Source organism: Streptomyces sp. NPDC020747 (genome assembly GCF_044334695.1).
Lineage (GTDB): Bacteria > Actinomycetota > Actinomycetes > Streptomycetales > Streptomycetaceae > Streptomyces.
This window is the reverse complement of record NZ_JBIRTJ010000004.1, coordinates 171,213-228,883: the sequence shown is the minus strand read 5'-3', so window position 1 is coordinate 228,883 and position 57,671 is coordinate 171,213. Positions and strand designations below refer to the sequence as shown.

The following is a 57,671-nucleotide window of genomic DNA, read 5'->3' as shown; positions in this document are numbered from 1 at the left end:
GTAGTCCTGGACCGCCTGCGACGAACTCGACGTCGTGGACGCGGTGATCAGCTTGTCGACGTCGGGGTTCGAGTAGTTGCCGAAGTTCGAGCCGCCCTTGGTCTGGAACAGCGAGTCGCCGGTCGGGAAGGCGTTGAAGTACCAGCTGCCCGCGGTGCCGAAGAACGACAGCTGCCACTTGCAGATCGGCCGGCCCGAGGTGCACTGCGGGGTCTGCGAGAGCACCGAGTTGACGGGCGCGGTCTTGATGGAGAACTTGATGCCGGTCTTCTCCAGCGAGGACTGGACCGAGCTCATCATGTTGTCGGTCACGGCCGAGCCGGACTGCGACAGCACCTGCATCTCGAACTTCGTTCCCTCGGCGACGCCTTCACCGCACTGCGCGCCCCCGGTCCCCGGGTCCGTACAGACCATGACCCCGCCCTTCTCCTCCCAACCATGGCCGGTCAGCAGGGACTTGGCCGCCGACGTCGAGAACGGGTACGGGTTGTCCTTCTGCACCTGCGAGACGAAGTCGGACGCCTGCGCCTGCGGGACCGGGCCGTAGCCGGGCACGGCCGTTCCGTTGAAGATGACCTTCGCCAGGCTCGTCTGGTCGATCGACCGCTGGACCGCCTGGCGCGCGTACAGCTGCTTGAACACCGCTCCCATGGCGGGGTTGTTGAAGTTGTACGGCATGTAGGTGATCGCCCAGCCCGACCACGGCTTGACCGTGTATCCCTGCGCCGTGAACCGGTCCTTCTGGTCGAGGTCCGTCGCCTCGATGTAGCCGTAGTCGACACTGCCGGAGCGCAGCGCGTTCTTCTCGGCGTCCGCCGTCGTGAAGGGGAGCAGGTTCACCGTCGCGATGTTCGCCTTCTCACCGCCGTCGTACTTCTTGTTGGCGGCGAGCACGACCTTGCCGGACGTGGAGAACGACTTGACCGCGTAAGGGCCGCTGAGGGTCTTCCACAGCGCGTCCTTGTCGTAGCGGGAGATGTTCTTCGCGGCCGAGTTCAGATACGTCCAGACTTTCTTCGCGCCGGCGGCGGTCCGGTCGGCGTCGGACACCTGCGCGGAGGCGTCGGTCTTGTCCCACACGTGCTGCGGCAGCGGGGTGATCTCGCTGAACTCGTTGGCCAGCATCCACTGGGAGTTGTAGGCCTTGTCGAAGGTGATCGTGAAGTGACGGTCGTCCACGGTCTTGAACGAGGTCCAGTTGTCCGGCGCCTTGCCCGGGTTGTAGCCCGCCCACTCCGCCTTGTTCGCCTTGATGAGGTTGAACCAGAACTCGACGTCCCGCGAGGTGATCGGCTTGCCGTCGCTCCAACTGCGGTCGCCCAGCGTGACCTTGACGCTTTTGCCGTCGGACGCGAAGTCGGCGGCGGTGGCGATGGACGCCTTCTTGTTCCAGGCGATCTTCCCGGTGGAGCCGTCGTACGCGACGAGCCGCTCCCACATGCTGTCGGCGATGGACCTGTTGTTGGTGTTGAGGTGCGCGGCCGTACCGATCGGCAGGATCCAGTTCGGCGTGAAGTTCGCGGGCAGCGCGTAGTTGATGGAGTCGGGGGACGCGGACGACGTGTCGTTCGTCCCGGAACAGCCCGCGAGCAGCAGTGTGCCCGCCGAGACGACGGCACAGGCGACGAGCGTCGTGCGAGCAGGGGACATGGCTCTCCTCAGGTGGACAAGGGCTCGGTGCGCGAGACCGGACGCGAGGCCGGAGACGAACGGCGGCGCTCGGCGGAGCCAGTCAACGACCGGAAGGTTCGAAGAAACAGGCGGCCCGCTGTAAAAAGTCTGTTACTGCTGTTCTGCAAAAAGTCGCGTGAGGGACATACAGGCATACGCTCGTCGCTCTGGCCTCCGGATTTCCCCGGCTTTCCCCAACCCTGGGAGTTACTTCGTCCATGTCTGAAAAAAGTGCGGGACACCGGAGGGGCGTCACGGGCGTCTCCTCGCTGGCCGAGCGGGTCCTCGAACTCCTCGCCTCCGGGCAGGCGTCGACCCGCACGGAACTCGCCGCTCTGCTCGGTGCCGCACCCTCGACGATCTCGCTCACGGTCGGCCAGCTTCTGGCGCACGGGCTGGTCGCCGAGCAGGGCACGCGGTCCTCGACCGGCGGGCGCCCGCGCAAGGTGCTGCGCCTCGGCGGGAGCGACGGGTTCGCCGTCGCGGCCGACCTCGGCGGACGGCACGCCCGGGTCGGGGTCGTCCTGCCCGGCGGCGGGTTCACCGAGGTCTCCACTGTGCCGTTCGCGACGGCCGAGGGACCCGAGACCGCGCTGCCCGCACTCGCCGAGACCCTGGAGACCCTCGCCGGGCGACGCGGCCGGGAACTGCTGCGCGGCGTCGGCCTCTGCCTCCCGGGCCCGGTCGATGTCGTGGAGGGCGTCGTCACCCTCCCCTCGCGCATGCCCGGCTGGAACCGCTTCCCCGTCCGGGACTGGCTGGAGGAGCGGTTCGGCGTACCGGCCGCCATCGAGAACGACGCCAACTGCATGGCCGTGGGCGAGCACAGCGTCCGGCCCGCCGAGCGCCGCCAGTCGATCATGGTGAAGATGGGCTCGGCGATCGGCGCGGGGGTCATCGCCGACGGGAAGTTGTACCGCGGCGCGACCGGTGCCGCCGGCGAGATCACCCACGTACGGGTCGAGGCGGGCCACGACATCCCCTGCTCCTGCGGCAACACCGGCTGCCTGGAGACCGTCGCCTCGGGCGCCGCGCTCGTCCGGATCCTGCGCGAGCGAGGCCTGGACGTCACATCCATCGAGGACGTCGTACGCCTCGCCCACGACGCCGACCCGGAGGCCACCCGCGCCGTCCGCCAGGCCGGCCGCTATCTCGGCATGGTCCTGTCCGCGAACGTCAACTTCTTCAACCCCGACGCCGTGTACCTCGGCGGCCTCCTCTCGACGCTCGAACCGTTCGTCGCCGCCGTCCGCAGCCAGCTGTACGAGGGCTGCCATCCGCTGGTGACCAAGCACCTGGTGATCGAGCGGACCAGCCTCGGCGCGGACGCGGGCCTCGTCGGAGCGGGCCAGTTCGCGCTCCAACGGGCCCTGGCGAACGCCCTCCAGGCCGTCACAGGCGCCGTGGCCCCCACCCATCACTGACCACTGACACCCATCCACCGCGCGAGGCGCTCAACCCACCACTGTGCGAGCCCAGCTGACATCCACCACCGTGCGAGGAGCCATGCCACAACCGCGTACCCCCGTCACCCGTCCCGTCATCGCGATCGCCGGGCTCGGCATCGAGTCGTCCACGTTCTCGCCGGCCCGGACCGAGGCCCCCGCCTTCCACCCGCAGCGCGGCACGGACGTCCTGACGCGCTATCAGTTCCTCGCGCCCGGAACGGCGTTGAGGGCCGCCGCCGACTGGCGCGGCGCCCTGGTCGGCAAGGCGCTGCCCGGCGGTACGGTGACAGCGGCCGCTTACGCCGAACTCTCCGACGAACTGATCGCGAGGCTGGGGGAGTTGGGGCACCTCGACGGGCTCTGGTTCGACATCCACGGCGCGATGACGGTGGAAGGGGTCGACGACGCCGAGGCGGCCCTGCTCGCCCGTGTCCGGGAGACGGTCGGCCCGGACGTCATCGTGTCCACCTCCATGGACCTGCACGGCAACGTCTCGCGCGAACTCGCCCACCTGAGCGACCTGATCACCTGCTACCGCATGGCCCCGCACGAGGACGCCATGGACACGAAGGAACGGGCGGCCCGCAACCTCGTGGACCTCCTCACGGCCGGCGCGCCCCGCCCGGTCAAGGCCTGGATCCCGGTGCCCGTGCTCCTGGCGGGCGAACAGACCTCGACCCGCATCGAACCCGCGAAGAGCGTGTACGCGGCCGTCGACGAGGTGGAGGCCACGGAGGGCGTCACGGACGCCGCGATCTGGGTCGGCTACGCCTGGGCGGACGAGCCGCGCAACCGGGCGGCGGTCGTCGTCACGGGCCCGTCGCGGGACGCGGTCACGGCGGGCGCGGAACGCCTGGCACGCGGCTTCTGGGAGGCACGGCACGACTTCGCCTTCGTCGCCCCCACGGGCACGCTGGACGACTGCCTGGACGAGGCGCTGGCGGCCCCCAACACGAACCGGCCCTATTTCATCAGCGACACCGGCGACAACCCGACGGCGGGCGGCGCGGGCGACGTCACCTGGGGGCTCGAACGAGTGTTGTCCCGGCCGGAGTTCAAGGACCCGTCGGGGCCGACGGTCATCTACGCCTCGCTCCCCGGTCCGGCCGCCGTGGAGACGGCCGTACGGGCGGGCGTCGGAGCGACCGTCACCGTCACCGCGGGCGCTGAGGTCGACGACCGCCACGCCGGCCCGCTCACCCTGACCGGCACGGTCCACGCGATCCGCCACGGCGACCCGCACGCCCAGGCGGAGGTGGTGCTACGGGTCGGCGGCGTGCACGTGATCCTCACCGCGCTGCGCAAGCCCTACCACCACGAACACGACTTCACCGACCTGGAGTTGTCACCCCGCACGGCCGACATCGTCCTCGTCAAGATCGGCTACCTGGAACCCGAACTCTTCTCCATGGCCGCCGACTGGAAGATGGCCCTGACTCCGGGCGGAGTGGACCAGAACCTCGTCCGCCTGGGCCACCACCGCATCAACCGCCCGATGTACCCGTTCGACAGAGAGATGCCCACTCCGGACCTGACGGCGAGAGTCATCCCCCCGTCGAACGAACGGCTGGGTGCACCGGGCGAGTGACCTGCACCCGCGCCCCGATAGGGGCGCGGGGAACTGCGCGACCAGCACCAACGGACCCGCAGGTATCGAACGGTCAACCAGCGGAGCGCTACGGCTTGCGGGCCACCGCCCCGTACATCGCGATGTCCTCGTCCCGAATCCCCTCACCGCTCGCGGCATCCGGGTGCCACTTGTGCACCTGGACGATGCCGGGTTCGACGAGTTCGAGGCCCTCGAAGAACTGGTCGGCCTCGTCGATCGTGCGCAGCCGCATGGGCATGTTGCGGGCCGCGTACTCGCGGGCGACCCGGCCCACGTCCTCGGGCGCGAACTCGGCGGTGCCGATGGACATCGCGAGGTAGCTGCCGGAGGGCAGGGGCTCCAGGAGGCGGCGCACGATGCCGACCGCGTCGTCCTCGTCCAGTACGAAGTGGACGATCGCGATCACGGTCAGCGCGACCGGCTTGCCCAGGTCGAGCGTCTCGCGGAACTCGGGCGAGTCGAGCACGGCCTCCGGGTGCTGGAAGTCGGCCTCGATGTACGCCGTCCTGCCCTCGGGCGTGCTGGCCAGCAGCCCCTGGGAGAGGGTGAGGACGATCGGGTCGTTGTCCACGTAGACGACCCGTGACTCGGGGGCCACCGACTGGGCGATCTCGTGGAGGTTCGGGGAGGTGGGGATGCCGGTGCCGATGTCCAGGAACTGGCGAATCCCCGCCTCCTTCGCCAGCCAGGCCACCGCGCGGTTCATCCAGTCGCGGTTGGCCTTCATGTGGATCGGCAGGGCGGGCCACTCCCGCGACATGGCGTCGCCCGCCTCCTTGTCGGACGGGTAGTAGTCCTTACCGCCGAGGATGTAGTCGTAGATGCGTGCCGAGTGGGCGTTCTCGGTGTCGATCCGGTCGGCCGGCCATCCGTTCTCGGGCAAAGCCGCCCCTCCTGTCAAATCGTCGGGTTCGAAGTCAACGCTCAGGGAAATCAAGGGTGTTGATCAAAGCAGAGGTGTTCAGGAAACCAGGGAAGTCTGTGCGCGGGAACATCTGTGCGCGGGAACAAGGGGGTGCCTCAGAGCAGGAAGTCGGCGGCACCCGCCTTCACACCCGCCAGGAAACTCGTCATCTCGCGCGGCGTGAAGACCAGCGCGGGGCCGTCGGGATCGGTCGACTGGCGCAGTGCGACCCGGCCGTCGCCGAGCTTCTTCGCCTCGACGCAGGCGCCGCCCGCGTCGTCGCTCCACGGCTTGAACCAGCCGCGGGTGCCGAGGTCCCGGGACGGCATGCCGTTGCGTATGTGTCCGTTGCGTATGTGGTGGTGCACGTCAGAGCTCCTTGCGAATCGCACCGAGGAGGGCCTCGGTCTTTCTGGCGGGCGTCGCCTGCGCGCCCAGCCGGTCCAGGGCCTCGCGATAGACCACGACGTCGTCGTCCTTGTCCAGATAGACAGCGCCCACCAAACCGTTGAGGTAGACGATGTCCGGCAGTTCGCGTGCCCGGAACCGGAAGAGATGGAAAGCACCGGCCCGCATCGCCGGATGCGGGCCGTTCTTGAACGGCATGATCTGCAATGTCACTTGGGGTAGCGAGTTGACCGCGATCAGATGGTCGATCTGGGCGCGCATCACCTCGGGTCCGCCGACCGGCCAGCGCAGCACGGTCTCGTCCATCACGATCCACACGCGCGGCGGCGAGGGCCGGGACAGCAGCTCCTGGCGCCGCATCCGCAGCGCGACCCTGCGCTCCGTGGCCTCGGTCGCGGCGTGCGGATTCCCGGCGCCCAGCAGGGCGCGCGCGTACTCCTCGGTCTGCAGCAGACCGTGCACGAACTGGGCCTCGTACGCGCGGATCTGGAGCGCCGCCTGCTCCAGGCTCAGATAGGCCGCGAACCAGTCCGGCAGCACGTCACGGTAGGTGTGCCACCAGCCGCGCTTGTTGGCCTCGCGGACCGATTTCAGGAAGGTGTCGATCTCCTGCTGGTCCGTCACGCCGTAGACCTGGAGCAGTTTCTCGGCGTCCGGAAGCCTGAGCCGGGCCACCTTGGCGGCTTCCATCCGGCGGATCGTGGAGTGGCTCACCCCGATCGCTCCGCCCGCCTGTTCGTATGTCAGTCCGGCGCGGTTGCGCAGCTCCTCCAGCTGCCTGCCGAGGATCATGCGCAGGACGGAGGGCGCGCCGCCCCAGTCGGTTTCCACGGTCACGGCTTACCCCCTCACAGCGGGTTCGAGGTCGCAGTCTGTCACGATCATCCGTTCGACAGGGGAAGCATGCACCTGGCGAATTGCAATTTTCAACTTGTTGGTTGCGGGCTGTTGTTGGCAGGTGTCACAGTGGGGCGTACCGTCCCGGTCCGGTGAACGGCGAGACGACGCGGCCCAGTTGGGGGAGAACGGGGCGTGATTCGTCACCGTGCGCAACGGGTTGTACGCGCCTCGCGGCTGAACCGGATCAAGCGGTACAGGCACTGGCCCGACCTCCGGTGCGAAGGCAGACGAAAGGCGAACGGCGATGGCTCCGCCCTCCCTCCCCAAGCCATTGGGCCGACTGCCCGCGAATGAACACCCCCACAGAGCGGGCGTGTTCGGACTCTCCCCGACACCCGCCTCGGTGGGGGTGGCCCGCAGGAACGTGCGCGAACTGCTGAGCGAGTGGGGCACGAGCCCCGACACCTGCGACAACGCCGTCCTGGTGACCTCCGAGCTGGTCACCAACGCGCTCACGCACACGGCGAGCGAGTGGATCGTCTGCAGACTGCGCACCGCGGGCGGACGGCTCCACATCGAGGTCGAGGACCAGAACCGCGGTCTGACGGGCCCCGCGCAGCGCAGTGCCGGGCCCGACGACCAGGGTGGCCGCGGACTGTTGCTCGTCGGCATGGTCAGCAGCGACTGGGGCGTCAGGGACAGCGCGAACGGTTCCGGACGCGTCGTCTGGGCCGTCCTGCCGTCCCAGCCGGTGCCGTCGCCGCCGGCGTCCTCCCCGCCGGTGTCGTTGCGGTCGGTGCCGCAGCAGCCGACGTCGTCGCAGTCAAGAGAACCCGCCTCCACCGGGCGCGCGCCCACCACGCACCTCACCCGGCCCAACCCCCACTCGGCCGAAGGACACCTGCCTCATGGAACTGCAGCACGCCCCTGAACCGCGACCGCGCACGTACGGCTCGCGACTGCTTCCCTCCACGACCTTCCCGTCCGGGCAGTCCGGCCGCCTGGTCATCCCCGCCCAGCTGCGCGCCGGCCTGGGCTGCGACGCCGTGACCACGTCCCGCGAGCACGGCGAACGCATCATGAACTCCCTGCCCCGCGTGGGCTGTGTCTTCGCCGACGACTTCGAGGACGAGGAACGCTGGTGGTGGATCGTCCCCTCCGGCTCCCACATCGGCGTCACCTGGCCGCCCTCCACGACGTACACCGTCGGCGCGCACCTGGCCGACCCGTCCTGGACACGGGCCCGCCGCGGCCCCTGGGCCGACCGGCCCCGGCTGATCCACAGCCCCGCGGGAGGCTCGCCCTACACCCCGCCGATACCGCTGTACTTCCTCACGTGCCGCCTCGCGGGCAGCGTCCCGAGCTGGTCCCTGGGCGCGGCGGACTGAACCGCTCCCGCCCCGCCCGGGGGCCGGCGCGTCCCTCCTCGTACGACCCCGGGTGAACGGCCTCCTCGCCTCTGACGTAGACGTATGCGACAGGGTGAACGCGGCGGAGGATGATGGGCGACCGTGTCAGGTGACCATGTGACGCAACGCGACGGCAGGGGCCAGGGGTCCCGGCCGAGCCGCGCGGGCGCCCGGGTCCGGGCCGTGACGTTCGCCCTCGTCGGCAGTGTGCTCGCCGCCGTCGGCCATCACGCGGTCGAGGGCGGGCAGGTGCCGTGGCGGCTCGTGACCGCCTTCGCCGCCGCGCAGTTCGTCGTCGTACGGCCCTTCGCCCGCCGCCGCCCCGGACTGCTCGCGGTCGGCGGCTGCACCCTGGCGGCACAGGCCGCGATGCATCTCGCGCTCACGACGGCCGGCGGCCACCGCGCCGGTACGGGACGCATGACGCACGCCGGGCACGACGCGATGACGACGGGTCCCGGCGGACACCCCTGGCAGCACGCCTCCGAGACGGCCATGACGACCGCGCACGTCGTCGCCGCCCTCGTCGTCGCCTGGCTGCTCCACCGAGCCGACGCGGCGGTCACGGCGGCCCTGGCCACCGGCCGTACACTGCGCGCCGTCGCCGCGGCGGTCATATCCCGGTTCCTGCCGGGCACGGCCGTAGCCACTGCCCACCGTCCGCCGCCCGTACCGCTCGCCTGCTCCTTCGAACTCCCGGCAGGAGCACGGACCCAGACCCTGGAGCACGCGCTGGTGCGCAGGGGACCTCCGGGACGGACACCCGTCCCCGTCGTCCCCTTCACCCGGGCCCGGCCTCGGCCCGCCCGGTTCCACCAGCAAGGAGTTCCACCATGTCCCTGTCCGTCAACGGGCGCCGTGTCGCACTGACCGGCGCCGCCGCGCTCACGGCCGTCCTCGCGCTGGCCGGTCCCGCCTCGGCGCACACGGAGGTCGAGGCCGACAAGGCGCAGGCCCTCGCCGAGAACGTCACCCTCACCGTCGTCTGCGAGGCGGAGTCCGCCACCGCGGGCTTCCGCGAGGTGCGCGTCGTGCTGCCCGAGGGGATCGCACCGGCCGACGTCACGCTCGTCGAGGCCCCCAAGGGCTGGCAGTTGAAGGCCACCGACGACGGTTACGTCGTGGGCGGCACCCCTCTCAGGACCGGCGCCGACGCCGAGTACAAGGTGAAGATCCGCCAGCTCCCGGACGTCGGGGAAGTGGCGTTCAAGACCATCGACACCTACAGCGACGGGAAGGTCTCGCGCTGGATCGAGCTGCCCAAGGGTGGTGAGGAGCCCGAACAGCCCGCCCCGCTCCTGGAGTTGAAGGCGGCGGCACCGGGCGCGAAGCCGATCGCTCCCAGCCCGACCGCGAGCCCGACGCCCAGCCCGACCCCGTCGGTCACCGCGACGCCCTCCGAGCCCGGTGCCACGGCGGCAGCGGCCGACACGAAGAAGGACGACGACGGAACGCCCATGAGCCTCGTCGTCGGCGGAGGGGTCGCCGCGCTGCTGGTGCTGGGTGCCGGGGCGTGGTGGCTGACGAACCGCCGCGCCTCCACCGCGGGGAGCTGATCCCACCCGGCCCGTGGGACGAGCACGTCCCACGGGCCGGCTCAGGACGCGGGCGGCGGGGCCTGTACGAGCCCGGACTGGTAGGCGATGACGACCAGTTGGGCCCGGTCGCGGGCGCCCAGCTTCGTCATCGCGCGATGCACGTGCGTGCGTACGGTCAAGGGGCTGACGAAGAGGCTCTCGGCGATCTCGTCGTTGGATCTGCCCTCGGCGGCCAGGCCCATCACCTGCCGTTCACGGGAGGTCAGGGTGGCGAGGAGCTCGGGCGTCGCCAGCCGGTCGGCGGGCGCGGGTGCGGCGAGGAAGCGGGTGATGAGGGAGCGCGTGGCGAGCGGGGAGAGCAGGGACTCGCCGGCGGAGACCGTCCGGATGCCGTCGAGGAGCACATCGGCCGTGACGTCCTTGCCGAGGAACCCGCTCGCGCCGGCGCGCAGGGCCCGCGCTACGTACTCGTCGGTCTCGAAGGTGGTGAGGATGAGGACGCGCGTGCCCGAGAGGTCCGGGCCGGCGCAGATCGCGGTGGTGGCGCCCAGACCGTCGGAACCGGGCATCCGGATGTCCATGAGGACGACGTCGGGGCGGAGGGTGTGGGTGAGCCCGACGGCCTCGTCGCCGTCCGTCGCCTCGCCGACCACCTCCATGTCGTCGCAGGAGTCGATCAGGATCCGGAAGGTCGCTCTCAGCAGGGCTTGGTCGTCGGCGAGCAGGACGCGGATGGTCATCTGATTCGGTTCGCTTCCGGGGTCGGGACCGAGGTCGGAGTCGGGTTCGGGATCGGACCGGCGGTGCGCCGCCGGTCGTTCGGGCGTCAGAGATCGATCGGCAGTTCGCCGGTGACGCTGAAACCACCTTCGGGGCAGGGTCCCGTCCGGACGAGGCCGCCGACGGACCGGGCGCGTTCCCGCATGCCGATGAGACCGAAGCCGCCGCTCGGGGAGGGCACCACGGGGGTGTCTCCCGATCCGTCGTCGGTGACCGTGACGGTCAGCCGGTCGTGCGTGTACGCCAGTGTCACCCGCGCCGTCCGCGCGGACGCGTGCTTGGTGACGTTGGTGAGCGCTTCCTGCACGATTCGGAACGCCGTCAGGTCCACGCTCGGTGAGAGCGGCCGCGGTTCGCCCTCGGTGACGATGTCGACCGTCAGCCCGGCGGAGGCGAACGCGGTGGCCAGCTCGGTCAGCCGCCCGAGTCCGGGAGCGGGTTCCAGCGGCGCCTCGGAGTCGTCGGGCCGGCGCAACAGGCCGACGGTGGCCTTCAGTTCGCGCAGCGCGGTGGAGGTGGTGCCGACCAGGTCGGCGAGGATCCGCTCCGTCTGCTCGGGGCGGCTGGCCGCGAGGTGTGCGGCGGTGCCGGCCAGGGCGTTGGCCAGCGCCATGTGGTGGGCGACCACGTCGTGCAGTTCCCGGGCGATGCGCATGCGCTCCTCGGCGACCCGGTGGCGCGCCTCCTCCTCACGGGTGCGCTCCGCGTGCTCGGCGCGGGCCTGTACGGCCTCCAGATAGGCGCTCCGCAGCCGGGAGGCCGTACCCCAGGCGATCGGCAGCACCACCCAGGTGGCGGGTCCGATCGTCTTGAGGGCCAGCGGATGGCCGTACGGGTCGAAGAGCATCGCCGTGGTCACCAGCAGGACGGTGACCGCGAGGCAGTGGACGCGTGCGGTCCTGCGGTCGGTTTGGACGGCCAGCCAGTACAGCGCGGCCATGACCGGAGCCAGCAGCAGCGGGGTGAGCAGGTAGCCGGCCGCCCCGGCGGTGTTGCCGCAGATCGCGGTCACCACGACGACGGTACGGGGGTGGCTCCGGTGCCACAGCAGGGTGACGCAGGCGATGCCGCCCAGCAGTACGCCGAGACCGAGCGATCCGTTCGTCCGGGAGTTCCCGGCCGTGGTGAACGCGCTTCCCAGGGCGACGGCGGCGAACAGCTGCACGATCACCAGCACGTCGACGACGCGGGGGTGGTCCTTGGCGTACCGCTGCCAGCTGGTGATCATCGGACTCTCCGGTGGGAAGTGAGCTGGGTCCATGGTGGGCCACGGCCCGTGCGAACGGCCGACGAGGGCCGTCCGTGACGAGCACGGGCGGCCCTGCGGAACGTACGGGACGCAGGTCAGACGTGAGCCGACTCCCGGTCGTGCGGGCCGACCGCGGTGAGGGGCACGGCGGCCTTCCGGTGAAGGGCCTCGCCCTCCACGTCGATGTCGGGCAGCAGCCGGTCCAGCCAACGGGGCATCCACCAGGCGGCCTTGCCCAGCAGGGCGAGGACCGCCGGGACGAACGCCATACGGACGACGAACGCGTCGAACAGAACGGCCACGGCCAGCCCGAAGCCGATCATCTTGATCATGGGTTCGCCGGCCCCGATGAACCCGGAGAAGACCGCCATCATGATCAGCGCGGCGGCCACCACGACCCGGGCGCTGTACCGGAAGCCGGTGACCACGGCCTGGCCGGGCCGGTCGCCGTGCACGTACGCCTCCCGCATGCGGGTGACGAGGAAGACCTGGTAGTCCATGGCGAGCCCGAAGACGATACCGACCAGGAAGATCGGCATCATGCTCATGATCGGGCCGGTGGTCTCCAGGCCGAGCAGGTCCGCGCCCCAGCCCCACTGGAAGACCGCGACGACGGATCCGAGGGCCGCGAGCACCGACAGCAGGAACCCGAGCGCCGCCTTGACCGGCACCAGGACGGACCGGAACACGAGCAGCAGGAGCAGGATCGCCAGTCCCACCACGACGATCAGGTACGGGATCAGCGCGTCCTGCATCTTCCGGGCGACGTCGATGTTCAGGGCGGTGGTGCCGGTGACCTCGAACTCCGCGCCGGTCGAGGCCTCGGTCGCGGGCCGCTCGTCCCGGATGATGTGGACGAGGTCCTGGGTCCGCTCGCTGGTGGGCGAGTCGGCCGGGACCGCCGAGAAGACCGCGGTGTCCCCGGCCGGGTTGAACCGGGCCTGCGAGACGGACACGACGCCCTCGGTGGCGCCGATCTCCTTGGCGATCCTGTTCACGGCGGTTTTCGCGTCCGGGGCGCTCTTGGCGTCCACGACGATGGTCAGCGGCCCGTTGAAGCCGGGTCCGAAGCCGTCGGCGAGCGCGTCGTAGGCACGGCGTTGGGTGGTGGACGTCGGCTTGGCCTCGTCCCCGGACGTGCCCAGCTGCAGGTCCATGACGGGTACCGCGAGTGCGCCGAGTCCGGCGACGGAGGCCAGCAGGACGGGCACGGGGCGGCGCAGGACGAAGCGGGCCCAGCGGCTGCCGCCGTTGTTCTCGCCGCCCTCCTTGACGCGTCCGCTCCTGCGGGCCCCGCGCGAGAGAACGGCGTCGGGCCAGAAACCGAGCACGGCCGGGACCAGCGTCAGCGCGATCAGCACCCCGACGACGACCGCGCCCGCGGCGGCGAGCCCCATCCTGGTCAGCATCGGGACCCCGACCACCGCGAGCCCGGCCAGCGCGATGACCACGGTGAGCCCGGCGAAGACGACGGCGGATCCGGCGGTACCGGCGGCCAGGCCCGCCGCCTCCTGCGGGGCGTGTCCGTTGGCCCGCTCCTCGCGGTAGCGGGAGACGACGAACACCGCGTAGTCGATGCCCACCGCTAGTCCGAGCATCGTGGCCAGCGTCCCGGTCGACGAGCCCAGTCCGAACGCCTCGGCCAGCGCCATGATCGACGCCATGCTGACGCCGACGCCGAGGACGGCGGTGAGCAGCGGAAGACCGGCGGCGGCCAGCGACCCGAAGGTCATCATCAGCACGACGGCGGCGATCGAGACACCGATGATCTCGGTCGCACCGCCCACCGACGGCTCGGTGGCCAGCGCGGAACCGCCGGCCTCGACGGTCAGCCCCGCGTCCCGGGCCTGTTCGACAGCCTTTTCGAGGTGGTTCTTGCTGGCGTCGGTGAGGTCGTCGGACTTCACCTTGTAGGTGATGGTGGCGTACGCGGTCGTCGCGTCCTCGCTGACCGCCTTGGCCCGGAAGGGGTTCACGGCACTGGCGACCTGCGAACCGGCGCCGGCCCGCTCGACGAACGCGTCGACGGTCTCCCGGTTCTCGGCGGCCGTGATCTTCCGCCCGCCGTGCGCGAGGAAGACGACCCGCGCGCTCGCCCCGTCGGCCGTGGCCCCGGGGAAGCGCTGGTCCATCAGGTCGAAGGCCTTCTGGGACTCGATACCGGGCATGGACGCCCCGTCGTCGAGTGCCTCGGGTGCCTTGGCGGCGGCGAAGCCGACCGCGGCCAGCACCGCCACCCACAGGAACGTCACGAGCCAACGCCGTCGGAAGGTCAGACGGCCCAGTCGATAGAGAAAAGCAGCCACGGGACGGAGGTCTCCACATCTGGTCTCGGGTACCTCACCAGGCTCCCGGCCGGCGGCGCTCACGTCGTCGTGCGGCTGCCGACACTCTCCCGTACTGAGAACGCAGTACACCGGTGCCCGGCACCTCCTCCGAGGGCATGACCGGGTACGCCCCTGTCAGCATCCAGGCGTACGGGGAGAGGCGTCTCGCGGTCAGGGTTTCCGGGTCAGGGGCGGGGCCAGGGCCGCTCGTCGAGGTTCTCGATGTCCGTGTTGAACCGCTTGAGGTACGCGGCGAAGGTGGCGACCTCCTCGGGGTCCCAGTCGGCCATCACCTTCTCCAGCCCCTGGACGGCCTCCGCGCGATGCGTGTCGAGGCGGCGCTCGCCCTCGTCCGTGATGCGGAACTTGCGGGCCATGCCCCCGTCGGGGTCCGGAATGCGCTCGACGAGACCGCCGCGCAGCATCGCGGCGGTCTGCCGGTTGAGCGTGGAGGCGTCGAGACCGAAGGCGTCGCTGAGCTGCCCGATGGACATCGGGCCCTCCATACGGATGCGGCTCAGCAGGATGTAGGCGCTGCGCTCGAGGCGGCCGCCGGCCCGGGCCCGGGGCGAGTTCAGATAGAGGTGCCGCCCGAGCAGCATCGCCTCGAATTCGATCAAGTGCGTGGGCTTGTCCATGCGGCCGGTCCTTCCCCAGATCTCGACTCCCGCCCCGAAACCTGAGCCTGGGCCTGAGGTCAGGGCAGGAGCCATGACATCAAATATGCACCACGCACCTAATATGTACGATGCATGCCCCCAGGCCCGCCGCTCGGACCTGGCCGCCGAGGGTGTCCCGGCCGCGGCCCGGCGCCCGGGCGGCGGCTTGCTTGAGCCGGTCGAGCAGGTGCTTCCGAATTTACTTGAGTCAGGCAAGTACCTGATAGGGTGGGACTCATGCCCACGCCATCGCCCGCGCAGACCCCTGACCCCCTGTCCGGGGCCGCGTCCGTCCCCGTCTCCGACGAGGTGGTCGAGATCGAGCGAGCCCTCAACCGCATCGTCTATCTGACCGGTCGGGTCAGGCAGCACGACCGCCTCATGGCCCTGGCCGGGGTGTCGCTGGACCGGGCCGCGGTGGCGCTGCTGCGGCAGATCGCCGACTCGGAACCCATGCGCCCCGGCGAGCTGGCGGCCCGGCTGGCCGTGGAGGCGTCGCACGTCACCCGGCAGGTGCAGCAGCTGGAGAAGGGCGGTTACGTGACCCGGGTCCCGGATCCGGACGACCGCCGCGCCCAGCGCATCCAGCTCACGCCCCTCGGCCAGGAGGCGATCGACCGTATCCGCATGGCGAGTTGCCGGGGCATGGAGCTCGCGCTGTCCCAGTGGTCGCCGGATGACCTGCGGCAACTCTCCACGCTGTTCCACCGGATGGTCGACGACTTCCTGCACACCGAGGTCACGCTGGAGGGCGAGGACTCCTCGTCGCGCCTGGCCTGACCGGTGCCGTTCGGTGCGACCGCCGTTCGTGTCCGGCGCGTGAGTCCGGCGCGAAGCGGTGTCGCCGCCCGCCACCTACCCATGAACGAGGTGCATGCGATGGACAGGACGGACGAGGTGGACCGGGTGCACGGAACGGACCGCGTCGGCGTCGGCGGGATGCGCGGGATTGGCACGGAGGCGCCCGCGCCCGCCCGTGGGAACGGGCAGCATGTCCTGCTCATCGTCCATGACTCCGCGATCGCCGAACTGCTCACGACCACCCTGGAGTTGGCGGACTACCGGGTGACCGTCACCCGCACCGGAGCCCAGGGGATGACACGGCTCGCCGAGCACCGTTTCGACCTCGTGGTCATGGATGTGTCGGTCCCGGACATCGAGGAGCTGGGCGAGGCACGCCACTTCCGACCGGCCGACCTGCCTCCCGTGCTCTTCCTCGCCGACTACGAGAAGCTGGGCCTCCTCGTCCCCGAACTCGGCCTCGGTGAATCGGACTACGTCACCGTGCCGTTCCGGATCTCCGAAGTCCTCACCAGGGCCCACGTGTTACTGCGCGGCCGCAGTTCGATGCGCCACGGGCCGTGCTACGGCGACCTCGTCCTCGACGACGCCACCTGTCAGGCCCGGCGCGGCCGACGGGACCTCGACCTCACCCCGGCCGAGTACCGGCTGCTGCGTCATCTGCTCGTCAACGCCGAGCGGGTGCTGTCGAAGGAGCAGATCTGCCGGCACGTCTGGGGCGAGACCCGGGCAGGCAACGCGATCGAGAAACTCGTCTCCCGCCTCCGCCACAAGGTGGACCAGGAGCAGCCTCCGCTGATCCACACACGCCGGGGCTTCGGCTACCGCCTCGGACGCTGAACCTCACACCCCTCCACGCTCTCCCCGTACTTTCAACTCCCTCACCCCCACAAACCCTCTCTCCAAGCGGCCGTGCGTCTCTCGCACCGGCCGCTTCGTCGTGTCCGCGGGGTGAGGTCGCGACGCGAGGTGGCGCGAAAGCGTGCCCAGGTGGCCGACCCCCTGCGGGTCAGGTCTGTGATCTGGATCACGTCAGCTTCATGTCAGGCAACCGGCCGGAAGCTGTCAGTCCGCTCCGCTTGCATGGGGTCCCAGAGGTCGCCACGCCTTCCCCGTTCTCCGCCCCCGCGGAGCCCCCACCGAGGAGTCAGATGGCCGAGACACTGGCCGGAGCCGCGTCCGACGCGGCCGAGGCGATGCCCGGGTTCCCGATGCCCAGGGCGGCCGGCTGCCCGTTCGCCCCGCCGCCGGCCGTGGAGGAGCTGCGCGAGCGGGACCCGATCGGCAAGGTCCGGATCTGGGACGGCAGCACGCCGTGGATGATCACCGGGCACGCCCTGCAGCGGGCCCTGCTGACCGACCCCCGCGTCAGCGCCAACGACAAGAGCCCCGGCAGCTTCCCGTTCGTGACGGCGTACCGGCAGGAGATCGCCAAGTACACCCCGGAGCTCATCGTCAACACGGACGCCCCCGAGCACACCCGGCTGCGCCGGATGGTCAACGGGCCGTTCCTCGTCAAGCGGATCGAGGCCATGCGGGCCCCGATCCAGAAGATCGTCGACGGTCTGATCGACGACATGCTGGCCGGCCCGAACCCGGCCGACCTCCTGACGGCGCTCGCGCTGCCGGTGCCCTCGCTGGTGATCAGCGAACTGCTCGGAGTGCCGTACGCGGACCACGAGTTCTTCCAGCGGAACAGCAGCCTCGCGCTCGACCGTGCCGCCGCGCCCGAGGACTCGCGGGCGGCGAGCAACGCGCTCTCCGCCTACCTCGACGACCTGCTCGGCAAGAAGCTCACCGACCCCGGTGACGACGTGCTGTCCGAGATGGCGGGTCGGGTCACGGCCGGCGAGATGAGCCGGAGCGAGGCCGTCCACATGGGCGTGGCGATGCTCATCGCCGGCCACGAGACCACCGCGACGATGATCAGCCTCGGCACGCTGGTCCTGCTGGAGAACCCGGAGCAACTCGCCCTGGTACGCGACTCCGAGGACCCCAAGGTCGTCGCCGGCGCGGTGGAGGAACTGCTGCGCTATCTGAGCATCGTCCAGGTCGGTCTGCGCCGCGTCGCCACCGAGGACATCGAGATCGGCGGCCAGGTCATCCGTGCGGGCGACGGCCTGATCGTGGATCTGCACGCCGCCAACTGGGACCCCGAGGCGTTCCCCGGCGCCGACCGGGTGGACGTCACCCGGCCCGCGCGCAAGCACAACGCCTTCGGCCACGGCCCCCACCAGTGCCTGGGCCAGTCCCTCGCCCGCCTGGAACTCCAGGTCGTCTACGGCACCCTCTACCGGCGCGTCCCCACGCTGCGCTTGGCGGCCGGGGTCGAGGAGTTGGAGTTCGACCACGACGGCACCACGTACGGCGTCGCCTCCCTGCCCGTCACCTGGTGACCGGATCCCACCGGTGAACGCAGTGGGTGAACGTACCGAAGGAGCAAGGAAGATGACCATGCGTGTGGAACTGGACGAACCGAAGTGTGTCGCGGCGGGTCAGTGCGTGATGGCCTCCCCGGAGGTCTTCGACCAGCGTGACGACGACGGGGTGGCGATCCTGCTGGAGGAGCGGCCCGCCGACGAACTCCTCGAAGGGGTGCGCGAAGCCGTGGCGATCTGCCCGGCCGCGGCGATCCGGCTGGTCGACCAGTGAGGCGGATTCTCGTCGTGGGTGCCTCGGCGGCCGGACTCTCGGCCGTCGAGACACTGCGCCGGGAGGGGTACGACGGCACGCTCACCCTGGTCGGCGACGAGCCGCACCCGCCGTACGACCGGCCGCCGTTGTCCAAGCAGATCCTGGCCTCCGAGTGGGAGCGCGACCGGCTGACGCTGCGATCCACCGGCGAACTGGCCGCCCTGGAACTGGACTTGAGACTCGGGATCGCGGCGACAGGCCTCGATCTCGACGGGCGTGCGGTGCTGCTCGCCGACGGGACGAGGGTCGCGTACGACGGACTGATCGTGGCCACCGGGGTGCGTCCGCGACGGCTGCCCGGTGACGGGCACGCGCATGTCCTGCGCACCCTGGACGACGCGCTCGCACTGCGGGACCGGCTGGGGGAGGGGCGGCGCCTGGTGGTCGTCGGCGCCGGGTTCCTCGGCGCCGAGGCCGCCGCCGTGGCACGGGGCCTGGGCACCGAGGTCACCCTCCTGGAACCGGCTCCCGTACCGCTCGGCCACGCCGTCGGCGACGAGGTCGGTCGGGTGCTGTCGGCCGCCCACCTGGAACACGGGGTGGACCTGCGCACCGGGGTCACCGTGTCCGCGGTCACCGAGGCGGGCGTGCGGCTGGCCGACGGCGAACTGGTCGAGGGCGACGAGGTGTTGGTGGCCGTCGGCTCGCTGCCGAACACCGAGTGGCTGGCGGACAGCGGCCTCACCGTGGGCGACGGCCTGGTCTGCGACGAGTACTGCGAGGCGGTCCGGGAGACCCTCGGGCCGACGAAGTCTCCCGGGCCGACGTCCGGGGGCGTGTACGCGGCCGGTGACGTCGCCCGCTGGCACAACCCGCTGTTCGGGGTGCCGATGCGCATCGAGCACCGTACGAACGCCGCCGAGCAGGGCATGGCCGCCGCACGGAACCTCCTGCACCCGCAGGCCCGCAAGCCGTTCGCTCCGGTGCCGTACTTCTGGTCGGACCAGTACGGCATGAAGGTCCAGGCGTTCGGCCGGCTGCACGGACACGACGAAGTCGCCGTGGTCGAAGGGGACTTGGCCGAGCGCCGGTTCCTGGTCGCCTATCGCAGGGGCGACCACCTGACCGGGGTCCTCGCGATCGGTATGCCACCGAAGGCGATCCGCGGCTGGCGACAGGCCGTCGCCGTGCGCTGCACGTGGCACGAGGCAGTACCGGCCACCGGCGTGTTGTAGCCAGCACACCCAACTGGGCGTCGGAACACGGCAGTTCGAACGATGAGGGGAGGTTGTTCCATGGTCGGCCTCGCCGTCCGGACCCACATGACGGCGATGCCGGACGCGAGCGGATCGGGGAGGGCCGGGACCGGCCTTCTCATCGACGGCGGCCAGGCCGCCCGGCTCCGCTTCCACTCCCGTCCGCGGTAGCGACCCGGCGGAGCCCGCACAGCCCTCCACACCAGACCAGCGCATACCCCTCGACAGCAGAAGGAACACGCATGACCAACCCCCACACCCCGTCCGCCGCCCCCGAATTCGACCCGGAGGGACTCGGGTTCGACCCGGAGGCCCTGCGTGCGCGCTACCGGGCCGAGCGCGACCGCCGGATCCGCCCCGAGGGCAACGCGCAATACCACCGCACCGCCGGTGAGTTCGGCTCCTACGCCGACGATCCGTACGTGGAGGAGCCGGACTTCACCCGGGAGCCGATCGACGACCGGGTGGAGGTCGTGGTCGTCGGCGGCGGGTTCGGCGGGCTGCTGGCCGGCGCGCGCCTGCGGCAGGCGGGCGTGCGGGGCATCCGGGTCATCGAGCAGGCCGGGGACTTCGGCGGGACCTGGTACTGGAACCGGTACCCGGGAATCCACTGCGACATCGAGTCGTACGTCTACATGCCGCTCCTGGAAGAGATCGGCTACGTCCCGCAGTGGAAGTACGCGCCCGGCGAGGAGATCCGGCAGCACGCGCGGGCCATCGGGCGGCACTTCGGCCTGTACGAGGACGCCTGCTTCCGGACCCGGGTGAACGAACTCCGCTGGGACGACACCGAGTTGGAGTGGCTCGTCACCACCGACCGCGGCGACCGCATTCGGGCACGCTATGTGGTGGTCTCCAGCGGCACGCTCAGCCAGGCGAAGCTCCCCGGCATCCCCGGGATCGAGAACTTCAAGGGCCACACCTTCCACACCAGCCGCTGGGACTACGAGTACACCGGAGGCGACGCGAACGGAAACCTGGACCGGCTCGCCGACAAGCGCGTGGCCGTGATCGGCACCGGCGCGACCGCCATCCAGGTCGTGCCGCACCTCGGCCGCGACGCCGAGCGGCTGTACGTGTTCCAGCGCACGCCCTCCTCGGTCGACGTACGCGACCAGCGACCCACGGACCCGGAGTGGGCCAAGTCGCTGGAGCCGGGCTGGCAGCGGCGCCGCAGGGACAACTTCCTCAGGACCGTCACCGGGGCCCACGCGGACGAGGACCTGGTGAACGACGGCTGGACCAGCAGCGCCCGGCTGCTGCAGAACCTCATCCCGACCAACAACTACGCGGACCTCCCGACGGCGGACCGCGACCGCGTGAACGAACTCGCCGACTTCCAGAAGATGAACGAGCTCCGCGACCGTGTGAACACCGTCGTCGAGGACCCCGCGACGGCCGAGGCGCTCAAGCCCTGGTACCGCTACATGTGCAAGCGGCCCACGTTCAGCGACCACTACCTGGACACGTTCAACCGGCCCAATGTGACGCTGGTCGACACGGCCGACCACGGGGGCGTCGAGCGCATCACCGAGGACGCCGTCGTGGTCGGCGGGACCGAGTACAAGGTCGACTGCGTCATCTTCGCCACCGGTTTCGAGGTGGGCGTCTCGGGGATCCTGTCCGGCCGACTCCCTGTGCACGGAAGGAACGGCGCCACTCTGCCGGGCGCCTGGATGCAGGGCCCGAAGACCCTCCACGGCTTCTACAGCCACGGCTTCCCGAACCTCTTCCAGTTCGGCCCGCTGCAGAACGCCACCTCCGTGAACTACGTCCACATCCTCGACGAACAGGCCAGCCACGTCGCCGAAGTGGTCGCCGAGGCACGGGAGCGCCGGGCCCGGTACGTGGAGCCGTCCCCCGAGGCCGAGGACGCCTGGGTGGCTACGATCCGTCAGAAGGCCGCGGACCTCTACGAGTTCCAGGCCGAGTGCACCCCCGGCTACTACAACAACGAGGGCGAGCCCAGGAAGCAGAGCGAGTCGTTCGGCGACGGGCCCGTCGCGTTCCACGAACTGCTCAGGAGCTGGCGCGAGGACGGCGGCATGAACGACGTCATCGTCGAGTGACCGGCCCGGGGCGTCGGCGCAGCGGAGCGCCGACGCCCCGACCGCGTGAACGACCATCACCCAACCCAGGGACGGGGAAGCGACGATGCGGCCCAGCAGATTCGACGACACAGGCAACACACGGTCCACGAGCAGCCGTTGGGACCTGCGCAGACTCAACCCACCGAACCGGCTGTGGGGTTCGAACGGCGTCACGTTCGGACCCGACGGGCGGCTGTACGTGGCCCAGTTCCTCGCCGGACAGATCAGCGCCGTCGACACGTCCTCGGGGGACGTCGACGTGGTGGTACCGCTGGACAGTCCGGTCCAGGCGCCCGACGACCTCGCGTTCGGGGCGGACGGTTCCATGTACATCGCCGACCTGACTCCGGGGCGGGTCTGGCGGCGCAGCCCCGAGGGCGCGTACAGCCTCGTCTCCGACCAGGTTCAGGTACCCAACGGCATCACCTGTGTCGGAGACCGGCTCTTCGTCAACGAGATGAAGATGAACGGCCGTCTGCTGGAGCTGTTCCCGGACGGCGGCGACCCGGTCGTGCTGACCGACGGGCTGGCTCTCGGCAACGCGATGCAGCTCGGCCCGGACGGCTGTCTCTACTACCCGCACATGATCGGCAACCAGGTCTGGCGGATCCCGCCGGACGGCGGCACCCCCGAACTGTTCGCCGAGGAGGTCGACGACCCGGTCGCGGTCCGGTTCGACAAGGGCGGCGTCCTGGTCGTCCTGTCGCGGGGCCCGGCCGGCATCGTGACCCGCATCGATCTCGCCACCGGGGCGCGGTCGGTGGTCGTCAGCGGTGTCATCGGGCTGGACAACGCGGCCTTCGACGCGGAGAACCGCATGTTCGTCTCCAGCTTCGGCAGCGGCGGCGTCACGGAGATGCGCGAGGACGGCCGGACCCGGGAGATTGTTCCCCGGGGGCTCAACGGCCCCTTCGGAGTGACCGTCGACCTCCGGGGCACGGTCTACGCGGCGGACCACTACCGCCTGGCGAGCCCCGGCGACTCCGGGAAGAACGACTCCAGCGGCGTGATCACCCACGAACTGCAGACCTTCATCCACGGCATCACCGCGGACGACGGGCTGCTGCACTTCGCCTCGGAGTACGGCGACGTCCGTACGTACGATCCCGTCCGCAGGACCACGCGGGTACGGGCGCAGGGGCTGAACGCGCCCACCGGAATCGAGCGTTCGCCCGACGGAGCCCTCGTCGTGGCCGAGTCGGGCGCCGGCCGCGTCGTACGGATCGACGAGGCGGACACCGTCACCGTGCTCGCGGAAGGGCTCCAGCATCCCGTCGACGTCGCCTTCGACGCCGAGGGGCGCTGCTACGTCAGCGACGACGGGCTCGGGGCGGTGCTCCGGATCGACGACGGCGAGACGGTGACCGTCGCGGACGGTCTCGGCACGCCGCAGGGGCTGGCCGTCCGCGGGGACGAACTGTTCACGGTGGACGTCGAGCACCGGTGTCTGCGGGCGGTGTCCCTCACGACGGGAGAGGCCCGGATCGACGCCGAGGACCTCGCGGTCGGTCTGCCCCCGGGGATCACCCGTACCGAACCCGTCCTGTTCGCCGCGGGCATGCCCGGTTCGCCGCGCCGCTTCGCGGGTCTCGCCGTGGCCCCGGACGGCACCCTTCTCCTCTCGGCGAACGGCGAGGGAAGCGTCCTGCGCCTGACCGAACGCTCACCTTCGGAGGAGTGACCGGCACGGCACCACACCCGGCCGTCAGGTCTTGGCCGGCCCGCCCGCCGTCGGCGCGGTGCCGGAGATGCCGCCGAGGCAGAATCGCCAGGCCTCCTCGGCGGTGACCGGCTCGGTGTGCCCGTCGGAGGGCGCACCGTGGGCCTGGGCGGCGAACATGACGGTCTGCAGGACGAGCGCGGCCCGGCGGCGGGGCGGCCCGGCCGCGATGACGCCCGCGTCGGCGGCCCGCTCGACGAGTTCCGCGAACACCGTGCGCAGCGGCCGGTGGGCGGTCGCCACCTGGGAGGGGTGCTTCACCAGCAGGTGCAGGGCGAAGCCGCCGAACAGCAACCGCGGCACGTCGGGGCCCGGCCGCGCCCGCTCGTGGAGCATCTCCACGGCCAGGCGCAGCGCCCGGAGCGGATCGCTCTTCGACGAGGCGGCTTCCCGGATCTCGTTGGCCGTCTTGGCGAGCGTGTCCTCGAACAGGGCCAGCAGCAGCTCGTGTTTCCCGTCGAAGTGCTGGTAGAAGCTCCGCAGCGACTGCTTCGAGCGGCCCACGACCTCCTGGACGGTGAAGTCCGTCGTGCCCTTCTCCGCGATGAGCTCGTAGGCCGAGTCCAGGAACCTCTGTACGCGTTCCTCCGCGCGCGGCTTCGCGGCCCGGGTGGATCGCTCGACGGCTCGCCTGCGCCACGCCGGTTCTTCGGGGACAGCGGTCATTCGTCGAACGTTACTCGACGTGCCCGTTCGGAGAGCGCCGGTCGAAATCCCCTACGGCACTGTCAGTGGCGTCGGCGATACTTCATCGATCCCCCTCGCTTCGAACGAGGCTCCGGATGAGGTCTCGGACGAGGTCTCGGGTGCGGCCCCGGACGAGGCCCCTGACGGGACTGCGGTCGAGAGCGGGAGGGGAGCCGATCGAGGGGGAGACCGTGCCACAGCCCGACCCGTCCGACACACAGGCCACACCGCCGTGGCGGCTCCTGCTCGGGTACGTACGCCCGTATCGCTGGACGCTGCTGCTCGGGGCCGTGCTGTCGCTGCTGACCGGCGCCGCCGGGCTCGCGCTGCCGCTGGTCGCCCGGTCGCTCATCGACGACCTGGGGCACGACCGGGCGATCACCGGCGCGCTGCTGGCCATGTCGGTGCTGGTGGTCGCCAACGCCGCGCTCGGGGCGCTGGGTTCGTACGTGCTGCGGTACACCGCGGAGTCCGTCGTACTCGGCGCGCGGCGGGGCCTGGTCTCGCATCTGCTGCGACTGCGAATAGCCGCCGTCGACCGCAGCGAACCCGGCGATCTGATGGCCCGGATCACCTCCGACACCACACTGCTCAGGGAGGTCACCACCGATTCGCTGGTCGGACTCGGCACGGGCGGGCTCACGCTGGTGGCCACGCTCGCGATGATGGGGTTCGTCGACCCGGTGCTGACGGGCGTCACCCTGGCCGTGGTCCTGGTCGCGGGCACGGTGATCGGCGTGATCGTGCCGCGGATCAACCGCGCCAGCAGGCGCGCGCAGGACGCCGTCGGAGCGATGGGGGCCTCGCTGGAACGGACCCTCGGCGCGCTCAGGACCATCAAGGCGTCCGGCGCCGAGCACCGCGAGGAGCGGGCCGTGCACGCGGCGGCCGAGGAGTCGTGGCGCCAGAGCGTACGGGCCGCCAAGTGGGCCGCGCTGGCGGGGAACACGGCCGGCCTCTCGATGCAGGTCGCCTTCATCACGGTGCTCGCCGTGGGCGGCGCACGGGTCGCGACCGGGGCCGTCGACATCGGCACCCTCGTCGCGTTCCTGCTGTACGTCTTCTACCTGATGGCGCCGATCCAGCAGGTCGTCGGAGCCGTCGCCCAGTACCAGACCGGCTCGGCCGCCCTGGCCCGGATCGAGGAGGCCAGGCTGCTGCCCGCCGAACCGGCCGCCGAGCCCTCGCCGCTGCCCCGGCCGGGCGCCGAACCCGCCGCGATCGCCTTCGAGGACGTCCGCTTCCGCTACGACGACGACCTGCCGTACGTGCACCACGGCGTGACCTTCGCCGTCCCGCCGCGCGGCATGACCGCCTTCGTCGGACCGTCCGGCGCCGGGAAGACCACGGTGTTCTCGCTCATCGAGCGGTTCTACGACCCGGAGGAGGGGACCATCACGCTGGACGGCCGCGACCTCACCGACTGGGAGGTCTCCGCGCTCCGGTCCGCCATCGGCTATGTGGAGCAGGACGCGCCAGTCCTCTCCGGCAGCCTCCGCGACAACCTCCTGCTCGGCAATCCCGACGCCGACGACGGCGAGGTGCTCCGCGCGCTGAGGACCACCCGTCTCGACACCCTCGTCGACCGGCTGCCGAAGGGGCTCGACACCCTCGTCGGCCACCGCGGCACCAAGCTCTCCGGCGGTGAGCGCCAGCGCGTCGCCATCGCCCGCGCCCTGCTCAGGCGGCCCCGGCTGCTGCTCCTCGACGAGGCCACCAGCCAGCTCGACGCGGTCAACGAGGCCGCGCTGCGCGACACAGTCGCCGATGTCGCCCGCACCACCACGGTCCTGGTCGTCGCCCACCGGCTGTCCACCGTGACCATGGCCGACCGGATCGTCGTCATGGACGCGGGGCAGGTACGGGCGGTGGGCACCCATCGCGAACTCGTGGCAGGCGACCCGCTGTACGCCGAGCTCGCCGCCACGCAGTTCCTCGCGGCCACCGACGACGGCCTGCTGACGCCCGAGTCCGTCGACAGCTGAGCCCGACGACCGGGCCCCGATCGAGCCGGACGACCGAGCCCGGCGAGACAGGACCGAACGTCCGGAAAGGGGTCTTTCCCGCCAACCGGCCCGTCCCCATAGGGGGTTCTCGGCCATGGATCGAGGGTTTTCCCCGTATCCGCGGGATAAAGGCTCCGCCTATTGTTCGACCACAGCCGAACCACAGGTAACCCCTGATGGAGGCTCGCGCACGGCCGGCTTCGCGCCTTCTCGATGAACCCCCCGCCGCTTCGACGACGAAGCGAATCGAACCGCTGCTCCGCACCGCACGGCACCGCACGCACCGCATCGCACCGTCTGTTTCGCGCTGCCCGGAGCCGGCCACGAAAGGCACTCACTTGCGTACTCCTCGACCCGCGAGACGGAAGCTGATATCCGTCGCCGCGATCTCCGCGACACTCCTGGCCGGGACCGCCACATCCCTCGCGCTGGCCGGTCCCGCCACCGCCACGGTCCCCGCCGAGCAGACCGCGAAGACCGCCGCCGCTGCCGTGTCCGCCCCGGCCGAGCGGCTGATCGTCGGCTACAAGTCGGGCGCCACCGAGGCCAGTTCGAACAAGGCCGCCTCCGCCGACGCCGAGGCCAAGGGCAAGGAGGCCGGCGAGAACCTGGACTTCCGGCGCCGCCTCGGCACCGGCGCCGCGCTCGTCGACCTGGGCGAGCGGCTGAGCAAGGCCGATGTCGCCGACGTCGTCGCCGAGTACCGGGCCGACCCGCAGGTCGCGTACGTCGTGCCGGACCGCCTCAACAAGCCGCAGGCCGACCCGAACGACACCGAGTACAGCAAGCAGTGGGACCTCTTCGAGACCACCGCGGGCATGCGTGTGCCCGGCGCCTGGGACACCGCGACCGGCAGCGGCGTGACCGTCGCGGTCATCGACACCGGTTACGTCACCCACTCCGACCTCGCCGCCAACATCGTCGCGGGCTACGACTTCATCTCCGACACCGCGGTCGCGGTCGACGGCAACGGGCGCGACAGCAACCCGGCCGACCCGGGCGACTGGTACGCCGCCGGCGAGTGCGAACAGACCGCGGGCAGCGGCTCCTCCTGGCACGGCACCCACGTCGCGGGCACCATCGCGGCCGTCACCAACAACAGCAAGGGCGTCGCGGGCATCGCGTACAACGCGAAGATCTCCCCGCTGCGCGTCCTCGGCAAGTGCGGCGGCTACGACTCCGACATCATCGACGCCATCACCTGGGCGTCCGGCGGCAGCGTCTCCGGTGTCCCGGCCAACGCCAACGTCGCCAAGGTCATCAACATGAGCCTGGGCGGCGGCGGTGCCTGCACCACGGCCACCCAGACCGCGATCAACAACGCGGTCGGCCGGGGCACCACGGTGGTCGTCGCGGCGGGCAACAGCAACGCCAACGCGGCCAACTACTCGCCGGCCAGCTGCGGCAACGTGATCTCGGTCGCCGCGCTCAACCGCACGGGCGCCAAGGCGAGTTACTCCAACTTCGGCTCGGTCGTCGACATCGCGGCACCCGGTGGCCAGACCAGCACCGGCACCGCCAGCGGCATCCTTTCCACGCTGAACTCCGGTACGCAGGGCCCCTCTTCGGAGTCGTACGCCTACTACCAGGGCACCAGCATGGCCGCCCCGCACATCGCGGGCCTCGCCGCGCTGGCCAAGTCGGCGAACTCCGCGCTGACCCCGGCCCAGATCGAGTCCGCGATCAAGACCAACTCGCGTGCTCTGCCCGGTACTTGCTCGGGCGGCTGCGGCGCGGGTCTCGCCGACGCGGCCAAGACGGTGCAGGCGGTGAGCGGGTCGGGAGGCTCCACGGGGGGCACCACCTTCACCAGCACCACGGCCGTCTCCATCCCGGACGCCGGCTCGGCCGTCGAGTCCTCGATCGCCGTCAGCGGCCGCACCGGCAACGCGCCCTCGGCCCTCCAGGTCGGCGTCGACATCACCCACACCTACCGCGGTGACCTGGTGATCGGCCTGGTCGCCCCGGACGGCACGGTGTACCCGCTGAAGTCCTCGGGCTCGGACTCGGCCGACAACGTCAACACGACCTACACCGTGGACGCTTCGAGCGAGACCGCCAACGGCACCTGGAAGCTGCGCGTCCAGGACGTGGCCTCGGCGGACACCGGCACGATCAACAGCTGGAAGCTGACCTTCTGACCGTCGAGCGGCCGCCGGACGACTGTTGACCGAGGCGGACGGCGGCTGATCGACGACTGACGAGCCACCCCCCACAGGGTGGGGCCGAAAGGCCCCGCAGGGGCGGCCGACGCGAGCGGGCGTCGGCCGCCCCTGCCTTTCGTCTCGCGCACGTATACCTTCGTCGCCGCCTTTCATCCCGCCGTTGGATGGTGGAACCCGCGCCTCCGGGACAGGATGCCCGCATGAAGGGTGATCTGTTTTCCAGCGAGTACATGGTGCAGCCGGCCACTGCGGCGGGCATGAGCGTCGAGAACGCCAAGTCGATCAAGTACGCCGTCAACGGCGAGATGCTCGCCCGGCAGGGCGCGATGATCGCCTACCGGGGCAGTCTGCAGTTCGAGCGCAAGGGCCAGGGCGTCGGCGGCATGCTCAAACGGGCTGTCACGGGCGAGGGGTTGGCGCTCATGGCGGTGCGCGGGCAGGGGGAGGCCTGGTTCGCGCACGAGGCGCAGAACTGCTTCATCGTCGACATCGACCCCGGTGACGTCTTCACCGTCAACGGCCGCAACGTACTGTGCTTCGACGCCTCACTGAAGTACGAGATCAAGACGGTCAAGGGCGCGGGCATCACCGGCGGCGGGCTGTTCAACAGCGTCTTCACCGGGCAGGGCAGGCTCGGTCTCGTCTGTGAGGGCAACCCGCTGGTCATCCCGGTCTCGCCGCAGTGGCCGGTGTACGTCGACACGGACGCGATCGTCGGCTGGACGGCCAACCTCCAGACCTCACTGCACCGTTCGCAGTCCATCGGCTCGATGATCCGCGGCGGCTCCGGCGAGGCCGTGCAGTTGATGCTCCAGGGCGAGGGCTACGTCGTCGTACGGCCGAGCGAGGCGACCCCGCAGAAGGTCCAACAGCACTGATACGGGCCCGAGTCGGGCCTGCTCGCGGCTGTCGGACCTTCCGGGGTGGGGGTCGTCGGGTGTCTGCTTGTCCCCTTCGCCGCCCGTGGGCTCGTGGGCTCGTCAGTTCGCCGATGGGCCTACGTCGTGGCCCGTCGCCGGCGCCACAGCACCGCGGCGGTGCCGGTGGCGAGCAGCGCCGCGGTGCCGGCCGCGGCGGGCAGGAGCACGTCGGTGCCGGTGGAGGCGAGCGACCCGTCGCCGGTGGTGTCGAGCGAGCCGCCACCGGTCGTGGTCTGCGCGCCACCGCCACCGCCTCCGGTGCCGGCCGCGCTGTCTCCGTCGGCGGTCGGACCGTCGACGGGAACCGTGGTGGCGGAGCCGGTCGGATCGGCGCTCGGACCGGAGTCACTGAGCGACGGCTCGGACGTTCCGTCCGAAGGACTCGGCGAGGCCGGGTCCGAGGGCGAGGGCGACCCCGGGTCGGACGGTGACGGCGACTCGGAGGGCGACGGCGGCACCGGCGCCCGGAACACGGTGAGCGAGGCCTCGGACGGGCTCGCGACGAACACCGAGTCGCCACCCGGCGTCACCGCGACGGACGAGCTGCCCAACTGGCCGTTGACGCCCGGCAGTTCGGCGCCCATGTCGAGGTCCTTGAGCGTCGCCGTGTCGTACACCGCGAGCTGCCCCACGCCGTCCCCCTCCTCCGGCGGGTTGCCCCAGTCCTGCCACACCGCGAACGCCCGGTCGGAGCGCGGGTCCACGGCGACATCGGCGATGGTGTCACCGGGTTTCGCGTCGAAGGAGGCGGCCAGTTTGCCGGTGGCGATGTCGTACGCCTCCAGGACCGTGCCGCGCCCCGCCCACAGCACTCCGCGCTCGGTGTCCCACTCCAGGAAGGACACCGCGGCACCGGCGCCGAGCGCGATCTCCTTGCCGTCCGGCGTGAAGTCGGCCGAACCGACCCTGCGCAGCACGCTGTTGGTGTTGTCGGTGACCCAGATCTGCCCGGCGGCGGTGTCCACGGCGAGCGGACCGCCGGCGGCCGGCAGGGTCAGGGAGCGCTCCACGGTCACCGACGTCTCGCCGACGGCGACCTCCTCCAGTTTCGTCCCGCGTACGACCACGACCGTGCCGGCCTTCGCACCGGCCTTGGCCTGAGTGATCGTCGTGCCGGTGAGCCAGCCTCCGCGCCCCGCCGTGTCGCCGTCCTTCACGGCGGCGATCCCGCGCAGCCCGACCAGGTAGTGCACCCCGTCGCCCGGCAGCGGCCCGGCGAGCCGTTTGCCCGGCAGCTGGGCGGGCACGCCCGTGCTGCCGGGCGAGGTCTTCACCCAGTTCAGTACGTTCCCGGAGGCCGGGTCGACGACATGGACCCCGGCCAGGCTCCCGCCCGTCGTACCGGCGACGGTGTCGGACCCGACGTACAGCTTCCCCGACTCGGGGTGCACCAGCAGGTCGAGCGGTTTGCCGACGGTCGTGAGGCGGGCCGTCTGCTCGTATCCGTCCGTCCCTGCCGGGTCGTCGGCGCCGACGGCGGGCGTGCTGACGACGACGGCGGTGAGGACCACCGCCGTGATCCCCACGAGGGCGCCCGCCGCCCGGGGGCGGAGCACATCGCTCCGCCCCCGGGTTCTGAGAGGCGCGGTCACGAGAAGGTGACCGGGATGTAGACGTCGTACGAGCGGGTGCCGCTCGCCGTGTGGTCGGCGCGCGTCACGATGGCGCAGTCGACGTCCGTGCCGCAGACCTGGCCGGAGGCGATGTTCGGGTTCACGTGCACGCTGACGTTGAAGGAGCCGCCGGAGCCGTAGGCGGAGCTGTTCGCGACGGTGCCGCCGCCGAGGTTCGACACCCAGTGCGAGGCGCCCGTCGTGCCGGACTGGTCCGCGCCGCCCAGGCAGGGGGTCGGCCGGGAGGTGTACGTCGACGGGTCCCCGGGCACGACGCCGTCGGGGATCACGCACAGACCGACGTAGACGCCCTGGAGAGTGTTGTAGCCGCTGCCCGAGACGGTGATGTTCTGCCCGGCGGCCGACAGGCCGTCGGGGGCCGTCAGCGACAGGTTGTACGTCGTTCCGCTCACCGTCACGGACCGCGTGGCGGTGGCGGCCGAGGCGGAGGTGGCGAGCCCGATCGTCAGCGCGGCGGCGGTGGCTCCGACGGCGGCGATTCGGCTGGCACGGGCGAACGCGGCGGATCTCATGGGCAGTTGGCCTTTCGGAGGCGAAAACCACTTAGGTAAGGCAAACCTAAGTTGCAGGTCAATGGATCGTCAACCCGCACCCCAGGGAACCCAGCCGACCCGACCGGCTCGGGCCTCGGGCAAGGGTGCGCGCGAGGGCTCCGGTGGCCGTCGGCGGGAATGTGCTTTCGCATTCATTCGAAGGTCGCGGGAACGGCGCATAAGTGTGTGGTGATCACGTCAAGTGGAGGGCATCATGCGCGCATGCCGACGCGCCGAGCCCATGTCCGTGCGGGAAAACCGACCGTCGCCGCGATCGCCCTGGTGATGACCCTGGCGGCCTGCGGCGGCGACTCCGACGACTCCGATTCCAGTAACGCCGGGGGCGACGGGCTGGAGCGGTCGAGCATCACCGTCGCCGCGCTCCCGCTGGCCGACGACGCACCCCTCTACATCGCGCAGGACCGGGGCCTGTTCAAGAAGGAGGGCCTGGACGTGCGCATCCAGCCCGTCCAGCAGAGCATCCAGGCACTGCCCGCCCTGTCGAAGGGGCAGGTCGACGTCATCGCGAGCGCGAACTACGTCACCTTCCTCCAGGCCCACGAGAAGGGCACCCTCGACCTCCGCATCCTCGCCGAGGGGGCGCGCGTCGCACCGCACATGATGGACGTCCTCGTGCCCGAGGACTCGGACATCAGGAGCGTCGCCGACCTCAAGGGCAAGAAGGTCGCCGTCAACATCCTCAACAACATCCAGTCACTGACGCTGAACGCGATCCTCGACCAACAGGGCGCCGACCGCCCCGAGTACCGGCAGATCGCCTTCCCCCAGATGGGACCCGCCCTGGAGAAGGGACAGGTCGACGCCGTCCACGCGGCCGAACCCTTCAACAGCGCCATCCAGAACGACCTGAACGCCCGCGTCCTCGTCGACGGCGGCTCCGCCCCTGTGGAGTCCATACCGATCAGCGGCTACGTCACGACCCGCGGCTACGCCTCCGACAACCCCAAGACCGCGGCGGCCTTCAAGCGGGCCATCGCCGCGGCCGCGGAGATCGCCACGCAGGACCAGGCCGCCGTACGCGCGGAGTTGCCCAAGTACGCCAAGGTGACCGCGGACCAGGCCGAGTCCATCCGCCTGCCGACCTACCCGGCGACGACGGACGTCACGCAGCTGAGGCGCCTCACCGAACTCATGAAGAAACAGGGCCTGTTGAAGAAGGCGATCGATCCGGGAACGTTGCTCGTCAAGTGAGCCGAGTGAGCCGAGTGAGGGGACGCCGTCAGGAACTGCTGCTCGGTGCGCTCGGCGTGCTGCTCGCCTTCGGCGTGTGCGAGGCGGTCGGCCGGGCCGGTCTTGTGCGCCGCGACTATCTGCCGCCCGCCTCCGAAGTCCTGGCGCGCGCGGTGGAGTTGGCGGGTGACCCGGTCTTCCTGGACGGGGTCGGAGCGACGGTCCGGGCCTGGGCCCTCGGTCTCGGCCTCGCCTGCGCGATCGCCGTCCCGCTGGGCCTGCTGCTCGGCAGTGTGCCCCTGGTCGACGAAGCCGTGCGCGCGATCGTCGAGTTCCTGCGGCCCCTGCCGTCCGTCGCGCTGATCCCGCTGGTGTCCCTGCTGCTGGGTTCCGGTACGGAGACGAAGGTCGCCCTCATCGCGTACGCCTCCGTCTGGCCCATCCTCTTCAACACCGTCTACGGCCTCGGTGAGACCGATCCGCTGGCCAAGGACACCCTGCGCGCCTTCGGCTTCGGGCGTCTCTCGGTCCTCCTGCGCGTCGAACTCCCCGCGACCGCGCCCTTCATCGCCGCGGGCCTCCGTATCTCCGCCGCCATCGCCCTCGTCCTGGCCGTCGCCACCGAGATCCTCGCGGGCTTCGGGGAGGGCCTCGGCATCTTCATCGCCCAGTCCGGCCTGTCGACGAACGGCACGCGGGACGTGCTGGCGGGGGTGGTGTGGGCCGGGGCCCTGGGCCTGGTGATCAACAGCGCGCTGGTGTGGGGCGAGCGGAGGTTGTTCCCATGGACGGCGGAGCATCGGGGGATGCGGTGAGGTGGGTGGGGGGTTGGGTCTTCGCCCCCGCCGCCCCTTCCCTTCCCGTCCCTGGGGGCTGCGCCCCCAGACCTCCACTGAAAATCAGCCCCTCCGGCGTTTGAGGAGCGGGGGTTCGGGGGCGGAGCCCCCGAGTAGTGACGGGAATGGGTAGGGGCGGCGGGGCGAAAACCAGCGCAGGGAGGACGGTCCATGAGGGGCGGCAACGTGGCGCGCAGGGCGGCGCTCCGATGGGGCGTGCTCGCCGCGGCCATCGGCGCCTGGCAGATGGCCACCCGCACACACACCAGCGTCTATTTCCCGCCACCCTCAGAAATCGCCCGCCACACCCACAACCTGTGGTTCTCGGGCCCACCCACCCACGCCTTCCTCACCCCGGAGGCCACCGAGAACATCCTCCCCAGCCTCGCCCGCATGACCACAGGCTTCGCCCTCGCCGCAGCCGCAGGAATCGCGCTGGGCACAGCCCTGGGCCGCTCCCGCCGCGCCTACGCCCTCTGCAACCCGGCCCTGCAGTTCGCCCGAGCCGTCCCACCCCCGGCCCTGGTCCCCGTCTTCGTCGTGATCTTCGACTTCGGCACCCAGATGCAACTCGCGTCGATCGTCTTCAGCGCCATCTGGCCCGTACTGATCAACACGGCGGAGGGCGCCCGCAACACCGACCCCCTGCGCATCGAAGTGGCAGCCGTACTGCACCTCACCACGGCGCAACGGCTCTGGCTCCTGTTCCTGCCCTCGGCTCTGCCCCGCATCTTCGCGGGCCTGCGCCTGAGCCTCTCGCTCGCCCTCATCCTGATGGTCTTCTCGGAGCTGCTGCCCGGCACGGCCAACGGCATCGGCTTCACACTCACCGACGCCCAGTCGCGCTCCGACCTGCTCACCGTGTGGGCCGCGCTGGTGCTGCTCGGCGCACTCGGATACGTACTCAACACCGGCCTGTTGGCGGTCGAGAAGCGACTGCTGGGCAAAGGGAGGCCCGCATGAAGCCGAAACCGCACCCGGGACCGACCCGCGCGGCGGAGACCGGCACCGTCCTGGAAGCCGTCATCGGGTTCTGCCGGGACACCGGCATGACCACCGTCTTCGGCAACCCGGGCTCCACGGAACTGCGTATGTTCCGCGACTGGCCCGACGACTTCACCTATGTGTTGGGACTACAGGAATCCGTGGCCGTGGGCATGGCCGCAGGACACGCACTGGGTACGGGCCGCGCGGCCCTCGTCAGTCTCCACTCGGCGGGCGGGGTGGGCCACGCCCTGGGCGCCGTCTTCAACGCCTACCGCGACCGCGTGCCCCTCGTCGTCCTGGCAGGACAACAGTCGCGCACCCTGACCCAGCTGAGGCCGTTCCTCGGAGCCGACGACCCCGTACAGTTCCCGCGCCCGTACGTGAAGTCGAGCCGCCAGCCGGACCGCGCGGCCGACGTACCCGCCGTGCTCGCCGAGGCCCACCGCCTCGCGATGTCGCATCCGCGCGGCCCCGTCTTCGTGTCCGTCCACGAGGACGACTGGGACCAACCGGTCGCGCCCGTCGAACCGCGCACGCTGCACGGCACGTTCACCGCGGACACGAGCGCCCTGTCCGCCCTGGCGAGGCGCCTGGACACCTGCGAGCGGCCCGCGCTGGTCGTCGGACCCGGAGTCGACGACGAGGACGCGACCGCCGAGGTCCGCGCCCTCGCCGAACGCACCCGCGCCGCCGTCTGGATCAGCCCGATGTCCGGCCGCTCCGGTTTCCCCGAGTCGCACCCGCTCTTCCAGGGGTTCCTGCCGCCGGCGGCCGACCGGCTGGCGGCCTGCCTGGAGGCGTACGACGTGGTGGTGGCGCTGGGGGCGCCCCTGTTCACGTACCACTTCCACACGGAGAGCCCGCCGCTGCCGACGCGTACCGAGCTCTTCCACCTCGACTGCGACCCGGGGCAGGCGGCCTGGCTGCCGACGGGCACGAGCATCGTCACGACGCTGAAACCGGCCGTCGGTCAACTCGCCGCACTGGTGGGCGAGTCGGACCGCAAACCACCGCCCTCCCGCCTGGTCCCGCTCCCCGCCCCCGGCGACGGCCCGATCACGCCGGAGCTCGTACTCGACCTGCTCCAGGAGCGGTTGCCCCGCGACCGTGTCCTCGTGGAGGAGACGCCCAGCCATCGGGAAGCGCTCCACGCGCGCGTGCGGATCGAATCGGCGGGCGGGTTCCTCACCACCGGCAGCGGCGCGCTCGGCTGGGGGCTGCCGCTCGCCGTGGGGCGCGCGCTGGCCGACCGGCGGCGGGTGGTCTGCCTGGTCGGCGACGGCTCGGCGATGTACTCCGTGCAGGCCCTGTGGACCGCCGCACGCCATCGGGCGCCCGTCACGTACGTCCTCCTCGACAACGGCGGATACGCGGCCGTACGCGCGCTGGGCCGCCGCATCGACATCGCGCCCGTGCCCGGCACGGACATCGGGGGCATCGACTTCGCCGGCGTGGCGACGGGCTTCGGCTGCCCCGCGGCGTACGTGGAGGAGTCCGCCGACCTCCCCGCCGCGCTCGACCGTGCGCTGACCGGTCACGGTGACGACGACGGGCCCTTCCTGCTCCACGTCCGGGTCGACGACGGCACGTTCGACTCCGACTCCAGGGGCAGGTGACCGCCCCGCATGCTCCGCCTCGACTCACTCGGCCAGTGGTACGGCGACCATCCCGTCCTGCACGACATCACGCTCACCGTCCCCGACGGCCAACTCCTCTGTGTCGTCGGGCCGTCCGGGTGCGGCAAGTCGACACTGCTCCGCACCATCGCGGGGTTGCAGCCCGCGCGTGCGGGCTCAGTCAGCGTCGACGGGGAACCCGTCACCGGTGTGCCCGACCGGCTCGCCGTCGTCTTCCAGGACTACGGGCGGTCGCTCTTCCCCTGGCTGTCCGTCCGGGAGAACGTCGCGCTTCCCCTGCGGCGGCGGGGGCTCGGGCGTGCCGAACGGCGGGACGAGGCCGAGCGGATGCTGGAACGGGTGGGGCTCCCCGGCGCCGGGCGGCGGCATCCCTGGCAGCTGTCCGGCGGTATGCAGCAGCGTGTCGCGATCGCCCGCGCTCTCGTCTGCCGCCCCTCCCTCCTCCTCATGGACGAGCCCTTCGGTTCCCTCGACGCCCAGACCCGCGAGGACCTTGAGGACCTCCTCCTGGAGGTGCATCAGACCGAGGGGCCGACGATCGTGTTCGTCACGCACGACATCGACGAGAGCGTGTACGTGGGGGACCGCGTCGTCGTCCTCTCGTCCGGCCCCGCCTCCCGTGTCGTCCTCGACCTCCCGGTCGGTCTTCCCGGCAAGCGCGACCAGATCGCGACGAGGGGGTTGCCGGAGTTCGTGAGCTTGCGGGCGGAGGTGGGGAGGGCGGTACGGGGTTGAGGGTGCGGGCCCCCGAGCAAGGGATGGGAAGGGCAGCACACCTTTCCCCGAACCGCCGCCCGTCACTCGTCCGTTCACGCGATGGTGCGATCATGTGCCGCCGTACGGATGCCCGTGGGAGGCCGCGGGTAGGGCCGGGCCATGACGCAGCCGTTCGAACTCCCGCACTTCTACATGCCGTACCCCGCGCGGCTGAACCCGCATCTCGACGAGGCGCGTGCCCATTCGAGCGAGTGGGCCCGCGGAATGGGCATGCTGGAGGGCTCCGGAATCTGGGAGCAGGCCGACCTCGACGCGCACGACTACGGCCTGTTGTGCGCGTACACGCATCCGGAGTGCGACGGGCCGGCCCTCTCGCTCATCACCGACTGGTACGTGTGGGTCTTCTTCTTCGACGACCACTTCCTGGAGACCTTCAAGCGCAGCCAGGACCGATCGGGCGGCAAGGACTACCTCGACCGACTTCCGCTCTTCATGCCGCTCGACCTGTCGACCCCCGTCCCGGAGCCGCGCAATCCCGTCGAGGCCGGGCTCGCCGACCTCTGGTCGCGCACGGTTCCCTCGATGTCCCTGGGCTGGCGCAAGCGGTTCGCCGAGTCCACCGAGCATCTGCTCAACGAGTCGATGTGGGAGCTGTCCAACATCAACGAGGGGCGGATCGCCAACCCCGTCGAGTACATCGAGATGCGCCGCAAGGTCGGCGGCGCCCCCTGGTCCGCGGGGCTCGTGGAGTTCGCGACGGCCGAGGTCCCCGAACCCGTCGCCGACTCGCGGCCGTTGCGCGTACTCATGGAGACCTTCTCCGACGCCGTGCACCTGCGCAACGACCTCTTCTCGTACCAGCGGGAGGTCGAGGACGAGGGCGAGTTGAGCAACGGAGTGCTCGTCCTTGAGACCTTCTTCGGCTGCACCATCCAGCAGGCCGCCGACACGGTCAACGACGTCCTCACCTCGCGGCTGCACCAGTTCGAGCACACCGCGCTCACCGAAGTGCCCGCGCTGGCCCTGGACAAGGGCCTCACACCGGACGAGGTCCGAGCGATCGGCGCGTACGCGCAGGGGCTGCAGGACTGGCAGTCGGGCGGCCACGAGTGGCACCTGCGGTCGAGCCGCTACATGAACGAGGGGGCTCTCGCGACCTCACCGCTGGGCGGCCTCACGGGTCCCGGTACCTCCGCCGCCGACGTCGGGGCGCTGCTCGCCGCCGCCGGTGCCGAGCGGCTGCGCGCGTACACCCATGTGCCCTACAAGAAGGTGGGCCCCTCCCAACTCCCCGACTTCTACATGCCGTTCCAGGTCCGGCTGAACGCCGATCTGGACGGGGCCCGGCAGCGCATCGCGCCGTGGGCCCACAGCATGGGCATCCTGGAGGAGGGCGTCTGGGACGAGGACAAGCTCGCCGCCTACGACCTGCCGCTGTGCTCGGCCGGCCTCGATCCGGACGGTACGCCGGAGGCCCTGGACCTCAGCGCGCAGTGGCTGGTGTGGGGGACGTACGGCGACGACTACTACCCGATGGTGTTCGGGAACCGGCGCGACGTGGCCGCGGCGAAGCTGTGCACCGAGCGGCTCTCCGCCTGTATGCCCCTCGCGGGCGAGGAGATCCCGCCCCCGGTCAACGCGATGGAGCGGGCCCTCGCCGATCTGTGGCGGCGTACGACGGCTGAGATGACCCTGGACGCGCGGCGCACCTTCAAGGCCTCGGTGGACGTGATGACCGAGAGCTGGGTGTGGGAGCTGGTCAACCAGCTCCAGAACCGCATCCCCGACCCCGTCGACTACCTGGAGATGCGTCGCGCCACCTTCGGCTCCGACCTCACCAAGAGTCTGTGCCGCCTGGGCCACGGCCCGGCGGTGCCTCCCGAGGTCTACCGCAGCGGTCCGGTCCGTTCGCTGGAGAACGCCGCGATCGACTACGGGATGCTCATCAACGACGTCTTCTCGTACCAGAAGGAGATCGAGTACGAGGGAGAGGTGCACAACGCGATCCTCGTCGTGCAGAACTTCTTCGGCTGCGACTACCCGACGGCACTCGGCGTCATCCACGACCTCATGACCCAGCGCATGAAGCAGTTCCAGCATGTCGCCGCCAACGAGTTCCCTCTCCTCTACGAGGACTTCCAGCTCTCCGACGAGGCCCGCGAGATCCTGGAGGGCTATGTGGTCGAGCTGCAGAACTGGATGGCCGGCATCCTGAAGTGGCACTACGACTGCCGCCGCTACGGAGCCGCCGACCTGGCCCGCCGCGCCCACGGCTTCGTACCGGGACAGCTCCCGGGCCTGCCGATCGCCGCCAGTCGACAGCGCGCGTCGATCGGCGCCCTCTGACGGAGCCACTGCCTCGCGTCACCCGTTCGAGGATCGTGGCGTGCCGGTGCGGAGGGTAGGGCTCTGGCCGGAGGCGATCATCCATGGAACAGACTGCGTTGCGTCCCAAGCCGATGCCGGGCCGGGAGCCGGGCGGCGGCCGTCCGCCCGGCCCGGTCCGCCGCCCGCACGCCGCACGCCGGCGCGGGCGACGGCTCACGACCCTGCTGTTCAGCCTGTTCGTCGGGGCGGTCCTCGTGCTGTCGGGGATCGGCCTCGGCACCATGGGCGCCACGGTGATCGGCATGAGCAAACTGGCCGACCTGCGGAGGGAGGCGGGTGAGGCGGGTGGCACCCCGGGGTCGTCCGGCCCGGCGCAAGGGTCGGCGGAGGGCCCCGGCGGCTCCAAGTCGGCCCCAGGATCCGGGAGTTCCGCCTCGCCGAGGAATCCGTCCCGGGATCCGCGGCAAGACGCGCACGAAGAGCGGCCCACCCTCGCCGTGGAGGCCGTGGACGCCCCCAACGGCCCGGGCGCGCTCCTCGTCGGCGTGCACGTCCCCGGACCCGGCTACACCGCGGGTCTCGTACGGGGTGACGTGCTGCTCGTCTTCGGCAGGGTCCGTGTCGACTCGGCCGCCGACCTCGCACGGGCCGTCGCCGCCGCGCGCCCCGGCACCGCGGTCACGCTCACGCTGCGGCACGCGAGCGGCGGCTACCAGCAGCTGTCGGTGACTCCCGGTGTCGTCACCTGACGGGATCCGGCGTCACACGGCGACCCTGAGGTGGCTCGTCAACCGGTCCTCGTCGTCCACCCCGTGGAAGGCGAACCCGGGAGGCGCCTCCCGGTCCGCCGCCCCCTCGCCCGGATGGCTGATTAATGGTCTGAGTGCATCTATGCATTAGAACTAATGGTTGAGGAATCGTGGATCGTTAAATGTCTTGGCCGCGCCCCCTCCGCCGGGACACGATGGGCCCCATGCTGAGCACCCTTCTCGCCTTCCTCGGCGCCTGCACCCTGATCGCCGCCTCGCCCGGACCGAGCACGGTGCTGATCATCAGGCAGTCCCTGCAGAGCAGGCGTTCCGGATTCCTGACGGTGCTGGGCAACGAGACCGGCGTCTTCGTATGGGGAGTCGTCGCCGCGTTCGGCCTCACCGCGCTGCTCGCCGCCTCCGAGACGGCGTACGACGTGATGCGCGTCGTGGGAGCCGTCGTGCTCGTCGTCTTCGGCATACAGATGCTGTGGCAGGCGCGGCACGCCAAGGGCGCGGCGGACGACGGCCCGGATCAGGGCGGCGGGAAGAGCGGCTGGGCCTCCTACCGGACCGGCCTGCTGATCAACCTCGCCAACCCCAAGGCGGCGATCTTCGCGATGTCCTTCCTCCCGCAGTTCGTGCCGGAGGGTGCCCCGCACCTGCCCGCCATGGTGGGGCTCGCCGCGCTCTGGGCGGTCTACGAGATCGGCTACTACGGCCTGTACGTCTGGTTCGTCGGCCGGATGAAGACCGTGCTGTCCCGGGCCGGCGTGCGCCGCAGGTTGGAACAGGTCTCCGGAGGAGTGCTGCTGCTCCTCGGCGCCCGCCTCGCCCTGGAGAGCTGATGTCCCGGGAAAATGACGCTCTTCTTGAAGAAGGCGCCGTTCGGAAAGTAGTGGTGACCGGCTCGCGCCGCCCCCGCTGTCCGGGCAGGATGCTGCCCGTAGCCCCTTTTGACCCACGGAGGCCCGGATGACCGGCACGCCCGCGCCCTTCACCGCCGACGACTACCGGGCACGGATGGAGCGCGCCGCGCGGGCCGCCGCCGACGCGGGGCTCGCCGGGGTACTGGTCGCGCCCGGCCCCGACCTCGTCTGGCTCACCGGCTACGCGCCGCCCGCGGCCACCGAGCGGCTTACCCTGCTGGTGCTCGCCGCCGGACAGGACCCCGTGCTCGTCGTGCCCACCCTGGAGGCCCCGGACGCGGAGAAGGCGGCGGGCGGGCCCGCCCTGGCCCTGCGCGACTGGACCGACGGCAAGGACCCGTACGCGACGACGGCCCCGCTCCTCGGCACCTCGGGCCGCTTCGGGGTCAGCGACAACGCCTGGGCGCTGCATCTGCTGGGCCTCCAGAAGGCGCTGCCCGGCACCTCGTACGTCTCGCTCACCGAGGGACTGCCGATGCTCCGGGCCGTCAAGGACGCGGCGGAACTGGAGCGTCTGACGGCGGCGGGAGCAGCCGCGGACGCGACGTACGAGGAGATCCTCAAGGTGGCCTTCGCCGGCCGCCGTGAGTCGGAGGTCGCCGGTGACCTCGCGGACCTGCTGCGGCGGTTCGGGCACTCACAGGTGGACTTCACGGTCGTCGGCTCGGGACCGAACGGCGCCAACCCGCACCACGAGGCGGGCGAACGCGTCATCGAGAACGGCGACACGGTCGTGCTCGACTTCGGGGGACTGAAGGACGGCTACGGCTCCGACACCTCCCGCACCGTGCACGTCGGCGAGCCGAGCGCCGAGGAGCGGCGGGTCCACGACGTCGTCCGCGAGGCCCAGGAGGCGGCGTTCCGGGCCGTGCGGCCGGGCATCGCCTGCCAGGACGTCGACCGGGTCGCCCGCGCGCACATCACCGAGGCCGGGTACGGCGACCGCTTCATCCATCGCACCGGGCACGGCATCGGCGTCACCACCCATGAACCGCCCTACATGATCGAGGGCGAGGAACAGCCGCTCGTGCCCGGGATGTGCTTCTCCGTGGAGCCCGGAATCTATCTGCCGGGCCGTTTCGGCGTACGCATAGAGGACATCGTGACGGTCACCGAGGACGGCGGACGCCGACTCAACAACACCTCCCGGGAGATGGCCGTCGTGCACTGACCACTCCCAGGAGATCCCGGACCCCGGACCCCGAACGGCAGACGGCGCGACCATGACCCAGGCAGCGACACCCACCGCGGACACCGTGAGACGCCTCGTCCGCTCCCTGCTCCCGGACGGCGGCGGGCCCGAGATCCGGCCCGTCGCCGAGGGCGGCGAGCACTCCACCTGGTTCGTGGGCGCACGCCATGTGCTGCGGCTCGCCCCGGACCGCGAGGCATCCCTGCGCCAGCGGCGCGAACTGCGGCTGCGCGATCTGGTGCGCCCCCACATCGGCGTCTCCGTGCCGGTGAGCATCGCGCACGGCGAGTGGGCGAGCGGTCTGACGTACACGCTCGACACGCTGATCCCGGGCGGCTCGGGCGAGCGGCAGGACGTCTCCGCCGTGGGCGAGGCGGACCTGGCGGGACTGCTCACGGGACTGCGCGAGGTGCCGGTGCGCCAGGCCGAGGCGTTCGGCGTGCCCCGGGCCGCGCCCCGGTCCCTCGAAGTGCTCCGGACCGCCGCCGAGCGCGTCGCCGAACAGCTCGCCGCCGCCGACGAGTTCGACCCCGTCCGGCTCCACCAGCTGACCGCGCCCGCGGCCGGCCAGCTCGCCGCGCAGCCCGGTGCCGCCTTCCTCGTCCACCACGATCTCAAGGGCGAGCACCTCGTGGTCAGCGCCGAGGGCCGCGTACGCGGCGTCCTCGACTGGACCGACGCGGTGCTCGGCGACCCCGCCGAGGACATCGCGGGCCTCGCCCTCGCCGTCGGTGCCCCCGCCGCCGTCCGCGCGGCCACCCTCGCCGGCTACGGCGCCCGCCCCTGTCTGCGCGGCCTGTGGCTCGCCCGCTGCGACACCCTCACCCGCCTCGCCGACCGCCTCCGCGACCACGACCACAGCCCCTTGCCGCTCCTCCGCTCCCAACTGCGACGCTCCTGGGAGGCGATCCTGCTGGAACGGGTCACGGAACTGCGGGACGAGACGGACGAGACGCTGTAGAGCCACCCCTCGGCCGGCCCCGCAGAACCACCGCCCCGTCACCCCTGCAGAAGCACCACACACGACTCGCCTGGCAGGCTCAGTACCCCGTCCGCCCCCGGCACCTCCACCGGCTCCCACGTCGCCAGTACGCGGGCCGGACGGGTGCCGAGAGGGATCGCCGCCGGGTCCTTGCCGAGGTTCACGGCCACCCGGACGTCACCGCGCCGGAAGGCGAGCCAGCGGGTGCGCTCGTCGAAGGCGACCTTGACGTCCGCGAGGTCGGGGTCGGTGAGGTCCGGCTGGGCGTGCCGCAGGGCGATGAGTTCGCGGTACCAGCCGAGCACGCGCGCGTGGAGCCCGTTCTCCGGTTCGGACCAGTCCAGGCAGGAGCGGTCACGGGTGGCGGGGTCCTGCGGGTCCGGGACGTCCTCCTCGGCCCACCCGTGCGCCGCGAACTCCCGCCGCCTGCCCCGGCGTACGGCCTCCGCGAGCTCGGGATCCGTGTGGTCCGTGAAGAACTGCCAGGGCGTGCCCGCCGCCCACTCCTCGCCCATGAACAGCATCGGGGTGAACGGCCCGGTCAGCGTCAGCGCGGCCGCGCAGGCCAGCAGGCCGGGGGAGAGGGAGGCCGAGAGCCGGTCGCCCTGGGCGCGGTTGCCGATCTGGTCGTGGGTCTGCGCGTACCCCAGGAGGCGGTGTGCGGAGACCTTCGTGAGGTCCAGCGGGCGGCCGTGCCGGCGACCGCGGAAGCTCGAGTACGTACCGTCGTGGAAGAAGCCCGTGGTCAGCGTCTTGGCGACCGAGGCGAGCGGGGACCGGCCGAAGTCCGCGTAGTAGCCCTGCGCCTCACCGGTCAGCGCCGTGTGCAGCGCGTGGTGGAAGTCGTCGTTCCACTGCGCGTGCAGCCCGAGCCCGTTCTCCTTGCGGGGTGTGATGATCCGCGGGTCCGCCAGGTCCGACTCGGCGACGAGGAACAGCGGCCGGCCCTGCTCCTCGGCGAACGTGTCCACGGCGGCGGACAGCTCCTCAAGAAAGTGACACGCGCGCGTGTCGTGCAGCGCGTGCACGGCGTCCAGCCGCAGCCCGTCGAACCGGTAGTCGCGCAGCCACGCCAGCGCGCTGCCGAGCAGGAACGCACGCACCTCGTCCGAACCGGGCGCGTCCAGGTTCACGGCCGAGCCCCAGGGCGTGTGGTGCGTCTCCGTGAAGTACGGCCCGAAGGCGGGCAGGTAGTTGCCGGACGGCCCCAGGTGGTTGTGCACGACGTCCAGGACGACACCGAGCCCGAGTTCGTGTGCCCGGTCGACGAAGCGCTTCAGGGCCTCGGGGCCGCCGTACGGCTCGTGCACGGCCCACAGCGACACCCCCTCGTACCCCCAGCCGTGCCGCCCCGGGAACGGGCACAGCGGCATCAACTCGACGTGCGTCACGCCCAGTTCCACCAGATGCCCGAGCCGCTCGGCCGCCGCGTCCAGCGTGCCCTCACGCGTGTACGTGCCCACGTGCAGCTCGTACAGCACGGCGCCCGGCAGCCCGCGCCCCGCCCACCGCGCACGCCACGCGTACCGCTCGTGGTCGACGACCGCGCTCAGCCCGTCGGGCCCGTCCGGCTGCCTGCGCGAGCGCGGATCGGGCAGTACGGGGCCGTCGTCGACCGCGAACCCGTACCGCGTCCCGTCCTGCGCCTCGGCCTCTCCCGTCCACCACCCCACACGCTCAGGATCGGGCTCCAACGCGCGCGTGGTGTCCGCGCAGTGGAGCGTCATGCGGTCGGCCTGTGGTGCCCACACCTCGAACTGCACGGACGGTTCTCCCTCGTCTGCTCACCGTGACGTCGCCGGTCCCATGGTGCGTCAAACGAGATCAATTCACCGTCGAATCCTCCGGATCGCACGACGTGAAAGGACCGGATCCGACGTAGGTACTCCTCTGAAGTGCTGCGTTTTCTGGACACTCCGGCCGTGCTGCCAGACAATCGGCTCCGTGACGTCGTCCTCCGAGTTCCACACCTATCCCGCTCCCGCGCGGTTGTCGGACGCCGAGCGGGACCGGGCGCTGAGGGTGCTGCGGGAGGGCGTCGCCCTGGGAAGGCTCTCGCACGACACGTTCGTACTGCGGATGGAACTCGCCTTCGCCGCCCGCACCTTGGACGAACTCGCCGCGCTCACCGCCGACCTGCGGACGGAGAACCGTTGGTCGCGGGCGCTGTTCGGCGCGGTCGAGGCGGTCTCCGGCTTCACCGTGCGGCTGCGCAGGGCGTGGCAGGCCGAGCGGCTGCCCAAGCTGCTGCTGCCCAGGCCGGACAACCGGTACCCGCTGCGTATCGGCCGCGACCCGGCCAGCGGTCTGAGGCTCAGCCACGAGACGGTGTCCCGGGTGCACGCCGAGCTCACCCGCCAGGGCGGCATGTGGGTGCTGCGCGACCTGGGCTCGACCAACGGCACGTCCGTGAACGGGCGGCGGGTGATCGGTGCGGCCGTCGTCCAGGTCGGGGACCAGGTCAGCTTCGGGCGGATGGCGTTCCGGCTCGCGGCGGACTGAGCGGTTCGCCCTGAGGTTCGCTCCGCGGGGAGCGGAGCTGAAGCCTCCGCCGGGCCGCCCCGGCTGACGTGAACGATTCCGTCGTGCTGTGGTGTTGACGTACCCCCGTAGTCGTGACTCACTGTGCGTACGTCATGCACACCAAGTGAACCGATGGCTCTTCACAGCGGAGGTCAAGACGCTGCCGCCACTCCTCCGCTACCTGTCCGTCGACGAGCTTGGCGTGCGGGCGGCCGCGCTCGTCGAACGCCGCCCACGGGACGCCCGGCTGCGCCAAGTGGGCACGTCACGGGCCGGACTGCCCCTGTTGCTGCTGTCCGTCGGACACGGCAGCCGCCAGGCCCTGATCGTCGCGGGACCCCACGCCAACGAGCCGGTCGGCGGCGCCACCGCCCTGCGGCTCGCCGAACGGGCCCTCGCCGACCCCCGGTTGTGCGACGGCGCCGACGTGACCTGGAACCTGCTGCTGTGCCTCGACCCCGACGGCGCCCGCCGCAACGAGGGCTGGCTGTCGGGCCCCTACACCCTCGGCCACTACTTCCGGCACTTCTTCCGCCCCGGCTTCCTCGAACAGCCCGAGTGGCTGCCCGACGGCGCGGCGGCGGCAGCCCTGCCGGAGACCCGCGCCCTGCTCGCTCTCCAGGACGAACTGCGGCCCTTCTTCCAGTGCTCCCTGCACGGCGTCGACGTGGGCGGCGGCTTCGTCGAGCTGACCCGCGACCTGCCCGGACTCGCGCCGCGCCTCGCGCACATCGCGGGGCGCCTGGGCATCCCGCTGGAACTCGGGTCGTACGACACGCTGTACTGGCCCACCCTCGGGCCCGCGGTCTACCGGATCCCGCCCCCGCGGCGCGGCGACCTGGCCGCGGCCATCACGGAGGCGGCGGTCGAGTCCACCTGGTTCCACCCGCACCCGTACGGCACGGTGACCGCCGTCGTCGAGGCGCCCATGTGGGGCGTGGCGGCCGTGGGGGACGCCTCTGAGCCCGCGGACACCGACGGGGCCCTGCGGACCGTCAGCCGCACACTGCGGCGCGACACGGCCCTTCTGGAGGCCCTGCTGGCCCGTATCCGCCCCTCCCTGGGCACGGCTCCGGACGCGGACCGTCTCCTCGCGCCGGTCGACGACTATTTACTGGTCTGCCCCGGCCTCGCCGACTCCTGGGACCCCGACACCGACGCGGACGGCGGCGCGCGCCCGCTGCCGCCGCTCGACACGGCCCGGCTGACCGCGCTGCGCATCTCCGGGCGGCGGATAGCGCTGCGCACGGCGGGGCTGCTGCGCCAGTTGGTGACCGCCGCAGGGCAGGACCCGACCGGCGCGGCGGCGGACCTCGACCGGCTCATCGACGAGTGGTGCGCGGACTACCACGACGGCCACGGGGCCCGCTGGATCCCGGTGGCGCGGCAGGTCGACTACCACGCGCGCGTGGTAGTCGCCGCGTTCGACCTGGCGCGGCATCAGGCACCTGTCCAGGCACCCGTTCCGCCCGCCGGCGCGAGTCCGCTCGGTACGCCCCCGAGAAGGGCCGAAGTACCGTTCGAGTGAGTCGGGGTGGGCCTCGGGGCCCGGTGTGCCGATGCACTGGCCATGACGAACACTCACAAAGCGACGGTCGCCGTACGGGCCTGTCTGCTGACCGCCTGCGCCCTCCTCGTGGCGGGTTCGGTGCCGGCCCGGGCCGCGGCGCCCCCGGAGTCGCTTGCGGGCAACTGGCTCTACGTCACCGTCACCCGCGGCGACGCCCGCTCCAGCGACACGCGCGGCACGCTGCTGCTGTGCGACCCGCCCCAGGGCCACGCGCACGCGGCACGGGCCTGCGCGGAACTCCGGGCCGCGGGCGGCGACATCGGCCGCATCCCGCCCAAGGAGGTCTACTGCCCGATGATCTACGCGCCGGTGACCACCTCCGCGCGCGGCGAGTGGGGCGGCCGAGCGGTCACGTACAAGGAGACGCACGCCAACTCCTGTGTGATGGCGGCCCGGACGGGATCGGTGTTCGCGCTGTCGGACTGAACGCCGATCACAGCGAACCGCCAGGCACGCGAGCCACAGCCTCCGCCGGGCACGCGCGCAAGCCGACCGACAGGCACGCGCGCGTGCCGCAGAAAACGGCCTCCACGCGCGCGTGTCTCAAGCCGCCCGGTCCCGGGCGTGCCGTGCCGCCGCGACCACCGTGCGGCTCTGGTGCTCGACCTGATGTTCCAGCGGCACCCAGCGCGCCCGGAAGCGTTCCGCGAACGCTTCGCTCCAGGACGCGACCAGCCGCTCCAGAGGGGGCGCGGCGCGGTCGTCGGCTTCCTGGAGGACCCGCAGGAGCATCGCCGCGGCCCGCAGCGGGAGCCGTCGGCCGAACGCGTCCACGCTGCCGACGTACGCCATCGTCGTGCCCGCAGGCGGCGGCAGCGCCCAGTCGCCCGCCAGCCCCGGCACCAGCTCCAGCGCCCACTTGGCGGCGCGCAGCAGTGGACCGTCCGGTCCGGGAAGGCGCGGCAGCGCCTCGGCGAGGACGCTCTCGACCTGGACCGCGTCCTGGAGGAGGCGACGCGCCAGACGCCGCATCGCGGCCGCCGGGGCGGGATGCGGCGCGGGATCGTCGACCAGGTCGCTCGCCCACATCGGCACCTCGACGACCGCGGTCAGACCGCCGTACCGGTGGGCGTGGTACCAGGTGCTGTGCCGGGCGTCGTCCGGCATGCTCGGGTACGCCAGGTCCGAGCCCGGGGCGGGCATCACATGCACACCCGGCCCGGAGGCGGGCCAGCCGGCGGCGTCCGAGGCGCCGGTCTCCACCGGGATGTTCAGCTCCGCCGCGGACTTGGCGAACGGTTCGGCGAGACCTGGGATGTCCTTCGTCAACTGCACCCAGCTGCCGCCGAGATCCGTTCCGTGGAGGGTCACCTGGAGGTAGGGGCGGAGTTCGTCGATGACCCGGGTCAGGGCACGCGTCTCGGGCGGCAGCCGGTCGGGCGGCAGCACGGCCGGCGACCACTCGGGCTGTTCGGGCCCCGCCGGGCGGAAGAAGCCGAGGTGGTAGTCGAGCAGGGTGCGCGGCGCCGGCGTCACATGGAGGCTGGCGCCGTCCGGGTCAGCGCAGAGCAGGAAGTGCCACGAGGCATCGGTCCGCAACTCCCGTTCGCGCAGCACCCGTTCGGCCAGCGACAGGAGGGTGGAGCCGCCCGTGGGCTCGTTGGCGTGGGCGCCCGCGACGACGAGCACCGAGCGCGCGGCGTGCCCCACGGAGAGCAGCTGCAGCGGCCGGCCGGCGCGCGAGGAACCGACCTGTCTGAGCGAACACAGGCCCGGCCGGTGGGCCGCCAACGCCCGGGCCGAGGAAACGATTTCGGTCACACTGGGGTAGCGCAGCTCCGGCAGGAGACTCACCCCCGACTAGGTCCGCCCGGCGTCGCAATCCGCAGTACTCCACGGACCGGAGGAACTGTCAAGGACGTGAAGGGGCGCCACCGGGGAGCGCCAAGCAGCATTTACCGGCAGCCGGGGGGTAATTCACTCCCGGACGGCGGGCGCGGCCCGCGCCCTCCGCCGGGCGCCGCCGGTCAGCCGCTCTCGCCGGAGCCGGTACCGGAATCGTCGCCTACCCGCTCCAGCAGCACCACCGGCAACAGTCCGAAAAGCTCCTCCACGCGCGCGTGCCCGGTGAACTCCCGCCCCGGAGCGAGCAGGTCGGCCCACCGCCCCGCGGGCAGCGCCAGTACCGTGTCGCGCCAGCCGCCCGCCTCCTCCAGGCGCAGCGACAGCCGGGTGACCGCCGTGACCACCTCCCCGGAGCGCACGAACGCCACACAGTGCGCGGCGCCCGGACCCTCCGCGGGAAGCGGCGTGTACGTCGCCGACTCGCCGAAGACGGCGGGCCGCCGCCCGCGCAGCCGCAGCGCGGCCCCGGTGAGTCCGGCCTTCTCGGCGGACAGACCCTCCGGGTCGACCGGCGGGAAGGCCGCGGGCCGCCGGTTGTCCGGGTCCACCAGCGCCCGGTACTCGACCTCCGTGCCCTGGTAGACGTCCGGCACGCCCGGCATCGTCAGCTGGACCAGCGCGGCCCCCAGGACGTTCGCGCGGACATGCGGTTCGACGGAGTTCCTGAACCCGGCCACCAGCTGCCCGGGCGTCCCGCACGGCCCCGCCTTGAGGAACTCCGCCACGGCGGCCTCGTACGCGGGATCCTGCTCGGTCCACGAGGTGCCGAGGCCCGCCTCGCGGACGTGCTTCAGCAGTGCGCCCTGGAGCCGCTCCCCGGCCGCGGGACCGAGCCCGACCGCCGTCTGCCACGCGGCCCAGGCCACCTGCGGATCCGGCACGCCGATCCCCTCGGCCGCCGTCCACCCGGTCACCTCGGTCAGCAGGTCGGCCCAGCGCGACGGCACCTGAGTGAGCACCGAGATCGCCGCCCGTACGTCTGCGCTGCGCTTGGTGTCGTGCGTGGACAGGACGGTGCCGGTGGCGGGCCAGTCGCGCTGCACGCGCGCGCAGTACGCGTGGAAGACCTCCGGGGACACGGCAGGGGACCCCGGTTCGCCGCCCACCTCGGTCGCCGACAGCAGCGGAACGTACCGGTAGAACGCGGTGTCCTCGACGGACTTGGCCCGCAGCGCCGACGCGGTCTGCGCGAACCGCGCCCGGAACGCCTCGTACTCGGGTCCCTCGCCGGCCCGGCCGAGCACCAGGTCCCGTACGAGATCGACCGCCTGGGCCTCCTCGGGCACCTCGAAGGCCAGGCGTGCCTCGTCCGCGGCCTCCTCGGTGACGACCGCCGCGGCGTCCCCGGAGGTGTACGGCCGGTAGACCTCCATGCGGACGAGGAGCTCCCGCAGCGCGGTGCGCAGGGCCCAGGGGGCGCGGTCGCGCGGCGCGGGGTCGGGCGAGGCGCGGCACAGGCGGTCCGCCTCGCGTGTGAGCCGGTCGACCTCGGCGGCCAGCTCGTGATGCACCACCTTGTACGCGGCCCGCCGCACCGTGGCCTCCCAGACGCCCCCACGGTCGGCCTGGGGGGCCGCGAACCGCCGGTACTGGCCGAGGAGTTCCCCCGCGCCCGCCGGGTCCGTGAAGAGGCCGTCCACGTGCCGCAGCGCGTCGTATCCGGTGGTGCCCGCGACCGGCCAGGCGGCAGGCAGCGGCTCGCCGTCCGCGAGGATCTTCTCGACGACCGTCCAGCGCCCGCCCGTCGCCTCGTTCAGACGGCGGAGGTACGCGTCGGGGTCGGCGAGGCCGTCCGGGTGGTCGATCCGCAGCCCGTCGACCACGCCCTCGTCCAGCAGCTCAAGGATCTTCCCGTGGGTGGCCGCGAACACCTCCGGGTCCTCGACGCGCACCCCGATGAGCTCCGAGATGCTGAAGAACCGCCGGTAGTTGAGCTCGGTGCGGGCCAGCCGCCACCACCCCAGCCGGTACCACTGCGCGTCCAGCAGCCGGGGCAGCGGCAGCTCCCGCGTGCCGGCCCGCAGCGGGAACACGTGGTCGTAGTAGCGCAGGACGTCCCCGTCGACCTCCAGGGCGCCGATCTCCGCGCCGAGCGGTCCACCGAGCACCGGCAGGAGTACGCGCCCGTCCTGGGCCTCCCAGTCGATGTCGAACCAGCGCGCGTACGGCGAGTCGGGGCCCTCGCGCAGCACCTCCCACAGGGCGTGGTTGTGGCGCGGGGCCATCGCCATGTGGTTCGGCACGATGTCCACCACGAGCCCCAGACCGTGCTCCCGCGCGGTGCGCGACAGGGACCGCAGCCCCGTCTCGCCGCCCAGTTCGTCCCGCACGCGCGCGTGGTCCACGACGTCGTAGCCGTGCGCCGAACCCGGAACCGACTCCAGGACCGGCGACAGATGCAGATGGGAGACGCCGAGCGAGGCCAGATACGGGACGGCCGCCTCGGCCGCCCCGAAGGGGAACTCCGGCTGCAGCTGGAGCCGGTAGGTGGCGGTCGGCGCGACGGGGGCGACCGGGTCGGGACGCTCAGGTGTCATGGGAACCTACGTACCCGCCCGGGGGCGGTTTGTGCCATCGACACGCTTGCGGTCCGCGGGGTGCGCCGATTGAAGGTGCGGGTTCGCTGTGGCTGGGTGCGCCCACGCGGCGGAGCCGCATATTGACACAGCCCCGCGCCCCTAAAGGAGGCGGTGGTCGGTTCGCGCGTGTCGCGCGCGAGCCGACCACCGCCGCCAGTCGATCCGCCTACGCCGGTCGCTGCAGCACCATCATGCTTCTGTCCACCAACGACAGGCGGTCGCCCGCCTGGACCTTCGCGCCCGTGCCGCGTTCCAGGCCGGAAGGCCGGGCGGTGTCGACGACGACCTGCCACTGGCGGCCGTGGTTGACCGGCACCACGAACTCCAGGGTCTTCGGCGAGGCGTTGAACATCAGCAGGAACGAGTCGTCGCTGATGCGCTCACCGCGCGGCCCCGGTTCCGAGATCGCGTTGCCGTTGAGGAACACCGACAGGGCCCGCGCCTGCGTGGAGTCCCAGTCGCGCTGGGTCATCTCCTCGCCCTCGGGGGTGAACCAGGCGATGTCCGACAGCTCGTCGTGGGTGCCCTCCACGGGCCGGCCGTGGAAGAACCGGCGCCGCCGGAACACCGGATGGTCGCGGCGCAGCCACACCATCGCGCGGGTGAACTCCAGCAGCTCGGCATCGCCCTCGGCGTTCTCGGGCCACGGCACCCAGGACACCTCGTTGTCCTGGCAGTACGCGTTGTTGTTGCCGTTCTGCGTGCGCCCGAACTCGTCGCCGTGGCTCAGCATCGGCACGCCCTGGGAGAGCATCAGCGTCGCGGTGAAGTTCCGCATCTGACGCGCCCGCAGCTCCAGGACCTGAGGGTCGTCGGTGTCGCCCTCGGCGCCGCAGTTCCACGACCGGTTGTGGCTCTCGCCGTCGCGGTTGTCCTCGCCGTTCGCGTCGTTGCGTTTCTCGTTGTACGACACCAGGTCGTTCAGCGTGAACCCGTCGTGGCAGGTGACGAAGTTGATGGACGCCAGCGGGCGCCGCCCGTCGTCCTGGTAGAGGTCCGAGGAGCCCGTGAGCCGGGACGCGAACTCGGCGAGCGTCTGCGGCTCGCCCCGCCACATGTCCCGTACGGTGTCGCGGTACTTGCCGTTCCACTCGGTCCACAGGGGTGGGAAGTTGCCCACCTGGTAGCCGCCCTCGCCGACGTCCCAGGGCTCGGCGATCAGCTTCACCTGGGAGACCACGGGGTCCTGCTGCACGAGGTCGAAGAACGACGACAGCCGGTCCACCTCGTGGAACTGCCGGGCCAGGGTCGCCGCCAGGTCGAAGCGGAACCCGTCGACGTGCATCTCGGTGACCCAGTAGCGCAGCGAGTCCATGATCAGCTGGAGCACGTGCGGGGAGCGCATGAGCAGCGAGTTGCCCGTCCCCGTGGTGTCCATGTAGTAGCGGGGATCGTCGGTGAGCCGGTAGTACGAGGCGTTGTCGAGCCCCTTGAAGGACAGTGTCGGGCCCAGGTGGTTGCCCTCGGCGGTGTGGTTGTAGACCACGTCGAGGATGACCTCGATATTGGCCTCGTGCAGCGCCCGGACGGCCGACTTGAACTCCAGGACCTGCTGTCCGCGGTCGCCCCAGGACGCGTACGCGTTGTGCGGGGCGAAGAAGCCGATGGTGTTGTAGCCCCAGTAGTTGTTGAGGCCCATGTCGACCAGACGGTGGTCGTTCACGAACTGGTGAACGGGCATCAGTTCCAGTGCCGTGACGCCCAGTTCGGTCAGGTGTTCGATGATGGCGGGGTGGGCGAGGGCCGCGTACGTGCCGCGCAGCTCGTCCGGCAGCCCCGGGTGCCGCATCGTCAGGCCCTTCACATGGGCCTCGTACAGGAGCGTGTGGTGGTACTCGGTGCGCGGGCGCCGGTCGTCGCCCCAGTCGAAGTACGGGTTGACCACCACGGAACTCATCGTGTGGGGCGCCGAGTCCAGGTCGTTGCGCTTGCCGGGCGACGCGAAGTGGTAGCCGTACACCTCCTCGCCCCACTCGATGCCGCCGCTTATGGCCTTCGCGTAGGGGTCGAGCAGCAGCTTCGCGGAGTTGCAGCGCTGCCCCCGCTCGGGCGCGTACGGACCGTGCACACGGAAGCCGTACCGCTGGCCCGGCATGATGCCGGGCAGGTACGCGTGCCGTACGAACGCGTCGGTCTCGCGCAGCTCTATCGCCGTCTCCGAGCCGTCGTCGTGCAGCAGACACAGCTCGATCCGGTCGGCGGCCTCCGAGAAGACCGCGAAGTTGGTGCCGGCGCCGTCGTACGTGGCACCGAGTGGGTACGCCTGTCCAGGCCAGACCTGCATGGATGCAACTCTTCCAGTTGTGCGACGCCGCCGGGGGCGACTCCCGCCCGAGTCTCCCCGAAAGTGATGGAACCACCTAGGACTTACGCCCCTCTTACCGAACGACCAGTGCATACGCGGTATGCCGAACCAGTGGGACTCGATCGACTCCTAGAGATACAGGGGGAGTAGGGGGAAATGTGCGCACGATAGTGCACCGCCATCTGGGCAAGGTGGTGGCAGGCGCGGCCATCGCGGTCGCCGGGACCGCCGTCATGGTCGGGATCACCCTGCCGGGCTCGGCGGGCGCCGACGACTCCGGTGGCGGCAACGGGGCGGGCCAGACCTCACAGCAGGCCGGACAGAGCAAGAACCAGGGCCAGGACCAGGCTCAGGGTGCCGTGCAGCCCGGCGTCGTCGAAGAGGCCCCGGCCGAGGGCGACAAGGGCAAGGGACGTGACCCGCTCACCGACGACGAGACCGAGAGTGTCGAGAAGCTCGCCCTCGACCGGCAGCTCTTCCGCACCAGCGAGAACGTCGAGGGCGACAAGGGTCCCCAGCGGATCACCGTCGACCTCGCCGAACCCGACGAGAGCGAACTGGACGACCCGAACGCGCCCCGACGCGCCGAGGTGTCGTTCTACGACTACAAGGACGACTCGCTCGTCACCAAGACCGTGAACCTCGACACCGGCAAGGTCGAGGGGACCGACACCCAGCACGGCGTCCAGCCGCCGCTCAGCCGTGCCGAGACTGTCGAGGCCGCGCAGCTCCTGATCGCCGACCCGCTCGGCGCAGGCCTGAAAGCCGACTTCAAGGACGCCACCGGCAAGGAGCTGACCACTCCCGACCAGCTGATGCTCAACAGCATGGTGTACCGGGCGAACCCCGGTACGCCCGCGGCCCTCGCCGACTGTGGCAAGCACCGCTGCCTGCGGCTCTTCGTGAAGGCCAAGAACGGCCCCTGGATCGACAGCCGTGACCTGGTGGTCGATCTGAGCGCCCGGAAGATCGCCAAGGTCGGCTGACCTTTCCTTCCGTTCAGCCTCTTGCGTTCACCGGCCTGGGTTCGGCCCGGATTCGGCGAAGTCCGTTCACTTTTCCAACTTTCCTGCTTGTGCAAGGGAGTCACTTCTTCATGCGCGACAACAGAATCAACCGCGCCCGCAGGCGGACGGCGGTGGGCCTCTCGGTGGCCGCCCTGACCGTCGGCGCCACCACGGCCGCGGGACCGGCCGTCGCCCAGCCCAAGGCCGCCCCCGCGGCGGCGGCCGACTGCAGCGCGGCGTACAAGATCGAGCAGACACTCACCACCGGCACCAAGTGGTCGATGTGCTGGCACTACGAGAGCGAGGCCGGGCTCGTCCTGGAGAACGTCTCGTACCAGCCCAAGGGCGAAGCGGCCCCCATACGCGTCCTGACAAGTGCGAAGCTCGCCCAGATCCACGTCCCCTACGACGACGGTTCGGTCGAGTACGACGACCTCACGGGTGCCGGATTCGGCCAGGGCCTGATGAACATGGCCCCCGGTGAGTGTCCCGGCGGCACCATCAAGACGGTCAAGGTCCCGGACTCCTGGGACCCGGAGCACCCGAACGTCAAGGGCCTGTGCACCACGACCCGTTCGCGCGGCCACGCCTACCGCATGCAGGGCGACTCGGCGAGCAAGGTCTTCCAGCAGCAGGGCAAGGACCTGCTCGTCTACACCGTCAACCAGGTCGGCTGGTACGAGTACATCACCGAGTGGCGCTTCTCGGACGACGGCGCGATCAACATGAACGTCGGCGCCACCGGCAGCCTCTCGCCCGGTGACTACGACGCCGGTGACGGCCGCGGCTGGCCGCTCGGCAAGGGCGCCAAGGCGTACGCCACCAGCCACAGCCACAACGTCTTCTGGCGGCTCAACTTCGGCCTCGACGGCAACTCCAAGAACAAGGTCGAGCAGTACGACTCCGTGGTCAGCCCGCCCGCCGCCGACGGCGAGGCCCCGCGCAACAAGACCACCCGCAAGGAGATCACCAAGGAACTCGCGGGCGACGCCAAGAACATGCGCTGGTGGCGCGTGGTCAGCACGACCGGCAAGAACAAGGACGACCACGCCCGCTCGTACGAACTCGTCCCGGGAGCCAGCTCCAAGTACCCGGGCCGCAGCTTCACCAAGCACGACGTCTATTTCACCCAGTACAAGAAGTGCGAGCAGTTCGCCAGCGACAACCTGCCCAACTGCGGTACCGGAGCCGGTAAGTCCGTCGACAAGTGGGTCAACGGACAGAACCTCACACACCCCGTGGCCTGGGTGAACATCGGCTTCCATCATGTCGCCCGGGACGAGGACCAGCAGCCCATGCCGGTCCACTGGCAGGGCTTCTCCCTCGCCCCGCGTGACGTCACCGCTATGAATCCGCTCACTCCGCCGGAGCTGGCCGATCAGAACGGCAAGCCGGACGACGGTAGTTGAGAAACGACCTGTCCATCCGGCTGCACCGTTCGCCGCTCCCGGAGTACCCTTCCTTGATCGTTGGCTGGGGGAGTGCTCGGGGGAGCGGAAGGCGGTGCGCGGGTGGGGTCCGGAGGGCTGGAGTTGCCCCCTGGTGACGGCGGTCACGAGGGGAGCTCCACGGATGCCCCACCGGGCGCGGTGTCCCTGGCGCGACCGATGGAAATCGGAGCGGAGCTGGACTGGGACGCCGACGCCTGGCGCGAGGTGCGTACGCGCGCCCAGCGGGCGGGCCGGGCCTACATCTGGCTGAACCTCGTCGAACAGCGGCTGCGCGCGGTCGTGGCCGCTGTTCTGCGCCCGATCTACGAACCCGTCCACGGCGAGGACGACTGGGTGGTCGCCGCCGCCGGACCCGCCGGGCAGGAGTGGGTGCAGCGCGCCGTCGCCGTACGCGAAGTCAGCCGCCGCAAGGGCTACTTGCTCGACCCCGCCGACGACAACGTCATCAGTTTCCTCACGTTGCCCCAGCTGCGCGAGCTGATGGTGCAGCACTGGCCGTGCTTCGAGCCGTACTTCGACGAGCGCCGGGACGTCGAACTCGCCCTGGACGAACTGGAAGTCACCCGCAACGTCGTCTCGCGCAACAGGGCGCTGTCCGAGGCCGTCCTCGCCCAGGCCGAGCGCGCCTCCGCGAAGCTCCTGGAGATACTCGGCGCGGGCAGCGACGTACCGTCCGCGCGCCGGCTCCCCGTCGACGCGGTCGAGAACCTGGTGGGCGACCGGTACGCGGACGTGGTGGGCGTGCACTCGGACCGGGTGCGGCTGATGCGGCAGTTCCCCGCCGAGGACATCTTCGGCGGAGCGCGCCGCTTGGACGCCATCGGCATCGGCCTCAACCTCCTCGTGCAGAACTTCTCGGGGCGGCGGCTGGTCAGGCTGGCCGAGTCCGGCTGCCGGGTGCGGCTGCTGTTCCTCAACCCGGCCTCCAGCGCGGTCAAGCGCCGTGAGCGTGAACTGGGCATCAAGCGGGGTGAGTTGAGCCGCTCCGTCGAGATGAACATCCTGCACATGCGGCGGGTCCGGGCCCGGCTGCGTGATCCCGGCGCCTTCGAGATCCAGGTCTACGACGAGACGCCCCGCTTCACGGCGTACCTCGTCGACGGGGACGGCTCGGACGGCATAGCGGTCGTCCAGTCGTATCTGCGGCGGACGCGCGGGATGGAGGCGCCGGTGCTCGTACTGCGCGGTGGGGGGCGGGTGTTGAAGCCGGACGAGGTCGGCGAAGAAGGTCTTTTCGGGACGTATCGCGAGGAGTTCGAGGTGGCTTGGGCCGATTCGCGGCCTGTGTCCTGACGGGCGTCAAACGGAATGCGGTCGTCGGATTGTCAGTGGCCCATGGGATCGTGGAGGTCATTGGGGGATCGCACCACGAAGAAGGGGGCCGGCATGGGTTGGCACGGGGAGCTGCTGGTCGGCTTCGACCTGGAGACGACCGGGACGGATCCGCGCGAGGCGCGCATCGTCACCGGGGCCGTGATCGAGGTCAGGGGAACAGAGCCGGTCGGGCACCGCGAATGGCTCGCCGACCCGGGAGTCGAGATCCCGGCGGACGCGG

At 71.2% G+C, this 57,671-nt stretch carries 49 protein-coding genes (2 of these 49 cut by a window edge); 34 read left to right on the top strand and 15 right to left on the bottom strand.

The genetic code is table 11. The features are described from left to right. Positions 1-1,650, bottom strand: partial view of a peptide ABC transporter substrate-binding protein gene (locus ACH4YP_RS13790; RefSeq protein ID WP_361058888.1) — the 5' portion only. 144 nt of this gene lie to the left of the window's left edge; only the first 1,650 of its 1,794 coding nucleotides appear in the window; it begins with the start codon at positions 1,648-1,650; the stop codon falls past the left edge of the window. 239 nt (positions 1,651-1,889) lie between these two features. On the opposite strand from ACH4YP_RS13790, the gene ACH4YP_RS13785 reads away from it, so the two are divergent. Both ACH4YP_RS13785 and ACH4YP_RS13780 read left to right on the top strand, forming a co-directional pair. Beyond that, on the top strand, positions 1,890-3,095 hold the full coding sequence (locus ACH4YP_RS13785) for an ROK family protein (protein ID WP_398490677.1): 1,206 nt from the start codon (positions 1,890-1,892) through the stop codon (positions 3,093-3,095). An 82-nt stretch (positions 3,096-3,177) separates the two neighbouring features. After that, positions 3,178-4,707, top strand: coding sequence for a M81 family metallopeptidase (locus ACH4YP_RS13780; RefSeq protein WP_398490676.1), 1,530 nt, complete (start codon positions 3,178-3,180; stop codon positions 4,705-4,707). Between the two features lie 88 nt (positions 4,708-4,795). Here the strand turns inward: ACH4YP_RS13780 and ACH4YP_RS13775 are convergent, their stop codons facing one another. The 3 genes from ACH4YP_RS13775 to ACH4YP_RS13765 all read right to left on the bottom strand — a co-directional run bounded on the left by ACH4YP_RS13775 (position 4,796) and on the right by ACH4YP_RS13765 (position 6,877). Then, entirely contained in the window at positions 4,796-5,611 is an 816-nt protein-coding gene (locus tag ACH4YP_RS13775; protein ID WP_361058894.1) for an SAM-dependent methyltransferase, read from the bottom strand. Positions 5,612-5,748: 137 nt separating this feature from the next. Beyond that, complete coding sequence (locus ACH4YP_RS13770) at positions 5,749-5,961, bottom strand: DUF397 domain-containing protein (protein WP_361058947.1); 213 nt, start codon at positions 5,959-5,961, stop codon at positions 5,749-5,751. 40 nt (positions 5,962-6,001) lie between these two features. Then, positions 6,002-6,877, bottom strand: a complete 876-nt coding sequence (locus tag ACH4YP_RS13765) for a helix-turn-helix transcriptional regulator (protein ID WP_361058896.1) — start codon at positions 6,875-6,877, stop codon at positions 6,002-6,004. Positions 6,878-7,253: 376 nt separating this feature from the next. On the opposite strand from ACH4YP_RS13765, the gene ACH4YP_RS13760 reads away from it, so the two are divergent. The 4 genes from ACH4YP_RS13760 to ACH4YP_RS13745 all read left to right on the top strand — a co-directional run bounded on the left by ACH4YP_RS13760 (position 7,254) and on the right by ACH4YP_RS13745 (position 9,845). Then, positions 7,254-7,811 (top strand): ATP-binding protein, encoded by a 558-nt coding sequence (locus ACH4YP_RS13760; protein WP_361058898.1) that lies wholly within the window; start codon positions 7,254-7,256, stop codon positions 7,809-7,811. Continuing rightward, entirely contained in the window at positions 7,789-8,268 is a 480-nt protein-coding gene (locus ACH4YP_RS13755) for a hypothetical protein (RefSeq protein WP_361058900.1), read from the top strand. Before ACH4YP_RS13760 ends, ACH4YP_RS13755 begins: the two co-directional genes overlap by 23 nt. Positions 8,269-8,406: 138 nt before the next feature. Continuing rightward, complete coding sequence (locus tag ACH4YP_RS13750) at positions 8,407-9,159, top strand: hypothetical protein (protein WP_398490675.1); 753 nt, start codon at positions 8,407-8,409, stop codon at positions 9,157-9,159. Next, entirely contained in the window at positions 9,123-9,845 is a 723-nt protein-coding gene (locus tag ACH4YP_RS13745) for a DUF1775 domain-containing protein (protein WP_398490674.1), read from the top strand. Before ACH4YP_RS13750 ends, ACH4YP_RS13745 begins: the two co-directional genes overlap by 37 nt. Before the next feature lie 41 nt (positions 9,846-9,886). On the opposite strand, the gene ACH4YP_RS13740 is transcribed toward ACH4YP_RS13745, so the two are convergent. The 4 genes from ACH4YP_RS13740 to ACH4YP_RS13725 all read right to left on the bottom strand — a co-directional run bounded on the left by ACH4YP_RS13740 (position 9,887) and on the right by ACH4YP_RS13725 (position 14,821). After that, complete coding sequence (locus ACH4YP_RS13740; RefSeq protein ID WP_398490673.1) at positions 9,887-10,567, bottom strand: response regulator; 681 nt, start codon at positions 10,565-10,567, stop codon at positions 9,887-9,889. Between the two features lie 86 nt (positions 10,568-10,653). Further along, positions 10,654-11,835, bottom strand: a complete 1,182-nt coding sequence (locus ACH4YP_RS13735; protein WP_398490672.1) for a sensor histidine kinase — start codon at positions 11,833-11,835, stop codon at positions 10,654-10,656. 116 nt (positions 11,836-11,951) lie between these two features. Next, the gene (locus ACH4YP_RS13730) at positions 11,952-14,162 is read right to left on the bottom strand and encodes an MMPL family transporter (RefSeq protein WP_398490671.1); all 2,211 of its coding nucleotides are present in this window, start codon (positions 14,160-14,162) and stop codon (positions 11,952-11,954) included. A gap of 206 nt (positions 14,163-14,368) precedes the next feature. Beyond that, positions 14,369-14,821, bottom strand: a complete 453-nt coding sequence (locus ACH4YP_RS13725) for a MarR family transcriptional regulator (RefSeq protein WP_361058912.1) — start codon at positions 14,819-14,821, stop codon at positions 14,369-14,371. Positions 14,822-15,079: 258 nt separating this feature from the next. Between ACH4YP_RS13725 and ACH4YP_RS13720 the strand changes: the two genes are divergently transcribed. The 8 genes from ACH4YP_RS13720 (at position 15,080) to ACH4YP_RS13685 (ending at position 23,304) form a co-directional block, all read left to right on the top strand. Continuing rightward, on the top strand, positions 15,080-15,622 hold the full coding sequence (locus ACH4YP_RS13720) for a MarR family transcriptional regulator (protein WP_361058914.1): 543 nt from the start codon (positions 15,080-15,082) through the stop codon (positions 15,620-15,622). A 159-nt stretch (positions 15,623-15,781) separates the two neighbouring features. Further along, positions 15,782-16,483, top strand: a complete 702-nt coding sequence (locus ACH4YP_RS13715; RefSeq protein ID WP_361058949.1) for a response regulator transcription factor — start codon at positions 15,782-15,784, stop codon at positions 16,481-16,483. Positions 16,484-16,794: 311 nt separating this feature from the next. Then, positions 16,795-18,039 carry a cytochrome P450 gene (locus ACH4YP_RS13710; protein WP_398490670.1) on the top strand — a complete coding sequence of 415 codons (1,245 nt, stop codon included), beginning with the start codon at positions 16,795-16,797 and terminating at the stop codon, positions 18,037-18,039. Between the two features lie 58 nt (positions 18,040-18,097). Beyond that, positions 18,098-18,295 carry a ferredoxin gene (locus tag ACH4YP_RS13705; RefSeq protein WP_361058951.1) on the top strand — a complete coding sequence of 66 codons (198 nt, stop codon included), beginning with the start codon at positions 18,098-18,100 and terminating at the stop codon, positions 18,293-18,295. Next, a complete protein-coding gene (locus ACH4YP_RS13700; RefSeq protein ID WP_398490669.1) occupies positions 18,292-19,512 on the top strand; it encodes an NAD(P)/FAD-dependent oxidoreductase in 1,221 nt (406 codons plus the stop codon). Before ACH4YP_RS13705 ends, ACH4YP_RS13700 begins: the two co-directional genes overlap by 4 nt. A 60-nt stretch (positions 19,513-19,572) precedes the next feature. Further along, positions 19,573-19,704: a hypothetical protein gene (locus tag ACH4YP_RS13695; protein WP_361058920.1), complete on the top strand. Its 132-nt coding sequence runs from the start codon at positions 19,573-19,575 to the stop codon at positions 19,702-19,704. Positions 19,705-19,775: 71 nt separating this feature from the next. Continuing rightward, positions 19,776-21,602 carry a flavin-containing monooxygenase gene (locus tag ACH4YP_RS13690; RefSeq protein WP_398490668.1) on the top strand — a complete coding sequence of 609 codons (1,827 nt, stop codon included), beginning with the start codon at positions 19,776-19,778 and terminating at the stop codon, positions 21,600-21,602. Positions 21,603-21,687: 85 nt separating this feature from the next. Continuing rightward, positions 21,688-23,304, top strand: coding sequence for a hypothetical protein (locus ACH4YP_RS13685; RefSeq protein ID WP_398490667.1), 1,617 nt, complete (start codon positions 21,688-21,690; stop codon positions 23,302-23,304). A gap of 24 nt (positions 23,305-23,328) precedes the next feature. Here ACH4YP_RS13685 and ACH4YP_RS13680 read toward each other — a convergent pair whose 3' ends face one another. Continuing rightward, a complete protein-coding gene (locus ACH4YP_RS13680; RefSeq protein ID WP_398490666.1) occupies positions 23,329-24,009 on the bottom strand; it encodes a TetR/AcrR family transcriptional regulator in 681 nt (226 codons plus the stop codon). A gap of 116 nt (positions 24,010-24,125) precedes the next feature. Between ACH4YP_RS13680 and ACH4YP_RS13675 the strand changes: the two genes are divergently transcribed. The 3 genes from ACH4YP_RS13675 to ACH4YP_RS13665 all read left to right on the top strand — a co-directional run bounded on the left by ACH4YP_RS13675 (position 24,126) and on the right by ACH4YP_RS13665 (position 29,079). Beyond that, positions 24,126-26,015 carry an ABC transporter ATP-binding protein gene (locus tag ACH4YP_RS13675; protein WP_398490665.1) on the top strand — a complete coding sequence of 630 codons (1,890 nt, stop codon included), beginning with the start codon at positions 24,126-24,128 and terminating at the stop codon, positions 26,013-26,015. 359 nt (positions 26,016-26,374) lie between these two features. Beyond that, on the top strand, positions 26,375-28,177 hold the full coding sequence (locus ACH4YP_RS13670; protein ID WP_398490664.1) for a S8 family peptidase: 1,803 nt from the start codon (positions 26,375-26,377) through the stop codon (positions 28,175-28,177). Positions 28,178-28,401: 224 nt separating this feature from the next. After that, positions 28,402-29,079 (top strand): AIM24 family protein, encoded by a 678-nt coding sequence (locus tag ACH4YP_RS13665; RefSeq protein ID WP_361058932.1) that lies wholly within the window; start codon positions 28,402-28,404, stop codon positions 29,077-29,079. Between the two features lie 119 nt (positions 29,080-29,198). Here ACH4YP_RS13665 and ACH4YP_RS13660 read toward each other — a convergent pair whose 3' ends face one another. After that, positions 29,199-30,677, bottom strand: a complete 1,479-nt coding sequence (locus ACH4YP_RS13660; RefSeq protein WP_398490663.1) for a hypothetical protein — start codon at positions 30,675-30,677, stop codon at positions 29,199-29,201. A 32-nt stretch (positions 30,678-30,709) separates the two neighbouring features. Continuing rightward, entirely contained in the window at positions 30,710-31,267 is a 558-nt protein-coding gene (locus tag ACH4YP_RS13655) for a hypothetical protein (protein ID WP_361058936.1), read from the bottom strand. Between the two features lie 243 nt (positions 31,268-31,510). Between ACH4YP_RS13655 and ACH4YP_RS13650 the strand changes: the two genes are divergently transcribed. The 10 genes from ACH4YP_RS13650 (at position 31,511) to ACH4YP_RS13605 (ending at position 42,815) form a co-directional block, all read left to right on the top strand. After that, positions 31,511-32,500, top strand: a complete 990-nt coding sequence (locus ACH4YP_RS13650; RefSeq protein WP_398490662.1) for an ABC transporter substrate-binding protein — start codon at positions 31,511-31,513, stop codon at positions 32,498-32,500. Between the two features lie 5 nt (positions 32,501-32,505). After that, positions 32,506-33,294: an ABC transporter permease gene (locus tag ACH4YP_RS13645; protein WP_398490661.1), complete on the top strand. Its 789-nt coding sequence runs from the start codon at positions 32,506-32,508 to the stop codon at positions 33,292-33,294. 192 nt (positions 33,295-33,486) lie between these two features. Continuing rightward, a complete protein-coding gene (locus ACH4YP_RS13640; RefSeq protein ID WP_361063316.1) occupies positions 33,487-34,278 on the top strand; it encodes an ABC transporter permease in 792 nt (263 codons plus the stop codon). Further along, positions 34,275-35,918 carry a benzoylformate decarboxylase gene (mdlC, locus tag ACH4YP_RS13635; RefSeq protein WP_398490660.1) on the top strand — a complete coding sequence of 548 codons (1,644 nt, stop codon included), beginning with the start codon at positions 34,275-34,277 and terminating at the stop codon, positions 35,916-35,918. The genes ACH4YP_RS13640 and mdlC overlap by 4 nt, the downstream gene beginning before the upstream one ends. 9 nt (positions 35,919-35,927) lie before the next feature. Continuing rightward, a complete protein-coding gene (locus ACH4YP_RS13630) occupies positions 35,928-36,674 on the top strand; it encodes an ABC transporter ATP-binding protein (protein WP_398490659.1) in 747 nt (248 codons plus the stop codon). Between the two features lie 141 nt (positions 36,675-36,815). Further along, entirely contained in the window at positions 36,816-39,002 is a 2,187-nt protein-coding gene (cyc2, locus tag ACH4YP_RS13625; protein WP_398490658.1) for a germacradienol/geosmin synthase Cyc2, read from the top strand. Positions 39,003-39,085: 83 nt separating this feature from the next. Beyond that, complete coding sequence (locus tag ACH4YP_RS13620) at positions 39,086-39,733, top strand: PDZ domain-containing protein (protein ID WP_398490657.1); 648 nt, start codon at positions 39,086-39,088, stop codon at positions 39,731-39,733. Positions 39,734-39,957: 224 nt separating this feature from the next. After that, the gene (locus ACH4YP_RS13615; protein ID WP_398490656.1) at positions 39,958-40,581 is read left to right on the top strand and encodes a LysE family translocator; all 624 of its coding nucleotides are present in this window, start codon (positions 39,958-39,960) and stop codon (positions 40,579-40,581) included. A gap of 127 nt (positions 40,582-40,708) precedes the next feature. Further along, the gene (locus tag ACH4YP_RS13610) at positions 40,709-41,833 is read left to right on the top strand and encodes an aminopeptidase P family protein (RefSeq protein ID WP_361063333.1); all 1,125 of its coding nucleotides are present in this window, start codon (positions 40,709-40,711) and stop codon (positions 41,831-41,833) included. Between the two features lie 52 nt (positions 41,834-41,885). After that, positions 41,886-42,815, top strand: a complete 930-nt coding sequence (locus ACH4YP_RS13605) for an aminoglycoside phosphotransferase family protein (RefSeq protein ID WP_361063335.1) — start codon at positions 41,886-41,888, stop codon at positions 42,813-42,815. Between the two features lie 38 nt (positions 42,816-42,853). On the opposite strand, the gene treZ is transcribed toward ACH4YP_RS13605, so the two are convergent. Further along, complete coding sequence (treZ, locus tag ACH4YP_RS13600; RefSeq protein ID WP_361063338.1) at positions 42,854-44,599, bottom strand: malto-oligosyltrehalose trehalohydrolase; 1,746 nt, start codon at positions 44,597-44,599, stop codon at positions 42,854-42,856. A 181-nt stretch (positions 44,600-44,780) separates the two neighbouring features. Between treZ and ACH4YP_RS13595 the strand changes: the two genes are divergently transcribed. From ACH4YP_RS13595 to ACH4YP_RS13585, 3 genes are all read left to right on the top strand, one after another. After that, a complete protein-coding gene (locus ACH4YP_RS13595) occupies positions 44,781-45,338 on the top strand; it encodes a DUF1707 and FHA domain-containing protein (protein WP_361063341.1) in 558 nt (185 codons plus the stop codon). A 145-nt stretch (positions 45,339-45,483) separates the two neighbouring features. After that, a complete protein-coding gene (locus tag ACH4YP_RS13590; protein WP_398490655.1) occupies positions 45,484-46,887 on the top strand; it encodes a M14 family zinc carboxypeptidase in 1,404 nt (467 codons plus the stop codon). A gap of 42 nt (positions 46,888-46,929) precedes the next feature. Further along, positions 46,930-47,355, top strand: coding sequence for an SSI family serine proteinase inhibitor (locus ACH4YP_RS13585; protein WP_361063344.1), 426 nt, complete (start codon positions 46,930-46,932; stop codon positions 47,353-47,355). A gap of 117 nt (positions 47,356-47,472) precedes the next feature. On the opposite strand, the gene ACH4YP_RS13580 is transcribed toward ACH4YP_RS13585, so the two are convergent. From ACH4YP_RS13580 to glgX, 3 genes are all read right to left on the bottom strand, one after another. Then, the gene (locus ACH4YP_RS13580; protein WP_398490654.1) at positions 47,473-48,723 is read right to left on the bottom strand and encodes a M14 family zinc carboxypeptidase; all 1,251 of its coding nucleotides are present in this window, start codon (positions 48,721-48,723) and stop codon (positions 47,473-47,475) included. A gap of 173 nt (positions 48,724-48,896) precedes the next feature. Then, positions 48,897-51,311: a malto-oligosyltrehalose synthase gene (gene treY, locus ACH4YP_RS13575; protein ID WP_398490653.1), complete on the bottom strand. Its 2,415-nt coding sequence runs from the start codon at positions 51,309-51,311 to the stop codon at positions 48,897-48,899. A gap of 208 nt (positions 51,312-51,519) precedes the next feature. Continuing rightward, on the bottom strand, positions 51,520-53,637 hold the full coding sequence (glgX, locus tag ACH4YP_RS13570; protein ID WP_398490652.1) for a glycogen debranching protein GlgX: 2,118 nt from the start codon (positions 53,635-53,637) through the stop codon (positions 51,520-51,522). Between the two features lie 179 nt (positions 53,638-53,816). Here glgX and ACH4YP_RS13565 point away from each other — a divergent pair, with 179 nt between their 5' ends. The 4 genes from ACH4YP_RS13565 to ACH4YP_RS13550 form a co-directional block, all read left to right on the top strand. After that, positions 53,817-54,644 (top strand): Tat pathway signal sequence domain protein, encoded by an 828-nt coding sequence (locus ACH4YP_RS13565; RefSeq protein ID WP_398490651.1) that lies wholly within the window; start codon positions 53,817-53,819, stop codon positions 54,642-54,644. Positions 54,645-54,754: 110 nt separating this feature from the next. Next, complete coding sequence (locus ACH4YP_RS13560; RefSeq protein WP_361063359.1) at positions 54,755-56,074, top strand: copper amine oxidase; 1,320 nt, start codon at positions 54,755-54,757, stop codon at positions 56,072-56,074. Between the two features lie 102 nt (positions 56,075-56,176). Then, positions 56,177-57,409 carry an SAV2148 family HEPN domain-containing protein gene (locus ACH4YP_RS13555; RefSeq protein ID WP_398490650.1) on the top strand — a complete coding sequence of 411 codons (1,233 nt, stop codon included), beginning with the start codon at positions 56,177-56,179 and terminating at the stop codon, positions 57,407-57,409. A 93-nt stretch (positions 57,410-57,502) separates the two neighbouring features. After that, positions 57,503-57,671: the 5' portion of a 3'-5' exonuclease gene (locus tag ACH4YP_RS13550; RefSeq protein WP_361063365.1), read on the top strand. It continues 554 nt past the right edge of the window; the window shows 169 of its 723 coding nt (coding positions 1-169); it begins with the start codon at positions 57,503-57,505; its stop codon lies beyond the right edge, outside the window.

Excerpts from the sequence above, each read along its gene's own strand:
- ACH4YP_RS13735 (WP_398490672.1), bottom strand. The coding sequence starts at position 11,835 with ATGATCACCAGCTGGCAGCGGTACGCCAAGGACCACCCCCGCGTCGTC.
- ACH4YP_RS13605 (WP_361063335.1), top strand. The coding sequence starts at position 41,886 with ATGACCCAGGCAGCGACACCCACCGCGGACACCGTGAGACGCCTCGTC.
- ACH4YP_RS13655 (WP_361058936.1), bottom strand. The coding sequence starts at position 31,267 with ATGAGATCCGCCGCGTTCGCCCGTGCCAGCCGAATCGCCGCCGTCGGA.
- ACH4YP_RS13675 (WP_398490665.1), top strand. The coding sequence starts at position 24,126 with ATGAGGTCTCGGACGAGGTCTCGGGTGCGGCCCCGGACGAGGCCCCTG.
- ACH4YP_RS13720 (WP_361058914.1), top strand. The coding sequence starts at position 15,080 with ATGCCCACGCCATCGCCCGCGCAGACCCCTGACCCCCTGTCCGGGGCC.
- ACH4YP_RS13785 (WP_398490677.1), top strand. The coding sequence starts at position 1,890 with ATGTCTGAAAAAAGTGCGGGACACCGGAGGGGCGTCACGGGCGTCTCC.
- ACH4YP_RS13610 (WP_361063333.1), top strand. The coding sequence starts at position 40,709 with ATGACCGGCACGCCCGCGCCCTTCACCGCCGACGACTACCGGGCACGG.
- ACH4YP_RS13615 (WP_398490656.1), top strand. The coding sequence starts at position 39,958 with ATGCTGAGCACCCTTCTCGCCTTCCTCGGCGCCTGCACCCTGATCGCC.
- ACH4YP_RS13715 (WP_361058949.1), top strand. The coding sequence starts at position 15,782 with ATGCGCGGGATTGGCACGGAGGCGCCCGCGCCCGCCCGTGGGAACGGG.
- ACH4YP_RS13770 (WP_361058947.1), bottom strand. The coding sequence starts at position 5,961 with ATGCCGTCCCGGGACCTCGGCACCCGCGGCTGGTTCAAGCCGTGGAGC.
- ACH4YP_RS13585 (WP_361063344.1), top strand. The coding sequence starts at position 46,930 with ATGACGAACACTCACAAAGCGACGGTCGCCGTACGGGCCTGTCTGCTG.
- mdlC (WP_398490660.1), top strand. The coding sequence starts at position 34,275 with ATGAAGCCGAAACCGCACCCGGGACCGACCCGCGCGGCGGAGACCGGC.
- ACH4YP_RS13690 (WP_398490668.1), top strand. The coding sequence starts at position 19,776 with ATGACCAACCCCCACACCCCGTCCGCCGCCCCCGAATTCGACCCGGAG.
- ACH4YP_RS13560 (WP_361063359.1), top strand. The coding sequence starts at position 54,755 with ATGCGCGACAACAGAATCAACCGCGCCCGCAGGCGGACGGCGGTGGGC.
- glgX (WP_398490652.1), bottom strand. The coding sequence starts at position 53,637 with ATGCAGGTCTGGCCTGGACAGGCGTACCCACTCGGTGCCACGTACGAC.
- ACH4YP_RS13705 (WP_361058951.1), top strand. The coding sequence starts at position 18,098 with ATGCGTGTGGAACTGGACGAACCGAAGTGTGTCGCGGCGGGTCAGTGC.
- ACH4YP_RS13725 (WP_361058912.1), bottom strand. The coding sequence starts at position 14,821 with ATGGACAAGCCCACGCACTTGATCGAATTCGAGGCGATGCTGCTCGGG.
- ACH4YP_RS13685 (WP_398490667.1), top strand. The coding sequence starts at position 21,688 with ATGCGGCCCAGCAGATTCGACGACACAGGCAACACACGGTCCACGAGC.
- ACH4YP_RS13755 (WP_361058900.1), top strand. The coding sequence starts at position 7,789 with ATGGAACTGCAGCACGCCCCTGAACCGCGACCGCGCACGTACGGCTCG.
- ACH4YP_RS13740 (WP_398490673.1), bottom strand. The coding sequence starts at position 10,567 with ATGACCATCCGCGTCCTGCTCGCCGACGACCAAGCCCTGCTGAGAGCG.
- ACH4YP_RS13745 (WP_398490674.1), top strand. The coding sequence starts at position 9,123 with ATGTCCCTGTCCGTCAACGGGCGCCGTGTCGCACTGACCGGCGCCGCC.
- cyc2 (WP_398490658.1), top strand. The coding sequence starts at position 36,816 with ATGACGCAGCCGTTCGAACTCCCGCACTTCTACATGCCGTACCCCGCG.
- ACH4YP_RS13620 (WP_398490657.1), top strand. The coding sequence starts at position 39,086 with ATGGAACAGACTGCGTTGCGTCCCAAGCCGATGCCGGGCCGGGAGCCG.
- ACH4YP_RS13640 (WP_361063316.1), top strand. The coding sequence starts at position 33,487 with ATGAGGGGCGGCAACGTGGCGCGCAGGGCGGCGCTCCGATGGGGCGTG.
- ACH4YP_RS13680 (WP_398490666.1), bottom strand. The coding sequence starts at position 24,009 with ATGACCGCTGTCCCCGAAGAACCGGCGTGGCGCAGGCGAGCCGTCGAG.
- ACH4YP_RS13665 (WP_361058932.1), top strand. The coding sequence starts at position 28,402 with ATGAAGGGTGATCTGTTTTCCAGCGAGTACATGGTGCAGCCGGCCACT.
- ACH4YP_RS13710 (WP_398490670.1), top strand. The coding sequence starts at position 16,795 with ATGGCCGAGACACTGGCCGGAGCCGCGTCCGACGCGGCCGAGGCGATG.
- ACH4YP_RS13695 (WP_361058920.1), top strand. The coding sequence starts at position 19,573 with ATGGTCGGCCTCGCCGTCCGGACCCACATGACGGCGATGCCGGACGCG.
- ACH4YP_RS13650 (WP_398490662.1), top strand. The coding sequence starts at position 31,511 with ATGCCGACGCGCCGAGCCCATGTCCGTGCGGGAAAACCGACCGTCGCC.
- ACH4YP_RS13630 (WP_398490659.1), top strand. The coding sequence starts at position 35,928 with ATGCTCCGCCTCGACTCACTCGGCCAGTGGTACGGCGACCATCCCGTC.
- ACH4YP_RS13780 (WP_398490676.1), top strand. The coding sequence starts at position 3,178 with ATGCCACAACCGCGTACCCCCGTCACCCGTCCCGTCATCGCGATCGCC.
- treY (WP_398490653.1), bottom strand. The coding sequence starts at position 51,311 with ATGACACCTGAGCGTCCCGACCCGGTCGCCCCCGTCGCGCCGACCGCC.